Below are 56,679 nucleotides of genomic sequence, written 5' to 3' on the forward strand. Positions count from 1 at the left end.
CGACGATCCGAAGGACCCGCGCCTTGGCGAATTTCGCCAGGCGCTCGCCTCGCTGCTTCTCGATCTCGCCCGGCAGGTGGCGCGGGACGGCGAGGGCGCGCGCAAGGAAATCCAGGTGACGGTGCAAGGCGCGACGAGCGATCAGGCCGCCAAGCGCATCGCCCTGTCGATCGCCAATTCGCCGCTGGTCAAGACCGCGGTGGCAGGCGAGGACGCCAATTGGGGCCGGGTCGTCATGGCCGTCGGCAAGGCCGGCGAAGAGGCCGACCGGGACCGGCTGGCGATCCATTTCGGCGACATCCGCGTCGCCGTCGGCGGTGAACGCGACCCCGACTATTCCGAGGCCGCCGCTTCGCAGGTCATGCGCCGGCCGGAGATTCCGATCACGGTCGAGCTCGGCCTCGGAAATGGCCGCTGGACGGTCTATAGCTGCGATCTCACCAAGGAGTATGTCGCGATCAATGGCGATTACCGAAGCTGAGAAAATGCGCCAGTTCGCCGTCGTCAGGCGGCTCGAGGCGGCTGGCTTCCGGGCCTGGCCGGCGACGCGGACGGCTTTCGACGGGACCTGGGCGGTGCGTCTCACCCGGTCGTTTCCGGCCAAGCGGCTGAACTCGATCAACCCGCTCGATCCCTCCGACACGACCGATATCCCTGACCGACTGGCGAGGGCCCGCAGGACCTTCGCCGAGGCCGGGCGGACGGTGATCGTGCGCCAGTCGCCGCTCGCGCCACCGGCCCTCGTCGAACATCTCGACCGGGAAGGCTGGCAGCGTTTCGACGAATCGATCGTCATGACCGGCGATCTTGCAAAGGTCGATTACGAAGGGTCGGTCGAGCGGATCCCGATCCGCGATGCCGCCCGCTATCTCGAGGCGAGCCTTGCCGTCCATGGCCGGCCCGCTTCGCTGCGCTCGGGGCTTGCCGAGATTCTCGATGCGATCCGCCCGCCCTGCGGCATGTTCGTGCGCGAGAACGGGACCGGGCGGCCGGTCGCCGTGGCGCTGGCGATCCAAGACAACGACCTTTGCGGCCTTCTCGACGTCGCCGTGGCGCCCGAGTGTCAGCGGCAGGGCATCGGGCTCGATCTCGTCAAGACGGCGCTGCGCTATTCCAAGCACAAGGGGGCGAAAACCGGCTGGGTTCAGGTCGAGGCCGACAATGCCGCCGGCTGTGCCCTTTACGGAAAGCTCGGCTTCAAGGAAGCCTATCGCTACATCTACCGGGCGCCGCCGGGGGAACGGCCGTGAGCGGGCAAGTACGGCGGTTGCTTCTGGTCGTCGCCTGCGCGCTCATCGACGCCGACGGCCGGGTGCTGATCGCCGAGCGCCCGAAGGGCAAGTCGCTGGCCGGGCTCTGGGAGTTTCCCGGCGGCAAGGTCGAGCCGGGCGAGGCGCCCGAGGCGGCGCTGATCCGCGAGCTTGCCGAGGAACTCGGCATCGTCACGCAGGTCGCCTGTCTCGCGCCTTTGACCTTCGCCAGCCACGCCTATGACGAGTTTCATCTCCTGATGCCGCTCTATGTCTGTCGCAGATATGAGGGAACGCCCGCCTCGCGCGAGGGGCAGGCGCTGAAATGGGTGCGGCCGAAGGCGCTGCGCGATTATCCGATGCCGCCGGCGGACGCTCCCCTCATCGCCCATCTCGTCGATCTTCTCGAACCGCCGAGATGACGTATCGGAAAGCCGGATGGTCGCGAGCCCATTTGGGCAACCGCAAGCAATCATCGGCTCGAACATTACGGAAAAATTACTGTTTCGTCTGATTTCCGCAGAAGAAACGTCGCCTTAATCGTCTGTTCAGCCTCTTTGGGCAAACTGCGAGGGGCGGAATTTTCGGGGTGAGACGATGGACGCGGGTGACGGCTTTCGGGCGGCGGACGAGTATGACGGGAGCCTGCCGGCTCGCTATGCTGCGCGCTCTGCCGGGCCGCTCCTGCGCGGTGTCGCCCTCATGGCGGGGATCATCGCCGTTGCGGCGCTGGTCGCCGTGCCCATCGCCGATCGCAGCACCACCAGCCGCTTCGCTTCCAGTGGCGCCGGCATCGACATGATGGCGACCGGCTCGATCGGTGCCCCGGATCGCGAATATACGATCCGCCGCAGCGTCCTTCAGGCGCCCGGCAGCCCGCCTTGCATTCTGTTCGGCAACGGGACCAGCCGGGGGGGATGCTGATGGAACCCCTGATCATGCAGGTCGGCACGGCGGCCGCTCCGCGATTTCGCCGCTTCTGTCGCTGCGAGACTGGCTCGACGGCGATCGAATATGCCCTGATCGGCGTCGTCATGGCCGTCGCCATCCTCGGCGCCTACACTGTCCTCAAGGAACCCCTCGAGACGCTGTTCACCCATATCGGCAATTCGATGGGCGTTTAGCGCGCCCCCGCGTCGTCTTGGACGCAGGAAAGACGCTCGAAGTATTGAAGCGCTGCCTCGTTGGAAAAAGCGACCGGGGTCAGCTGAGATCCGACGACCGGTCGTTCAGCACCGAGGCGAGTCTTGCCTTGGCGCTGCCGGGTTTGAGCGGCTTCTGCTGGCTTTCATGTGGCGCCCAGCCCGACAGATAGAGGACGTCGAAGCTCGCCCGGATGCGGCCGTCGGGATCGGAAAAGCGTTCCGCATAGATCTCCGCCGCGCGCAGGAAGAACCGCCGCCCCACCGGCCGGCGCGAACGCTCGGTCGAAATGTTGGCCGCCCCCATCGCCCGGAGGTCGCGGGCGAGTGCGAAAAGATTGTCGTAGCGCACCGTCAGCCGGTCGAAGTCGCCGACGGGCAGGGCAAACCCCGTGCGCTGCAGGAGCGCGCCGGCCTCGCGCAGCTCGGTGAACGGGCCGACCCGCGGCGACACGCCGCCGAAGATCTCGCTCTCGGCATGAAGCAGCGCGGTGCGCAGCTCGAACAGCGTCTCGCCGCCGAGAAAGGCGGCGAGAAAGAGCCCGTCCGGCCGCAGCGCCCGGCGGATCTGCGCGAGCATTCCCGGCACGTCGTTGACGAACTGCATCGCAAGGCAGGAGGTCACGAGATCGACGCTCTCGGGCGCAAGCGGCAGGAATTCCTCGTCCGCGACCACAGCGTCCGGATCATCACCCAGAAGGAACGGCAGGCGCTCCGTTCTGACGACCCTTTCGCAGCGCTCGCTGCTTTTCATCCGCGCGGCCATTTCGCCGAAATAACCGCCGAGATCGACCGCGACGGGAAACCGCCGCTCGACGACGGCGAGGCGGTCGGACAGTTCCTCGGCGACGGCTTTCATCAGAAAATCGATACCCGGCTCGACATCGCCTCCCAGCCACCGGCGGCGGCGCTGGTCCAGGAGGGTCCGGTCGAACGGGGTCGCTTTGAGAAGTTCGGACATGCGCTTACGATCCGCTCTTTCTGATGCCATCTTGACGTGGATAGCTGTCTGCAGGTGGAATGTCGTCAAGGCAAGGCAGGGAGGACGCGTGGCAAGGAGTGGCCGCGCCCGGCGGCGATGAGGATCGACCGCCGCGCCAGTGGATCGAAAACGATGCACCTCTTCAAGCGCGGAAGGGAAGCGCTGACCAATTCCCTCGGCCGCTTCCTGTTTCCGGCGGTCTGCGCCGGTTGCCAGAGCGCGGTGACGCGGGCCGGCAGCGTCTGCCCGAGCTGCTGGGCGAAGCTGCGCTTCATCGAGCGGCCGTTCTGCGAAGTGCTCGGGCTGCCGTTCTCCTATGATCTGGGCAAGGGCTTTCTGTCGGCCGAGGCGATCGCCGAGCCGCCGCCCTTCGCAAGGCTGAGGGCTGCCGTCCTTTATCAGGATCTCGCCGCTCAGCTGGTGACCGCCCTGAAATATGGCGACCGCACCGACCTCGTGCCCCTGATGGCCGGGTGGATGCGCCGTGCCGGCAGCGAGCTGATCGCCGACGCGGAGGTGATCGTGCCGGTGCCGCTTCATGCCGGCCGGCTGTGGCGGCGGCGGTTCAACCAGTCCGCCGAGCTCGGCCGTCACGTCGCCCGCCATTCCGGCATCGCCTTCGCGCCGCTGGCCCTAAAGCGCATCAAGGCGACGCGGACCCAGGTCGGCCTTGGCCAGAAGCAGCGCCAGGACAACGTGCGCGGCGCCTTCCGCGTCGCCGATCCGCGGCGCTTCGAGATCGAGGGACGGCGGGTGCTGTTGATCGACGACGTCTATACCACCGGGGCGACGGCCGCGAGCGCGGTGAGGGCGCTGAAGCGGGCCGGTGCCCTGGATGTCGACGTTCTCGTCTTTGCACGTGTCGGCTCCGGCCTTGCTAGCGGACCGGCCTGAGGCCATATCGGTCGCAACGATCTTTTCATGGACGAGGTGTGGCCGATGGCCGAAGTGACGATCTATACGCGGCAGTTCTGCGGCTTCTGCGCGCGGGCAAAGCAGCTTCTGGAAGAAAAAGGCGTCGCCTTCGAGGAGAAGGACGCGACCTCGTCGCCGGACCTGCGCGCCGAGATGCGCGAACGGGCGAATGGCGGATCGACCTTCCCGCAGATCTTCGTTGGCGAGACCCATGTCGGCGGTTGCGACGACCTATTTGCCCTCGATCGGGCCGGCAAGCTCGATCCGCTGCTGTCGGTCTGATATCGGTCTGACGGTTCCAGTATTTTCTCGGATCAACCCGGAGACCAGACAGTGACCATCTTCCGTGCGGCCGTCCTGCAGATGCGTTCCGGCACAAAGCCGGAGGCGAATGTCGAGGCCTTCACCGCGCTGGTCGAGGCGGCGGTGTTAGAGGGCGCCAACTATGTGCAGTCGCCGGAAATGACCGGCATGGTCCAGCGCGACCGCGCGACGCTGATGTCCCATCTTCGTGCGGAGACGGAAGACCCGCTTCTGGCCGAAGCCGCGCGGCTTGCCGGGCGGCACAGGATCTTCGTCCATATCGGCTCGACGGCCGTGCCCCTCGACGACGGGCGGGTGGCCAATCGCGCCTTTCTGTTCGGGCCGGATGGCGAAAGGATCGCGAGCTACGACAAGATCCACATGTTCGACGTCGATCTCGACAATGGCGAGAGCTGGCGGGAATCGCGGACCTACCGACCGGGTGAGAGCGCGCAGCTCGCCGATCTGACGTTCGACGAGGGTTCTGCAAGGCTCGGTTTTGCCGTGTGCTACGACATGCGCTTTCCGCATCTGTTTCGCGAGGAGGCGCTGGCGGGCGCCGAGATTCTGACGGCGCCGGCGGCCTTCACCCGCCAGACCGGCGAGGCGCACTGGCACGTTCTCCTGCGCTCGCGGGCGATCGAGAACGGCGCCTTCATGATCGCCGCGGCGCAGGGCGGGCTCCATGAAGACGGCCGCGAGACCTATGGCCATTCGCTGATCGTCGATCCCTGGGGCCGCGTCGTCGCCGAGGTCGACGGCGACGAACCCGGCATCGCCATTGCGGACATCGATACCGCCGCCGTGGCGGCCGCCCGGCAGAAGATCCCCAATCTCCTCAATGCCCGGGCGTTTTCGGTCGGCCGGGCCGATGGCGAGACGGTTCGCGGCGAAGGTACCCTGGCGGCGGAATAATGATCCATTTTTCTCTGCGGTGCCGGCCCGCCGGCCATTCGTTCGATGGCTGGTTCCGCTCGAACGACGATTTCGAGAAACAGGCGAAAAGCGGCCTCGTCGAATGTCCGGCCTGTGGCTCGGGCGCCGTCGAGAAGGCGCTGATGCGGCCGGCGATCGCCAAAGGTGGCGGCGCCCGGACCGAGCCGATGCGCCAGGGGACCGACGAAGGCGCGGCACTAGCGCCAGCCTCCGCGGGCGGCGCACCGGCCGCGCCTGCGGCCGCAGAGCCGCCGCAGGCCCTCGCCCATCTGCCGGAGCCGAGCCCGGAGGTGGTGAAGGCCATCGCCGCCCTGCAGGAGATTTCCCGCACGGTCCGCGCCAAGGCCGACAATGTCGGCAAGACCTTCGCCGAAGAGGCGCGGCGCATCCATTACGGCGAGAGCGAAGCCCGGCAGATCTATGGGGAGGCCTCGAAGAAGGATGTCGAGGGCCTTCGCGAGGAGGGCATCACCGCCCTGCCGCTGATGCCGCTGCCCGAGGACGGTCAGTAACGAGGCGCGGCTCGACGCTGCATCCCCGCCCTGGCGCGGGCCGCGGCCATGTCCGCAAGCCGCACTGCCGCGCGTCTGTACTTTCCAATTGCGGCGCGATCAAATCGACGCTCACGAATCGAAGATCACTGCGCCTGGCAATCTTCGAACGGCCTTTCGCCGAGAGCGCCGGGCGAAAAAGTGGAATCCGGTTTTCGAAAAGCCGGCGCGCCAGCTGTAGGCTGACGAATGGGAGGTCCGATGACGTGGCGCCTGTTGGATCGGATCACCGAGGTGACCACCCCGTGGATCGAACTCGTCGGCGAGCGGTGGCTCGACGACACCGGCAAAGCGCTCGACTACTGGCGGGTGGTCGCCGCCGACTCGGTCATCGTCGTCACCGAGCACGCCGGGTCCTTCCTCTTGCCCGAGCCGTCGTTCCGGCCGGGCGTCGGCAGGCGGACGCTCGATTTTCCCGGCGGTCGGCTGGCCAGGGATGCCGATGCCCGCGCAACCGCCCATGCGGTGCTCGCCCGTGAACTCGGCGTGAGGGAAGATGGGGTCGTCGAGATGCTCCCGCTGACCTCTGCGCCGCTCGAGGTCAACAGTTCGGCTTCGAACCAGAGGCTCCATGGTTTCATCGCAAGGCTCGATCCCGGGCTCGACCGGACCCTCTTGCTGCCGCATCGCGCCTATTCGGCAAAGGAGCCGGCGGAGCTCCTTGCGGAACTCAGCTGCCTGCAATGCCGGGCGCTCCTGCTCGAGGCGCTTCGACAGGCGAAACCGTAGCTTCGCTCGGCGCCAGGGCGCAGGGCGCTCTGATTTCCGGCACTGTTCTCCGTCAGTCGGGGGAGAAGATGTAGCCTGCGCCGCGCACGGTGCGGATCACCGAGGGGCGGCTTGGATCAGGCTCGATCTTCTTGCGGATGCGGGTGATCCTGACGTCGACGGCGCGGTCGAAGGGCTCGCTGTCCCTGGCACTGGCAAGATCGAGGAGACGCTCGCGCGAAAGCACCCGGCGCGGATTTTCCGCAAAGGCCTTGAGCAGCGAGAATTCGCTGTGGACCAGCGCTTGTTCGTCGCCGTCGTCGCCCCTCAGGGACTGGGCGTCGAGATCGAGCCACTTGGTGCCGAAGCGGATTTCGCGGCGCGGGGCCTGTTCACCCGGGCGGATGGCGGCCGGCGCGCCGGCCCGCCGCATCACCGAGCGGATGCGGGCGAGCAGCTCGCGCAATTCGCACGGCTTGGCGAGATAGTCGTCGGCGCCGAGCTCGAGCCCGACCACCCGGTCGACGAGGCTGGCCGTGGCGGTCAGCATGATCACCGGCACGTCGGCCTCGGCCTTGAGGCCGCGCACGATCGACAGCCCGTCTTCGCCGGGCATGTTGAGGTCGAGCACGATGAGGTCCGGTTTCTCCACCGTCATCTGGTCGCGCAGGGCGGCGCCGTCCTCGAGCAGGCGCACGCAATAGCCGTGCATGATCAGATAGTCGCCGATCAGCTCGCGCGTTTCCAGCTCGTCGTCGACGACGAAAATCCGGGATTCGGCCTTGCCGGTCATTGCGACTCCAGAAGCGGGATCAGGATCGAGAACGAGGCGCCGCCCATCCGCCCCTTCTCCTCGACGACGATTTCTCCGTCATGCAGCTCAACGATCTTGGCGACGATCGAAAGCCCGAGCCCGGTCGAACTCTCACCGCCGGTCGGCTGGGCCGAGAGCCGTTGAAACCGGCCGAACAGACGGCCCATGTCCTGGCTGTTGAGACCGGGGCCGGAATCGGAGACCGAGACCCTGGCTTGCCCGCCGTCCGTCCCGGCCTCGACCCGGATCTCACCACCGACGGGCGTGTATTTCATCGCGTTGCTGACGAGATTGTCAATCGCTTCGGCGAGCCGGTCCGGATCCCCGGCGACGCACAGGGGCCCGTCCTCGATCGCGACCGTCAGGGTCTGCCTCTTGCTGTCGCAAAGGGCGCGGTTGAACTCGGCGTTTGATCTTGCGATTGCCGAAAGATCGACGGGGCGCTTTTCGACCGAGATGTCGAGCGCGTCGGCGAGGGCGTCGGCGATCGACATGTCGACGATCTTCGTCATGCGCTCGGCCGAGGTCCGGATGTGTCGAACCTGCTTGACGAGCGGCTCGCGGATGGCCTCTGCGAGGGGCTCGAAGAGGGTCGTCAGCATTTCGGTGCGGCCGAGGATGACGGCGATCGGGTTCTTCAGATCGTGGGCGATGGTGCCGAGGATCTCGTTCTTGAAGGCGTTGACGCGTTTCAGGAGCGCTCCTTGCGCCGTCAGCCTCTCATTGGCGCAGGCGAGCTCCTTCGTGCGCCGCGCGACCCGCTCCTCCAGATCTTCATTGGCAAGGCGCAGCTCGTCGTAGAGCTTGGCGTTGTCGAAGGCGATGGCGAGCTTTGCCGAGAAGACCGAGACCAGGGAGGCCTGGGTTTCGGTCAGGTCCTCGGCCGTCGCAAGAGCGACGAGGATCTCCGATCCGCTGCCGGTCTTGACGAAGAGACAGACGAGCCCGTCATGGCGGATCGGCCGGCCCGCCTTCGCGGCAGCGGCGAACAGGTCGCAGCGGTCGAGGCCTGTCTCCTCGAAGGTGCCGAACTTGCCGAGACCTGCGAGGACGAGCGGATTGGCGTCGCCCGTCTCGCGCATGATCAGGATGCCGTCGGTCTCGATCTCCAGAAGGGCGCTGATCTGCATCAGGACGCCGTGCGCGAGTGTCTTCAAAGAGCGATCGTCGAACAGCGAGGCGGAGGCGCTGACGATCATCTCGAGGCCGATGCGGGTATCGTCCAGACGCTTCAGCTGGTCGTAGCCGCGCAGCGCCGCCGTCAGCGTCGTGAACAGCTTGTCGGCTGTCAGCTCGGTCTTGGCCTTGTAGTCGTTGATGTCGTAGTCGACGACGACCTGGCGCTCGGGCGCCTGTCCGGGCTGTCCCGTGCGCAGGATGATGCGGACCAGCTGGTTGTTCAGATCCTCGCGAATGGCCTTGGCGAGCTTCAGCCCGGCATCGTCGCTCTCCATAACGACGTCGAGGAGAACGACGGCGGTATCGGGATTGTCCCGAAGCAGCGCCAGCCCCTCTGCGGCCGAATGCGCCCCGATGATCTCGAGACCGTAGCCATGGAGCGCGAAATGCCTCAGCGCGAAGCGCGTGCCTTCGTGCACCGCCTCGTCGTCATCGATCACGGCGAGCTTCCAGCCCGGCTTCACCGGGCGGTCGAGCGGCTGCTCCTCCGGTTCGGCAAATTCCAGGAAATCACTGACCATGGCTTCGTCGATCGTCGTCTCGCCGGTTCGTCGCAGCGCCCGGGATTGGTTTTCTGGCAAAGTTCTCGCCGCTGATCATAACCGAGCGGCAGGTGGGGGACCAGCAAATGTGGCGAGAAATGGCAAAGACCCCGGTTCGCGGACGACGTCGCTCTCCGGCTGCGGCGATGCCCGCCGGCACCGGGGCGCCGGGTCGCGCCGAAAGGGGTTCGCAAAGCGGCTTCATGACGGTATCCAGAGCATGGTCGCAGGACGGCCTGCATTCGAGGACGAGGAAGCTAAGCAGGCGACTAAGCCGAGCGTATTTCAGTGGTCTTTCGCGGCGGGCCTATTTGGTTTCAGTCAGGTTTCGTTCACGCGGCCGGGCCGTCCCGCCATCCGGCGAAATTAAAACGGCCGACCCTGCCGAGCGTCCGGGGGCGGCGAAGCATCAGTCAGAGAAAAACGAGGGAGCGGCGGCCGGAGGTTTCGAGCGGACATGATGAAAGTCTGCCAAAGGAATGTCTCGAGCACCGATGAAGCCATGCAGTCATTCGACGAACTCGACGAGGAACTCGATCGGTGGGCGGCTGCCGGCCGCGCGGTCTCGCTGTGGTGGCGCGACGACGACGCGGCGGCGGCGACGCCGCAGCTGACGCGGCTGATCGCGATGGCGAGGCGCCACCGGCTGCCGATCGCCATCGCCGCCGTGCCGGCGACGATGCAGGCCGATCTCGTCGGGGCGCTGTCGGCTCCGGGCGTCACGGTGCTGCAGCACGGCCATGCCCACAAGAACCACGCCGGCGCCGGAAAACGGCCTGTCGAATGCGGCGGCGAGCGGCCGACGAAAGAGGTTCTGACAGATCTTGGCGAGGGCATGCGCACCCTGATGCGCGAATTCGGCCCGACCTTTCTGCCCTTCATGGTGCCGCCGTGGAACCGCATCGATCCGGCGGTGGCCGCGGCGCTGCCGCAGCAGGGCTATTTCGGCCTGTCGGGCTTCGGCCCGCGCCACTACAACGGCATCGGGGGCGATGGCTCGACAGAGGACGCGCCGCTCGTCCTGCCGCCGCGCTGCACGGTGATCAATGCCCATCTCGACGTCCTGACCTGGAAGGGCGGGCCGGCCTTCGCCGGAGCCGACAAGCTCATCCGCCTGTTTGCCGAACGGCTGGCCGACCGGCGGCTTGCGCGCACCGATCCCGACGAGCCCTTCGGTCTCCTCACCCACCATCTCGACCATGACGAGGCGACCTGGTCGTTTCTGGAGCGCCTCCTCGGCCGCATCGCCGCTCATCCGGCGATCCGCTTCCAGCCGATTACCACGCTTCTCACCGAAAGCCCGGTGCGCTGACGATGGCGGCGCGCGTCAGGCCCGCCGGCGATGGCGACGTCGATCGGGTGGCCGGGCTTCTCCACGACAGGATGAACGCCCGCATTCCCGCCGAGACCTGGCGGCTCCTGCTCGATTACCCCTGGCGGCCGCCGGAGGCCGAACGCGGCTGGCTGGTCGAAGACGACGGCGAGATCGTGGGTTTCATGGGAACGATCTATTCGGATCGACAAACGTCAGCGGGGCTGCGCCGCTTCTGCGACCTGTCCTCCTGGTATCTGATGGCCGCCTATCGCGGCACCGGCATCGGCGACGAACTCCTGCGGGCCGGCATGGCCAAGCCCGACGTGACCTATCAGACGATGACCGCGCGCCGGGCGACGGGGCGCAAGATCCGGGCGCTGGGATTTTCCATCCTCGACGACAGCCGAAGCCTGTTCCGGCCGGCCGGCGGCGAGGGCGAGCGGCCCGACGACGGCGATCTCAGGCTGATCCGCGATCCGGCCGAAATCCGGGAGCGGCTGACGGCGCAGGAGCGGCGGATGCTCGACGACCATCACGGCTTCGACATCCACCACGCCTTTCTGGAAACCGAGGCGGGGCAGGGCACCTGGCTCGTCTGGCAGCGCAAGCTGAAGGGCGAGGCGGTCGCCTATCACGACGTGCTCCATGCCTCGAACTACGATTTTCTATCGGCGAGCGCGGCAAGGATCGCCGGTCTCGTCTGCGTTGGCGAGAAGGCGGTTCTGGCGATCGACACACGGATGATGAACGCCGGCGACGATCCGGGCGAAGTCGAGATAATCCCGCTGCCGCGCTGGTATCGCCCGCGCGATGTCGGCCCGCGCGATGTCGGCCATCTTTACTCGGAAGTGCTGCTCTTGGACCAGAAGCTGCCGTGAGGGGGATTGCCCAGGCACGGACGCTTCAGACACCCTACCCTGTGGTGCGGCCGTAACGACGCGAAGGGCGCCCCGAAGCGCGAGGGTGCTCAGCTCTCCTGCCCTTCACGCCACCACCGCCAGCCTCAGCGGTTCACCGACCCCGGCGACGTGGCGGCCGGGCAGATGCCGCAGCCGCTCCTGTGGCTGAAACCCCTGAGCGCTCGCCGCCTCCAGCGTCTTCGCCGTGGTCAGCGCCGCCGTCCCTTCCACCTTGTTGTGCTTTTCGAGCTTGGCGGCGAGATTCACCGCCTCGCCGATCACCGTGTATTCGAGCCGCGCCGCGTCGCCGAGGGCGGCGAAGATGACCGGGCCGGCCGTCGCCGCGCCGTTGACCGTCAGGCGAAAGCCGGTTGCCGCCGCTTGATCCTCGGTCCACGTTTGCGCCGCGAGGGCGATCTCGCACAATGCGTTCAGTGCATCGGCCGCCGGTGTTTCGCTCGGCCGCGCCGCGCCGAAGGTCGCGAGCAGGCCGTCGCCGAGATATTTGTCGACGATCCCGTTGTGCTTCTCGACGATCGGGGCGACGATCGCATGAAGCGAGACGAGCGTCGCCACGACCTCCTTGGGATCGCGCCCCGCCGCAAAGGCGGAAAAGCCGCGAATGTCGAGGACGAGCATCGCCGCGTCGCGCTCCACCCCCTCGCCGGCGACGACGGCCTCGTTCGAGCCGGTGATCGCCGCCTCGACGGGCGCCGGCAGGAAGCGGCGGATCTCGGCCCGCTCCACCTGTTCGCGGGCGGTGCGCAGGACGAGCTTTTGTGCCCTCGCGACGGCAATGGCGAGGATCGCCGAGACCGCGACCATGACGACGACCTTGTCCACCTCGGCGCCGATCAGGATCTTCGTGCCGTTCATGTAGTCGACGAAGCTGCGGGTGATCGCGTCGCGTCCGTCCTCTGCGATCGTCGCGAATACCAGGCCGACCCAGCCGATCGCCGCGCATAGACCGGTGAGGAGCACCCAGATCGGATCGAAGCGCAGCGCCCGCAGCGCAATGAAGACGAAGACGTAAAGGATCGTCGGGGCCTTCAGGGAAAAGGCCTGCGGCTGGTGGTACTGAAGATGGAACGACCATATCAGGCCGTAGAGCAGCGCGATGTCGACGACGAGCGAGGCGAACAGGAAGAGTTTCGGCAGCGTCCTTCGACGCGACAGGCTGAGCCTCAGCATCGTCAGGAAGACATAGATGCCCAGTCCGATCGGCACCAGACTGTCCGTCATGGCATCGATCGGCTTGGGCGCGACGAGATAAAGGCCGAGGAGAAAAAGACCCAGGGCGAGCTGCACCCAGCCTGTGAGCTTCTCGCTCTTGGCGTCGAAGCGGACGATGTCGGCGGCAATCCGGTCGGGTACGGCCCCGGACGGTCGCGCCGCGATCAGGCGTCTCAACATGGCAGCCACCTTTCTCAGCCCGCCGCCCCGCAATGGCCGGCCATCAGCTGTTCGCAGAAATCAGTTGCCGCGCAACTCGGCCGTTCCGTCAACTCCGCGTGACGATAAGGCCGACTTTGCGATATGTCCGTGAGGCTGTATTTTCCCCATCGGCGGCAAAGGCCGCTGTCGCCAACGCCGATTGCTTGATCGCAAGAGTGCAACGCAATAGGAAAGGCAATCGAACGAGGCTTGGTCGGTCGGTGCCGGCAAGGCCCCGGAGCGGCCGGCGGCAAGAAAAGCGTCGGTATCTCGACGCGGACGGACGGGACGAAACCGGTTTCGTCATCGGGCATCAAACAGGGCTGCGCCAGGAGAAACCATGCAGTCTCGGTCTCCACGCATCCTGATCTACAGCCACGACACGTTCGGGCTTGGCCATTTGCGGCGCTCGCGGGTGATCGCCGAGGCGCTGGTCGCCCATCGGCCCGATATCTCGATCCTGATCGTCGCCGGTTCGCCCATGGTCGGCTCCTTCAGCTTCCCGCCGCAGGTGGACTTCATCCGCGTGCCGGGCGTCGTCAAGCTCGGAGCCGACAGCTACGCGCCCTCCAATCCGGGGCTTTCGATCGAGGATCTGACCGAGATCCGCTCGGCAATCATCACCAAGACCGCCGAGATCTTCGACCCCGACATCTTCCTCGTCGACAAGGAGCCGCTCGGCATGCGCGGCGAGGTCGCCGAGAGCCTGGCTTTCCTGAAGACCACCGGTTGCCGGCTCGTGCTCGGCCTGCGCGACATCATGGACGAGCCGTCGCGGCTCGCCGAGGAATGGTCGCGCAAGGGCGCCTTTGCCGCCGTCGAGGAGCTTTACGACGACGTGTGGATCTACGGCCTGCCGGAAATCTGCGATCCGCTCGAAGGGATCGGGATTTCGGACCGGGTGCGGGCTCGGGCGGAGTTCACCGGCTATCTGCCGAGGGCGGACGAGCCGTCCGGCGCGCTGCCCGAGCAGATCAGGCTGGGCGAGCGGCCCTTCGTCCTGGTGACGACCGGGGGCGGCGGCGACGGCGCCCGCCTCGTCGACTGGGTTCTCAGGGCCTATGAGAGCTGCGATACGATCGGCCTGCGTGCCAAGATCGTGCTCGGGCCGTTCATGGAATCGGCTTTTGCCGCCGATTTTCAGGACCGGGCGCGCAAGCTGGACAGCGTCGATCTCATCACCTTCGCCGCCTCGATCGAACCCTTGTTCGAACGCGCCGAGGGCATTGTCGCCATGGGCGGCTACAACACCTTTTGCGAGATCCTGTCCTTCGACAAGCCGGCGGTCATCGTGCCGCGCCGCCAGCCGCGGCTCGAGCAGTTCATCCGCGCCTCGCGCGCGGAAGATCTCGGCCTTGCCCGGATGCTTCTCGACGACGAGGCGGAGAACGCCGCCATCATGGCGGATGCGATCCGGGCGCTGCCGTCCCAGAACCGGCCCCAGGCCGCTGCCATTCCGAAACTTCTCGGTGGCGTTTCGACGATCCGGCGGCTGGTCGACGAGATCGTCGCCGAGGGCCGGCCGCGGCAAGCACGCTCCACCGGCAACGGCTCGGCCGAGCCCGCCTTGCAGGTTTCGTCCTACGGCCGGCCATGAAGATCCTGTTCTATGCGCCGATGAAGGCGCCGGACGATCCGATCGCTTCGGGTGACCGGCTCGTCGCCCGCAATCTCGCCGCAGCGCTGGAAAGACGCGGCCATGACGTGGTGCTGGTGTCGCGGTTTCGCAGCTATGACCGCGGCTCAGCCTGCCGTCAGGACAGGCTGGGCGCGATCGGGCAGCGTCTTGCGCAGCGTCTCCTCAGGCGCCTTGAGAGGTCCCCGGACCGCCCGGATCTCTGGTTCACCTACCATCTCTATCACAAGGCGCCCGATCTGCTCGGGCCATATGTCGCGACGGCGCTCGGCATTCCCTATGTGGTCGCCGAGGCCTCGGTCGCCGGCAAGCAGCGGTCGGGGCCTTTCGAGCGCTTCTATCGCGAGAGCGTTGCGGCGCTCGGCCGGGCCGATCTCGTCCTCACCCTCAATCCGAACGACGCGGCGGGCGTGCGTCCGCATCTGAGGCCGGACGCGCCGATGGCGGATCTGCCGCCCTTCATCGACGCCTCGCCCCTTCTGGCGGCGACCGGGGACCGCGGCGGAGCGCGCGCGCGGCTTGCGCGCCGCCATGGGCTCGACCCGTCAAGGCCCTGGCTCGTGACGGCGGCGATGATGCGCAGCGACCAGAAGCTCGCCTCCTACCGTGTCTTGGCCGAAGCCGTGTCACGGCTTGATGCCGACGCCTTCGAGCTTCTGATCGCAGGAGCCGGCCCCGCCGAAGCCGAGGTGCGCGCGGCCTTTGCCGAAAAGGGCGTCGACGCGACGTTTCTGGGGGAGGTGCCCGGCGCCGACATGCCGGCGCTTCTGTCCGCCTGCGACCTGTTTGTCTGGCCGGCGGTGAAGGAGGCCTATGGCATGGCGCTGATCGAGGCGCAGGCCTCGGGCCTGCCCGTCGTCGCGGGGGCGAGCGCGGGCGTCGCCGGCGTCGTCGGCCATGGCCAGACGGGTCTTCTCCCGCGCCAGGGCGACGCCGACGCCTTTGCCGGGGCGGTTCGCGCCCTGCTCGATCCCGGGCGGCGCCGAGCTTTCGGCGAAGCCGCGCGACAAAGGGTCGTCGACCATCATGACATCGCGTCGGCGGCGGGCCGGCTCGATCACCTTCTCGGCGAAACGCTCCGCCGCTTTCGGGCCTCCCGCGCCCCGTCTCGCAGCATCGAAAGGACCGTGTGATGCGGGTTCTGTTTCACGTGCAGCATCTCCTCGGTGTCGGCCATCTGAGGCGCGGCGAACTGATCGCCCGGGCGATGGCCGCAAGAGGCATCGAGGTGACGGTTGCTCTGGGGGGTCATCCGGTGCCCCAGATGCCGTTTGCCGAGGCCGATGTCGTGCAGCTGCCGCCGGTCTCGATCGAGGGAGCGGACTTCAAGACCCTTTACGACGAGGCCGGCGTGCCGGTCGATGCGGCATGGAAGGAGCGGCGGACCAAAGCTCTGATCGATCTGCATGATCGCCTGCGGCCCGATGTCGTCCTTCTAGAGATGTTTCCCTTCGGCCGCTGGCGCTTCAGGTTCGAGCTGGTGCCCCTGATCGAGCATGCGAGCCGGATGGGGACGAAATGCGTCACCTCGGTGCGCGACATTCTCGTCGCCACCAAGCATCCGGAGCGGGCGGAGTTCGCCGCAAGGCTCGCGCGTCAGCATCTCGCCGCCGTGCTGGTGCATTCCGACCCGGCGCTCTTCACCTTCGGCGAAACCTATTCCCATGCCGGGGAGATCGAGGATCTCGTCACCTATACCGGTTACGTCACCGAGGCGGCGGAGCGCGGGGCGGGCGAGGCGAACGACCGCGTGGTCGTCTCGGCCGGCGGCGGCGCGGCGGCAGGCTCCCTGCTCCAGACCGCCATCGCGGCGCGCAAGCTGTGCCCTCCCGAGATCCGCGACAAGGTCTGGCACTTCCTCACCGGGCCGCGGGCGAGCGACGCCGAATATGCAGCGCTCGCGGCGATGGCAGACGAGAAAACCATCGTCGAGCGTTTCTCTCCGCGCTTCCAGGCGCTGCTCGACGGGGCGTCGCTGTCGATCTCGCAGGCCGGCTACAACACGGTGATGAACCTGATGCGGGCGAGGATCCCGGCGATCGTCGTGCCCTATGACGACGGCGAGGAAACCGAGCAGGCGTTTCGCTCCAGACGGATGGAGGCGATGGGTCTCCTCGACGTGGTCGAGGCTTCGACGCTCTCGCCGGACATCTTCGCCGCGGCAATTGCGCGCGCTCATGCCAAGCGGGATCGGCCGGCGGCCGCGATCGATCTGGAAGGCGCCGATGCCACCGCGCTGGCGATCAGGAGACTGATCGACGGCTAGTCCTCTTCCGCCGGCCGGCGCTTTCGACAAAACATCTGGCGAAGCGCTGCCGCAACCGTGATAATGCAACCAAAGCCTCGGCAGACGGAGGCGAAGCGACCGGCCGTGAGGCGGCGCAACTTTGGGGAAAACGGCTTGGCGCGTGACGTGCGATCGCCACCGGCGACGGTTTCGGTTTCTGCGGATCGCGCGGCGGCCGCGCTTCTTTCCATCGAGGACCTGTCCGTCGAGTTCCGCTCGATGGCCGGCACGACGAAGGCCGTCTCCGGCTTCTCGATGTCGGTGGCGCCGGGGCGCACCGTCGCCCTTGTCGGCGAATCCGGCTCCGGCAAGTCGGTGACCTCCCAGACGATCCTCGGCCTTCTGCCGAAGAACGGCGTCATCACCTCGGGCAGGATCCTGTTTCGCGACGCCGAGCTCGGCGAGGTCGATCTGGCGGCGATCCCGCGCGCCTCGCCGAAGTTCCGCTCGATCCGTGGCCGCTCGATCGCCATGGTCTTCCAGGAGCCGATGACGGCGTTTTCGCCGCTCCACACCCTCGGCGACCAGATCGGCGAGATGGCGGCGATCCACCGGTCCGCCTCGAAGGCCGAGATCGCCGAGCTGACGGCCGAGACCTTGAGGCTCGTGCGCTTTCCCGAGCCGCAGCGGGCGCTGCGCATGTATCCGTTCGAGCTGTCCGGCGGGCTGCGCCAGCGGGCGATGATCGCCATGGCGCTGATGTGCCGGCCGCCGCTTCTGATCGCCGACGAGCCGACGACGGCGCTCGACGTGACACTGCAGGCGCAGATCCTCAAGCTTTTGAAGGATCTTCAGGCCGAGCTCGACATGGCGGTGCTTCTGATCACCCACGATCTCGGCGTCGTCGCCAATCTCGCCGAGGAAGTCGTCGTCATGCATCACGGGCGGATCGTCGAATCCGGCTCGGTCGAGACGATCTTTTCGCGCCCCTCCCATCCCTATCTCGTCTCGCTGATGAAGGCGGTGCCGGATTTTTCCGAGACCGAGCAGCGGCGGCTGACGCCGATCCGCGAGATCAAGATCGATGCCGACGCGCTGGTCAGGCCGCAGGCGAGCGGCCCGATCGGCGAGCCGCTGGTGGAGGCGCGGCATCTCACCAAGAGCTTTTCGCTGCGTGGCGAGCGGCGTCTCGTCGGCCGGGCCCCGGCGCGGGTGATCCGCGCGCTCGACGATGTCAGCCTGACGCTGCTGCGGGGCGAATGCCTCGGCCTCGTCGGGGAATCGGGCTCCGGCAAGACGACGCTCGCCCGGGCGCTGATGCGCGCCGTCCCGGTCGATTCGGGGTCGATCGTCTTGCATGGCGGCGAGGCGCCGGTGGATATCGTGTCGGCCGATCGCGAGACGATGTTCAAGGTCCGCAAGCGGATGCAATATGTCTTCCAGGATCCCTTCTCGTCCCTCGATCCCAGAATGACGGTCGGTGCGATCCTGTCCGAACCGCTCGAAATCCATGATCTGTGCAAGCCCGCCGAACGCCGCGCGCGGGTCGAGCGGCTTCTTGCCGCCGTCGGGCTCGAGCCTGCCTATGCCTCGCGCTATCCGCATAGCTTCTCGGGAGGCCAGCGCCAGCGGATCGGCATTGCCCGAGCGCTCGCCCTCGAGCCGGAAATCCTCGTCTGCGACGAGCCGGTGGCCGCCCTCGACGTCTCGGTCCAGGCCCAGATCCTCAACCTCCTCAAGGATCTGCAACGGCTTTCGGGCCTCACCTACATCTTCATCACCCACAATCTCGCCGTGGTGAACCACATCGCCGATCGGATCGCCGTGATGTGCGACGGGGCGATCGTCGAGCTCGCGCCCCGGATCGAGCTGTTGCAACGGCCGCTGCATCCCTACACGAAGCTTCTGATCGAGGCCGTGCCCCACGCCGACCTCGCCCGTCCGCTGGATTTCTCCAATCTCCCCGAGGCCGGGCTGATCGGCCGCCGCGACTGGCCGGCGCCTTTCACGGTGGCGGCGGGCGAGGAGCTGCCGCCGCTTCTGGAAGCGCGGCCGGGACATTTCGTGCGCGCAGCCGACCTCGATTTTCTGAAAGGCGGCGTTCGCCGCGGCGGCGTCGACGCGGCGGTGGCGTCCGCGGTCCGATCGCTGGAGACGCCGGCATGAGCGCGCCCGACGAACTCGACGAAAGCGTCTTTCGCTATGTCTGGCGCTACACCAAGAGCCAGCAGCTGTGGGTGTTCGGCGTCCTCGCCGTGTCGCTGCCGCTCTACTATCTGACGCTTGATCTGCCCAAGCGCATCGTCAACGGCCCGATCTCGGGTGAATGGCAGCCGGGACAGACCCAGACCCTGTTCAATTTCTTCATCCCGCTGCCGGATTTTCTCGGTGGTGGGCAGCTGCACATTTCGGACGGGGTGGAGCTCGACCGGTTCGGGGTGCTCGTCGCGCTGTCGATGACGTTCCTGTTCTTCGTCATCGTCAACGGGCTCTTCAAGTTCTATCTCTCGACATACAAGGGCAAGCTCGGCGAGCGGCTCCTGCGCCGGCTGCGCTATCAGCTCGTCGACCGGGTGCTGCGGTTTCCCTCCGGCCGCTTCAAGCAGGTGCGCGGTTCGGAAATCGCCTCGATGATCAAGGACGAGACCGAGCCCGTCGGCGGCTTCGGCGGCAGCGCCTTCGCCGATCCGGCGCTGCTGCTCAGCCAGGCGCTGACGGCGCTGTTCTTCATCGTTCTGCAGAATTTCTGGCTCGGCATGGTCGCCGGCGCGATCGTTCTGGTGCAGATCCTGTTGATCCCGCGCATGCGCCGCCGGCTGGTCGTTCTGGCGCGCCATCGCCAGCTGACCGCCCGGATCCTCTCCGGCCGGATCGGCGAGGTGGTCGAGGGCATCGCGTCGATCCGCACCAACGACACGTCGAACTGGGAACGGGCGGAACTCGGCAGCCGGCTCGGCAAGATCCTGTCGATCCGCTACGATTTCTACCAGTGGAAGTTCTTCGTGAATTTCCTCAACAATCTGATCGCCCAGATGACGCCGTTCATCTTCTATCTCGGCGGCGGCTATTTGGTGATCCAGGGCCGGCTCGACATCGGCCAGCTGGTCGCCGTCATCGCCGCCTACAAGGATCTGCCGGCGCCGCTGAAGGAGCTGATCGCCTGGGATCAGGGCCGCGTGGACGTCCAGTCGAAATACGCCCAGATCCGCGAGCAGTTCGTGATGAACGACCTCGTGCCTTCTGATCTGCAGAAGGTCTGCTTCGATCCTCCGCCGAAGCTCGATGGCGAAGTCGCGGTGACGAACCTGAAGGTGACCGACGATTCCGGCAACGAGCTGCTCTATCCGACGACGCTGAAGCTCGCCTCCGGCGAAGCCGTGGCCGCCGTCGGTCCGCCGGGCGGCGGCGCGGAGTATCTCGCCGATGCGCTGGTGCGGCTCGTTCAGCCCGCCGGTGGCCGCATCGTCCTTGCCGGAACGGCGCTCGATACGATGCCCGATGCCATTCCGGGCCGGCGTCTCGGCTATTCGGCCTCGGGCCTGTTTCTGCCGCAGATGAGCGTGCGCGGGGCCCTGACCTACGGCCTCCAGCATGTGCCGCTGCGACGCGAGGAGCGAACCAACGCCGCAGAGGTGATGCGGCTCGAGGAGGCGCGGCTCTCCGGCAATATCGATCTCGACATTCGCGACGACTGGATCGACTACGAGGCGGCCGGCGTGTCCGGTCCCGACACGCTTGCCGCGCGTCTCGCCGAGGTGCTCGACATCGTCGAGCTGCGGTCCGACATCGCCCGCCTTGGCCTGCGCGGCAAGCTGCCCGACAGCCTCGCCGAGGGCGTCGCCGACCGGATCCTGAACGCAAGGGCGCGCTTTCGCCAGCTTTTGATCGAGGGCGGCGACGAGGACTATTTCGAGGGCTTCGACAAGAGCCGCTATTCCGAATATGCGACGGTCTTCGAAAATCTCGTCTTCGGCATCGCCGATCCCGACGCCGACGCCGAGGAGCCGCTCGTCGAGCGGGCGTCCCTGCAAGCGGTCCTGAAGACGACCGGTCTCGACGAAAAGCTCTTCGTCATGGGCCGGCAGATCGCCGAGACGCTGATCGAGATCTTCGGCGATCTTTCCGCCGACAACCCGCTGCTCGACGACATCGACCTGATGTCGCCCGAGGACGTCGATCTCTACCGGGCGGCGCTGCGCCGGATCGACGGCGAGGCCAAGCGCGACGACAAGGATCGCCGCGCCTTCCAGCGTCTGGCACTGAACTATGTCGAGCCGCGCCATCGCCTCGGACTTCTCGACGCGGACATGCAAAAGGCGATCGTCGCCGCGCGCGAGCATTTCGCCGACGGGCTCGGGCCGGACCTCGCCGGGGCAGTGTTCCTCCATGACGCAGCCGGCATCAATCGCGCCGCGAGCCTTCAGGACAACATCCTGTTCGGCCGCATCGTCTCGCGCTATGCCGAGGCGCCGGGGCGGATCAACGCGGTCCTGTCGGAAACCCTCCATGCGACCGGGCTGTTCAAGGTGGTCTTCGATCTCGGCCTCGATTTCGACATCGGCAGTGGCGCCAAGCGGCTTTCCGCCGGCCAGCAGCAGAAGCTGACCCTGGCGCGAGCGCTGCTCAAGCGGCCCGACATTCTGGTTCTCAACCGGCCGCTCTCGGCGCTCGACGGCGAGACCCAGCGGCGGATCACCCACGCGGTGATCGAGGCGCGCCGGACGCTGGACGTGCCGCGCCAGGTCATCCTGTGGGTGCTCGGCCATGCCGACCACGCCGATCTCTTCGATCGGGTGATCGAGTTCCGGGAAGGACGCCTGCAGGAACGGGAAAGCCAAACGGCGCAACCCCAGGAGGTCATGTGACCATGCGCGTCTTGGTGCCTTTCCAAATGCGAGCGGCGGCCCATCCTATTGATGCAGCCGGCGCAGACGTGCCAAGCTTGGCGGGTGCTTTCGCCGAGATGCAATCGGCGGCCGAAAAGGGGCTGATTTCGCAGCATCCCGGCTTGGCGGCGATGGCGGTGTATGGCGGCTCCCGGATCGGGGCCGGCTTGCGTAAGGGACGGCGGGGCTAGGGTCGAAGACGATGCTTCTGAAATCCGAAATCGACCTTTTGCGGGCCGTCCCGCTGTTTGCGGGCATCGAGCCGAGCCGGCTGAAACTCATCGCCTATACGGCCGAGACGGTAATGTACCGCGAAGGCCAGGTGCTTTGCCGTCAGGGCGAAAGGGGAGACGCCGCCTTCGTCCTGATGGAGGGGGAAGCGGACGTTTCCATCGCGGCGGAGACCGGCGATTTCGTGGTCGCCAGCCTGAAGACCGGCGATGTCGTCGGCGAGATCTCGATCCTTTGCGACGTCCCGCGCACCGCCACCGTGACGGCGACGACGAAGCTTTCGGCACTGCGCGTGCGCAAGGAGGCCTTCCTGCAGCTCGTGCGGCAGTTTCCCGAAATCGCGACGGAAGTGATGCGTGGCCTCGCCGAGCGGCTGAGCCACACCAATGCGGAACTGGTCAAGGCCCGCAATCTCGCGGCCGGCCAGGGGCATGGGCAGGGGCAGGGGCGGCCGCAATGAGCTCGTTCGAGCTGACCGTCTGGGGCGCGCGGGGTTCGATTTCGGCACCGGCCGCGGCCAACAAGCACTACGGCAGCGACACGAGCTGCATCGAGCTTCGCTGCGGCGGGCGGACGATCTTCCTCGACGCCGGCACCGGCATCGTCGCCGCCGGTCGCAGGCTCTACGAGGCGAAGGTCGCCGACTTCGACATTCTCCTCACCCATTGCCATTTCGACCACATCATGGGCCTGCCCTTCCTGATCCCGCTTTACAAGGATCACGTGTCGGCCCGCATCTTCGCCGGCCATCTCCTCGACGGCACGACCTGCCGGGAGATGGTCAACGACTTCATGTGCGCGCCCTATTTTCCGGTCTCGCCGAAACAGTTCGCCGCGGACATCGACTATCGCGACTTCCGCCCGCCGGACGTTCTCGATCTCGGCGACGGGATTGCGGCGAAGACCTTCCGGCTGAACCATCCGAACGGCGCCGTCGGATACCGCGTCGAATATGACGGGCGGGCGCTCTGCTACATCACCGACACCGAGCACGAGGTCGGCACGATCGACGCCGCGCTCGTCGAATTCATCGCCGGGGCCGAGGTGATGATCTATGATTCGACCTATACGGACGAGGAATTCGAGCGCTATGTCGGCTTCGGTCACTCGACATGGCAGCAGGGCGTGCGCCTTTGCAAGGCTGCCGGCGTGAAGCAGCTTCTGCTGTTTCACCACGACATCTCGCGCACCGATGGCTGGCTCGAGGACATCGAGGCCAAGGTCGAGGCCGAGTTTGCCGGTGCTCGCGCCGCCAGGACCGGCATGACGATCGCGATCTAGGGCTGCGGGAGGGCGCGGGCCGGCCCGCGCGGGAGTGACGCTTCTGTCGCGGCGGTCCCCGGCAAAGGGGCCGCGATGCTGTGGGCAAGACGATGAAAGGGGCCGGCATGGGGCTCGCCGATCAGGTCAATGAATGGCTCTTGAGCGAGGCTCTGGGGGAACCGAAGCTCGAGGACATCTTCTATCGCCTGTGCATGAAGCTCCTCGGTATCGGCGTGCCGATCTCGCGGGCCCGGCTCAACTGGCCGACGCTGCATCCCTTGTTTCGTGCCGAGATGATCTCTTGGGATCGCGATGAAAGGGAGGCGACGCTCGGCCATTTCCACCATCAGGATGCCAACACCAAGGCCTGGCAGGCGAGCCCGCTGAGGCACATGCTGGAGAATGATCTGAATATCCTGCGCAGGCGCCTGACCGGACCCGGCAAGCTGATCGATTTCAGGCTCCTGGAAGAGCTGGCGGCGGATGGCATCACCGACTATCTGGCCCTGCGCACGGGCTTCAAGCAGGCGGGCAAGGGAATCGACTCGAGCGGGACCGGCATCATCGTCATCTGGGCCTGCGATCGCGAGGGCGGCTTCACCGAGGAGGACCTTTCGGTGTTGCAGGAGATCCAGCGCAGCCTGTCGCTGGTTTCCAAGTCGATCATCCAACAGCAGATCACCACCAACATCGTCGAGACCTATCTCGGCCGTCAGGCCGGGCGCAGCGTGCTGGAGGGCAACATCCGGCTCGGCGACGGCGCGACGACCAAGGCGCTCGTGTGGTATTCCGACCTGCGCGGTTCGACGCATCTGACGAGCACCCTGCCGAGCGAAGACTTCCTGGCACTTCTCAACGCCTATTTCGAATGCGCGGCCCGCCCTGCGATCCGCGTCGGCGGCGAGGTGCTGGCCTTCATCGGCGATGCGGTTCTGATCGTCTTTCCGATGGAAACGCGGGAGGAGGGTGAGGAACTGAGCAAGAAGGTGCTCAAGGCGATCGCCGAATCCTTCGAGATGCGCGACGCTTTCAATGCCGAACGCCGCGGCAAGGGCCTCGACGAGCTCTTCTTCGGCATCGGTCTCAATCTCGGCAAGGTGGTCTTCGGCAATATCGGCGTCCCCGAGCGCCTCGCCTTCACCGTGATCGGCTCCACCGTGACGGAGGTTGAGCGGATCGAGAAGCTGACCAAGGGTCTGGGCACGAACGTGCTCGCCAGCAAGCGCGTCGCCGATTTCCTGCCCGACCGGTGGGAAGCGGTCGGTGCCCACATGCTCGACGGTGTGGACGACCCGGTCGAACTCTACATGCCGCGCATGGGCAGCGAAGCGGCGATGAAGGCGGCGGCGGAATAGACGCGCGCCAAGGCTTGATGCGAAAACGGGCGGGCACAGGTCAGGGTGCGCCCGCCCATCTTCTCGGCGCCGGCCGGCGTGACGCATTACTCTGCCGGTTGCGGGGCCGGAAGCTCATCCGTTCGGCCCGTCCTGCCGCCGGCGCTTTTGCGGTCGGGCGACAGCAGGCGGTAGAACAGCGGGATGAAGAAGATCGCGACGAAGGTCGCCGCCAGCATCCCGCCGATGACGCCGGTGCCGATGGAATGGCGCGAGGCCGAGCCCGCCCCCGTCGAGATGGCCAGAGGCACGACACCGAGGATGAAGGCGAGCGAGGTCATCACGATCGGCCGGAAGCGCAGTTTCGCGCCTTCCAGCGCCGCCTCGAAGGCGGACATCCCCTCCTCGCGTTTCAAAACCGCGAATTCGACGATCAGGATGGCGTTCTTCGCCGCAAGCCCGACCAGCGTGACGAGACCGATCTGGAAATAGACGTCGTTGTCGAGGCCACGAAGCCAGATCGCCAGAAGCGCGCCGAAGACGGCGAAGGGCACGGCGAGGAGGACGGCGATCGGCAGCGTCCAGCGCTCATATTGCGCGGCGAGGATCAGGAAGACCATCAGGATGCCGAAGCCCATGGCGACGGCGCCGGTGCCGCCGGCCTGGATTTCCTGATAGGCCGAGCCCGTCCAGGCGATCTGGAAGCCTTCGGGCAGGTTCTCTGCCGCCACCTCCTGCATTGCCGCCAAGGCCTGTCCGGAGGAGAAGCCCGGCGCCGGGCCGCCGGAGATCTTCGCGGCGTTGAAGGCGTTGAAGCGCTCGATGAGATCCGGCCCGACGACGCGCTTGACGTCGAGGAGCGTGTCGAGCGGGATCATCGAGCCGTTGGTCGCCTGGACATAGACGAAGCGCAGATCGTCCGGCGTGCGGCGGAAGTCGGCTTCCGACTGCAGTGTGACGCGGTAGTTGCGGCCGAGCAGGGTGAAGTCGTTGACATAGAGCGTGCCGAAGGTCGCCTGCATGGTGGTGAAGATCGACGAGATCGGAACGTTGAGGGATTTGGCCTTCTGCCGGTCGACGTCGATCCGGTATTGCGGGACGTTGGCCGAAAACGAGGTTCTGACGCCGGCAAGTTCCGGCCGCTTGGCGGCGGCCGCGACGACGGCGTTCGCCGCTTCAAGCAGCGCCTCCGAGCCGCCGCCGCGCCGGTCCTGGACGAACAGGTCGAAGCCGCCGGTGGTCGACAGGCCCTGGATCGGCGGCGGGTTGAAGGCGAGGATCAGCCCGTCCTGAATGCCGGCATTCATGCCGATGAAGGGGCCGACGAGATTGCGCGAATCCAGAGCGGGATCGGTGCGCTCGGACCAGTCCTTCAGCGTGATGAAGGCAACGCCGGCAGACGACTTCTGGACGCCGGCGAGAAGGTCGAAGCCGGCGAAGGCAGTGACGTCCTTCACGGCGGGGTGCTTGCGCAGATTGGTGACCATCTCGTCGATGACGTCCGTGGTCCGCTGCAGCGAGGCGGCCGGCGGCAGGATGGCGACGGCGAAATTGACGCCCTGGTCCTCGTTGGGGACCAGCGAACCCGGCAGCGTCTGCATGAAGTGCCAGATGCCGAAGCACAGCGCGGCGAAGAGGACGAGCGCCACGACCGCCCGGCGCATGATGAAGGCGACGCCGGCCCCATAGGCGTTCGTCAGCCTGTCGAAGCCGGCATTGAACCAGCGGAAGGGCGCGATCGGCCGGCCATGGGTCGGCTTCAGGATCACCGAGCAGAGCGCCGGCGTCAGCGACAGAGCGACGATGCCGGAGATCGTCACCGAAACGGCGATGGTCAGCGCGAACTGCCGGTACATGGTGCCGGCGAGGCCGCCGAGAAACGCGACCGGCACGAAGACGGCGCACAGCACGAGAACGATGGCGATCACCGGCCCGGTGACCTCGCTCATCGCCTTGGCCGTCGCCTCCTTCGGCGACAGGCCCTCGGTGCGCATGATGCGCTCGACATTTTCGAGGACGACGATGGCGTCGTCGACGACGATGCCGATGGCCAGCACCAGGCCGAACAGCGTCAGGAGGTTGATCGAGAAGCCGAAGGCCAGCAGCGCGCCGAAGGTGCCGAGGATCGACACCGGCACGGCGAGCATCGGGATCAGCGTCGCCCGGAACGACTGCAGGAAGACGAAGACGACGATGAAGACCAGCACCATCGCCTCGATGAAGGTGTGGATCACCTCCTCGATCGAGGCCTCGATGAACTTCGTCGTGTCGAAGGGGATCGCCCAGGAAATCCCGTCGGGAAACGACTTCGACAATTCGCCCATGCGCTGGTTGACCGCTTCGAGGGTGGCGAGCGCGTTCGCGCCGGGCTGCAGATAGATGCCGATCGGCACGGCCGGGGTGCCGTTGTAGGAGCCGTTGAAGCCGTAGTCCTGGGCGCCGAGCTCGACCCTTGCCACGTCCTTCAGGAGCAGCGACGAGCCGTTGGAATCGGACCGGAGGATGATGTTCTCGAAGGCTTCCGCGTCGGGCAGCCGGCCTTCGGTGGTGACGGAATAGGTGAAGGCGAGATCGCCGCCAGACGGCGGCGCGCCGAACTGGCCGGCGGCGAATTGCGAGTTCTGGTCGCGGATCGCCGTCGCGACGTCGGTCGGCGTCAGGCCGTATTGGGCGAGGCGGTCCGGCTGCAGCCAGATGCGCATGGAATAGTTGCGGGCGCCGAAGAGTTGCGCCTCGCCGATGCCCGGCAGGCGTTTCAATTCGTCGAGGACGTAGAGCAGGGCGTAGTTCGACACATAGGTCGCGTCGTAGCGCGGATCCTTCGACGCCATGGTGATGACGGCGAGGATCTGGGAGGAGCGCTTGGCGACGGTGACGCCGAGGCGCTGCACCTCTTCGGGCAGCGACGCGGTCGCCTGCTGGACGCGGTTGTTGACGTTGATCGTCGCCTGGTCCGGGTCGGTGCCGGACGCGAAGGTCACCGCGATCGACGCCGTTCCCGTCGAGGAATTGGTCGATTGCATGTAGATCATGTCCTCGACGCCGTTGATCTGCTGCTCGATCGGCGCCGACACGGTCTGGGCGAGGGTCTCGGCGGAGGCGCCGGGATAGGAAGCGGTGACGACGACCTGCGGCGGGACGAGCTGCGGGTACTGCTCGATCGGCATCGATCGCAGCGACAGGACGCCGCCGAGGGTGATGATGACGGAGATGACGACGGCGAAGATCGGCCGGTCGACGAAGAAGCGGGAATTCATCGTGCGGCCGTCTCCTTGGCCGTCGGCTCGCCGGGGGCGCCGTCCGGCGTCACCGGGTTCACCGGCGCGCCGGGCCGCACCTTGACCACACCCTTGGTGATCAGCATGTCGCCGGCGCTGAGGCCCGACTTGACGAGATAGCCGTCGGCGATCTGGCGCTCGATCTCGATCGGCGCGACGGCGGCGACGTTCTTGTCGTCGATCTTGTAGACGAAGACGCCTTGCGGGCCTTGCATCAGGGCCTCGGCGGGAATGACGATGGCGTTCTTGGCGACGAGCCCCTTGAGGCGCAGCCGCACGAACTGGCCGGGCAGAAGCTTGCCGCCCGGATTGGGCATGACGGCGCGTGACAGGATCGTGCCGGTCTGGGTGTCGATCGAGGTCGAGGTGAAGTCGATCTTGCCGGTCTCGCCATAGGTCGAGCCGTCGCCGAACACCACCTCGACCGTGAGGTCGGCCTGCGTCCGCGCCCCGCCGAGCGCGCCTTCCTCGACCATCTCGCGGATCGAGGCGGTCTCGGTGTCGGCGGCCGAGAAGTTTGCGTAAACGGGATCGATCTGGCTGATTTCGGTGAGCAGATCGCCGGTGGACAGGAGCGAGCCTTCGGGCACCTGTTCGAGGCTGGTGATGCCGCCGGCCGGGGCCTCGACGGTGGCGTATTGGAGCGAGAGATCGGCGCTCCTCAGCTGCGCTTGCGCGGCCTCGACCTGGGCCTCGGCGAGTTCGCGCGCCGAGATCGCATCGTCGAGGGTCGACTGGCTCGAGGCGCCGCGCCTGGTCAGCGCCCGGGCGCGCTCCTCGCTGCGCCTTGCCTGCGAGAGCGTGGCATTCGCCTGGGCAATCTGCGCCTTTGCCAGCGCCACCTGGGCCTGGTAGCTCGCCGGGTCGATCTCGAACAAAAGCTCGCCCTTCTTCACCCGCGCTCCCTCGTCGAATTTGCGGGCGAGCAGGATACCACCGACGCGGGCGCGCACCTCGACCTTGCGGGAGGCGACGATGCGGCCGGGATATTCGTAGATCACCGGCACCGTCTTTGCCTGAAGTGTCTCCACCGTGACCTGCGGCGGCGGCATGCCCGGAGCCTGGGCGTGGGAGGGAATCGGCAGAAGCAGCGCGATGGCCGCGACGAAAATCGCCCGGCCGAGATTAAACGTCTGCATGGTAAGGACTTTCGACGCCGCGGCCCGACGCCGCAGATGTTGCATTGCAGCTAAAATACATGCATGTATGTATAACGCAAGGAGGAGAGAGAAATTGCGACGAACGAAGGAATGCGCCGAGCAGACGCGCGAGGCGATCCTCGACGCGGCCGAAACGGTGTTCTTTCGCCAGGGCGTCGCCGCCACCACCCTGTCGCAGATCGCCGCCGAGGCGGGGATGACCCGCGGTGCGATCTACTGGCATTTCGAGAACAAGCTCGAACTGTTCAAGGCGATGCAGGACAGGGCGCATCTGCCGAAGGAGCGTCTGTTCGACGCCGGCCAGCTGCTCGGCGCCGAGGACATGCTCGCGACCCTGCTCGAAAAGACGCTCGAGGTCCTGCGGCTCGCCCCGACGGACGAACGCGGCAAGCGCGTCTATTCGATCCTCCTGTTCCGGTGCGAATATATCGGCGAGATGCAGGAGGCTCTCGCCCGCATGCGCGACAGCGACGACGACTTCGCCGTCCGCATCGAGCGCGTCTTCGCCCGCACCGAGGAGACCGGGGCGCTGTCGGGCGAATGGACCGCCAAGACGGCCGCGAACGCCTATTGCGCCGCCGTCAGCGGCTTGTTCTCGCAATGGCTGAAGATCGGCGACGGGTTCGACCTGATGGCGGCGGGACGGCCGCTTCTCACCGCGCTGTTCGCGAGCTATCGGGCGCGCTGAGCCTCCGTCAGTCGAAACGCCTGACCAGCGGCTCGGCTGCACTGTCGCCGGAGCCGTATTTTTCGACGATGCTCAGCGAGATCATGTAGAGGTCCGACGGGGTCATGCGGGTGAGGCCGAAGCCGTCGAACTGGGATTGCGCGATATCTGCCCGCGATTGCAGAACGACGCCGGTATGGCGCGGATCACCGAGAATGCGCAGGTAGAGTTCGTCCGTGATTGCACGCGGTCCCTCGATGATCTGCGTGATCATCCGCCCGTCGAAGGCGATCGCACCGCGAATCTGATTTTGCTGGTTCCATGCGCGAGCATGCTCGAGAATCTTGGCGAAGTCCTGCGCCGAAAGGCCGTTCGCCAAGCTTGTATAGGATATGTGCCGCATCTGCGCCCCGAGCAAACACGACGCGGATCGACCACGTCTTTTTTTAAAAGATTACGCCAATCCCTCGTCCCATCCTCGACAGCAGCGCATTCATGTTCGATTCTAAGGGTCTAAGGCCTCCGAGTCCACCCTTGGACGCGGGCGAACCGCGAGCGATCACGGGGATGTGGGCGCTCTTCGGTGGCCGGCGTCCGGCAGTCGCGCATCGCACCAGCTGACGTGGATGGGATCGCTCGCGGCCTTCCCGAGGGTGAGGCAGGGCGAGCCTGCTGCACAGAGCCGCCAGCCACCCCCCGTTGCGCCCGACGCGGCGAGGATGAGCTCGGGGACCGGCGGGCGGGACAGCTCGTAGACATAGGCGCCATCGACAAGCCGTGCGTTTTCCGGCGGCTCCATCCCGGCCCCCGAGCCCTCGATCCGTCCTTCGGTGACGGTCAGCCCCTTCGGCCCGGCGAGCCAATGCTCTTCCCAGCGGGTCTTTTCGACCGAATGGGTCCAGGACAGTGTGAAGGCGGTGGCTGCCAGGGTGATCGCCTTGCCGGCCGAGAGGATGCAGATCATGCCGGCGAACGCGGCGCCGGGCTCGTCTGCGTCGGCCGTGATGTCCGTTCGCCCTCGCTCCGAGCGCCCTTCCTGCGGCCGTAAAGATGAAGGCCGATGACCGCGGCGGCCACCGCAAAGCCGATCTCGTCGGTCAGGGGCAGGGCGGCGATCAGGGTGAAGGCCGCGGCGGCGGCGCCGAGCCGCTGCCACCATGGCATCGGCGCGACGAGAAAGCCGATGGCGGCGGACCCCCACAGGCCGATTGCGAGGCAGGCCTTGAAGACGATGTAGACGACGGCGGGGACGTAGCCGATTTCGGCTGCGAGCGGACCGCCGTCCTGCAGCATCAGGGCCGGCGTGTAGACCGCCATGAAGGGAATGACGAAACCGGCCAGTGCGACCTTGATCGCCTCGAATGAAATCCTCAAGCCCGGCGCCTTGGCGATCGGCGCGGCGGCGAAACAGGCGAGCGCGACGGGGGGCGTCAGATCGGCGAGGATACCGAAATAGAAGACGAACATGTGGCTGACGATCAGCGGCACGCCCAGCGCCAGAAGCGCCGGGCCGGCGATCGAGGAGGTGATGATGTAGTTCGGGATGGTCGGAATGCCCATGCCGAGGATCAGGCAGGTGATCATCGTCAGGACCAGCGACAGGAACAGCGAGGTGTCGCCGACCGAGACGATGAATTGACCGAAGGTGTTGGCGACGCCGGTCAGCGTCATCGTGCCGACGATGATGCCGACGATGGCGCAGGCGATGCCGACGGGAAGCGCCGTCTTGGCGCCGTCGGCGAGCGCATCGCGCACGGCGATCAGCGTCTCGCGGCCGCCCTTGAAGAACGCGCAGGCGGCGACGAGGATGACGAGCGCCACGAGGATCGGGAGCATGCCGTATTCGAAGAAGGCCGCCGCGGCAAAGCCGAGCAGGACCCAGAACACGACGCGGACCGCCAGTCCCGGCATCTTCATCGCCAGCGGCGCGCCGAGAATGAGAAGGGCGGTGAGCGCAAGGCCGATCGTGCCGGCATAAAGCGGGGTGTAGCCGGCAAAGAGCAGCCAGACGAGGACGGCGAGCGGCAGGATCAGATACCAGCCGGTCTTCAGCGCGCCCCATGCGGAGGGCAGCTCTTCCTTCGCGAGCCCGAGAAGATTTCGTTTGCCGGCTTCCAGATGCACCATCCAGAACACGGAGGCGAAGTAGAGGACGGCCGGGATGACGGCGGCGGTCACCACCTCGGCATAGGCGACGTCCAGCGTCTCGGCCATGATGAAGGCGACGGCGCCCATCACCGGCGGCATGATCTGCCCGCCCATGGAGGCGGTGGCCTCGACCCCGCCGGCGAACTCCGCCCGGTAGCCGAAGCGCTTCATCAGGGGAATGGTGAACTGGCCGGTGGTGACGACATTGGCGACGCCCGAGCCCGAGATCGTGCCCATCAGACCCGAAGAGAACACCGCGACCTTGGCCGCCCCGCCTCTGGCGCCGCCGACGAGGCCGAGCGCGACGTCGGTGAACAGCGTGATCATCCCGGCGCGTTCGAGGAACGAGCCGAACAGGATGAACAGGAAGATGTAGGAGGAGGAGACGTAGGTCGGAATGCCGTAAATGCCCTCGGTGCCGAAGGCCATGTGGTCGATCACCTGAGAAAAGTCGTAGCCGCGGGTGACGAAGGGCGAGGGGAGGTATTCGCCGTAAAGGCAATAGCCGAGAAACAGTCCGGCGATGATCGGCAGGGCCGGCCCCATGATGCGCCAGGTGGCGACGAACAGGACGGCGAGGGCGACGACCCCGACGACGGTGTCGGCGAAAAGCGGCGAGCCGGCGCGGAAGATCAGCGCCTTGTATTCCCACCACTGGTAGAAGGCGACCGCCATGCCGAGAAGACCGAGCAGCCAGAACAGCGCCCGCGACGCCTTCGGCTCGTTCCTGAGCGCGGCGACGAGCGGCAGGCCGAGCAGGCACAGGAATCCGACATGGACGGCCCGCACGATCTGGCTCGGCAGATCCCACAGATGGGCGGCGGTGAGAAGCTGGAAGGTGGAAAAGGCGATCGCGATCAGAAAGAGGATGCGGCCTTCCATGGAGCTGGGGAAAGTCGAGGCAAGCGGATCGTGCAGCTCGGCCCGTTCCTCGTCCATGGCCATGTCGCCCGCCGGATCGTCGGGGTTTCGACCGCCTTGCCGCGTTGCCTGATCGTTCATACGGGGCCGACCCCTCCCAAGGTGCGCGTGGAGAAGGACACTAGCCGGAGCCTTGGTGAAGGGCAATTGCCCCGCGTCATTGCCGATCCGCGCGGCCGATCCCGGCCTCGCGACGGCGATGCGGCGACACGTTCGGCAGGGCGTTTCCAGGCGTTACTCGCCCCTGCGGTCGCGGCTGACGGCGTTCCGGCATCGTCTGCGGTCTCTCCGCGCCACTGCCGGGAAGCACAATTTCGGCGTGGTTGCCACGCGTCGAGGTTTGGGATCATGGTAGGGGCTCGCGGAAGGGTCGGGACGCGACCCGTCGAGGGGAAAAGCGAGGCTAGATGAAAGCGATCCTGGTGCCGGCGGAAACTCATGCCGACAGCGAACATGCCCTGAGGATGGCCGCCGAGGTGGCGCGCCGGTTTTCGGGCCGTATCGAGACATTCGCCCTGCAGATGCCGCCCCTTGTCAATCTCACCTGGGACCCGGCGGGCGTTGCCATCATGAATGGCGCCGATCTCGACCATCGCCGCATTCGCGACGACGCAAGGCAACTCGTCGCCCGGCTGATGTCGGAGGAGGATGTGGCGCTGGAGCCGGCGCCGGCCGAGGCGGGCGCTGCGCCGTCCTCCGATTTCGAAGCGAGTGCGGCGTCGTCGGGCAGGGCGTCCTGGGCCTGGAACGACAAGCAGATGGCCGGCGACGGATTTCTCGGCGCCTATGGCCGGGCCTTCGATCTGACGGTCGTCTGCCGGCCGAGACCCGAAGGCGCTTCCATCACGACGCTCGAATCCGCCCTGTTCGAAAGCGGTGGCCCGATCCTGATCGCGCCGCCGCATCCGGTCGAGAAGGGCTTCGGCGAGACCATCGTCGTCGCCTGGAACGGCTCGAGCGAGACCGCCCGCACGATTGCCTTCGCCCGGCCGTTGCTGAGGGCCGCCAAACGGGTGATCGTGCTGGCCGACGATGGCGGCCTCGGCGATCAGCCGTCGGGCGCGCTGGTCCAGCGCCGCCTCGCCCTCAGCGGCGTGCCGGTCGATCTGAAGCTGATCGCATCCGGCGGCATCCGCTCCGGCGACGCCATCCTGGCGGAAGCTGCGGCGCTCGGTTGCGATCTCCTGCTCAAGGGCGCCTATACCCAGAGTCGCCTCCGGCAGATGATCTTTGGCGGGGCGACCAGCCAGATCCTGGCGAAAGCCGAGATCCCGGTCTTCATGGCGCATTGAGCCGGATGCGAGCCGGATGCCGCTCGACGCGGACGGCGAGGCGTGCGGCATCGGCCCGAAAACCGGCATCGATTTTCTGAAAAGCACGGTCTGGAGATTCGGACACTCAGAGCGTCCTTTCTGCGTCCAATCATGGTGCACCACACGACGCCCGAGCGCCGGCCACGGCTTGATCGGGAAGGCGCACGCTTCGAAGCTTCGTCATTCTCGGGCCCCGTCCCGAGAATCAAGAAAATCCCAATGAAACAAATACTTAACTGACGAACTGGATGCTCGGGACGGGGCCCGAGCATGACGAGTGCGATGAAACCGAGCGCCTGATCTCGAAGTGCCGGGCCCTCGATATGCGCCGCTCGACGAGACTGTCGTGCCCGTTGGGTCCTTCAGGGCGCAGGGCGCTCTGAAGGCGGACTGGGCTCATCCGATCGGAATGACGTCGACGAAATGGTCGGTCTTCTGCGGGCCGGCCGTCACGAAGGAGCCGGCGATCGGCAGGGCGTCGGAATAGTCCCGGCCGACGGCGACGACGATGTGATCGTCGCCGGCCACGATGCCGTTGGTCGGATCGAAGCCCACCCAGCCGGCGTCGTCGCCGAGCCAGACGTCGACCCAGGCATGCATGGCGTCGGCGCCTTCGAGGCGCGGCTGGCCTTTCGGCGGTTCGGTGCGCAGAAATCCACTGACATAGCGGGCCGGTATGCCGTTGCCTCGCAGCCCCGCGATCATCACATGGGAAAAATCCTGACAGACCCCGCGCTTTTGCGCGAAAGCCTCGGCGACGCTGGTGCCGACGCTGGTCGCGGCGGGATCATAGGCGAACTCCTCGCGGATGCGCTTCGTCAGCGCCATCACGGCAAGGCCTGCCGGCCGAGCGTCTTCGACCAGAGTTTCGGCGACATAGGCGGTGAGGTCGGCAAAAGGCGCGATCCGGCGCGAGGGGCCGAGATGGTGCAGCGGCGAGGCGCCGTTTGCCGAGCGCGTGGCAAGGGCATCGCTGGCGAGTGTCTCGATGTCCGGTGTCGTCTCGAGCCGGGGCCGGGCCCGCTGTACGGCCACCACCGCCTCCATCACCACGCAGAGCTCGGTCTGCGGCACGAAGAAGGCGATCGTATCGACGTCGTTGCCGAAGAAATCCCCATCGCGCTGATGTTCGCCCGCTCGGGGCTCGATCACGACCCTGACGTTTCGCGCGGTCTGCGCGGCGTCGCTCACCGGGCGCACGCGCAGGAGATGGCGGGCGTCGATGACGGCGGAGCGATATTCGTAGACGATCTTCAGGCGGATGTCGTATTTCATTCCGGCCCCCCGCTCCATTCGGCCGCCGCCCGCGGGCTCGACAACAGATAGCGCTGGGTGATGAGGTCGGAGATCAGCGCGAGATCATCGACAACCCTGTCGAGGAAAGCGGTGTCCACCTCCGTGCCGTCGGCGGTCTGCAGCCGCACCTTGAGCCTTGCCAGACGGCGCTGCAGAAGATCCGGCGATTGGCCGAGATGGACGCCCGGAAGCGACGAGATGACATCCGCCAGGAGATTGACCTGAAAGGCGAGGGAGCGCGGATTGAGCGGATCGAGCACGGCAAGATCGACCACCGTCTCCTCGGACAGATCGACGGAATAGCGCCGACGATAGGTGACGGAGGAATCGGTGAAGGCCAATAGCGCCTCCAGGGCGCCGGCCGGCGGCTCGTCGGCGAGAAGGGAGGAGACCACCATCGCCGTCGCCTGGCCGCGTTCGAGCGCCCGGCCGCACTGCATGAAGCGCCAGCCGGTGAACTGATACATGTTCTCGTGGGCAAGGCCGGCAAAGCCCGACATGTGGGTGAGGACGGCGCTGGTCAGGGCGACGACGTCCTCGTCCTCTTCGGCGAGTGCGTCGAGGATCAGCGCGACGACGTCGTTGAGCGTGCGCCAGGCGTCGGGCGAGAAGCGCTCGCGGATGCGCGAGGCGGTGCCCGCCGCCTGCCTAGCCAGGGCAAGGAGGCCGCGCTGCGGCTTGCCGCCCTCGGTCTCGACGCCGCAATCTGAAAGGATGAGGGCGACGCGCGCCTCGAGCTCGCCCTCGCTCCAGCCCTCGCCGGCGCGGGCGGCATGAAGCCGCAACAGCCGCGCCGCCGTCTCGCAGCGTTCGGCATAGCGACCGAGCCAGAAGAGATTGTCGGCGGCACGGGCCGGAAGCGCCCCCGGCAGCCGCCGCGAGAAGCGATCGCCCTTCGCCCCGAGCAGGGTCACCGGCTTTGCGGCAGGCGCGGGCGAGGGGATCCACACGTCGATAGAGCCGCCGCCGCGCTGCATCGAGATCACCCGCGCGTCGCGGGAGTCGGCCACCCGCGCAAAGCCGCCGGGCATGACGTGCCAGCCCTCCTCGTCGCGCATCAGGAAGGCGCGCAGCGTGACCGGGCGCGGCTCCAGCCGGCCGTCCTTGCCGAAGACCGGCGTCGTCGAGAGCGCGGCGATCTCCTGCCCGACGAGGGTGACGCCCTCGCGGGTCGAAGCCGGCACGGCCATCGACGCCTCCCCCTGCCGCGTGGCGGTTTCGCCCATCACCGGGAAAGGCGGGGCGCCGGGAAAGGCCGGGCCGAGCTGCAGCCGGGCGGCGTTTTCGGCGACGAAGCGGCGGATCTTCTCCTGGCCACACCACCAGGTGGCGATCGTCGGAAGTTTCAGCTCTTCGCCGATGAGCGCCTCGGCCAGCGGCTTTTGAAACGCCAGAAGCGCCGGGGTTTCGAGAATGCCCGAGCCGAGCGCGTTGACGACGGCGAGCGCCCCGGAGCGCACGGCACGGCAAAGGCCGGGTGTGCCGATCCGCGAGCCGCCGAAAAGCTCCAGCGGATCGCAGAAATCGGCATCGAGCCTTCGCCACAACACGCTGATCGGCTGGAAGCCGTCGACGGTCCTGACCTCGGCACGGTCGCCATGGACGACGAGGTCGCCGCCTTCGAGGAGGAGGAGGCCGAGATAGCGGGCGAGATAGGCGTGTTCGTAATAGGTCTCGTTGTGAGGGCCGGGCGTCAAAAGGCCGATGCGGGAGCGTTCAGGCCCACCGAGCGCGAACAGCATCTCGCGGAACCGGCGAAAGAAGCCGGCGAGGCGCTCGACATTGAGGGCTCTCGTGATGTCGGGAAAGGCCTTGGAGGTCGCGACCCGGTTTTCCAGCGCGAAGCCGGCGCCAGACGGCGCCTGCGTGCGGTCGCCCAGCACCCACCAGCGGCCGTCCGGACCTCTGCCGAGATCGATGGCGATGAAGGACAGGAGCGGCGCGCTGCCGTTCGCCTGGCCGGCCAGAGGCCGCAGGAATTCCGGGTTCCGGCCGATGAGGATGCCGGGCAGGGTGCCCTCGGCGACCATTCGCCCTTCGCCGTAGATATCGGCCAGAAGCGCTTCGAGGAAACGCGCCCGCTGGACGAGGCCGGCGGACAGCGCCTGCCATTCGGCGCGGTCGATGACCAGCGCCGGATGGCCGAGCGGCCATTCGTGGCTCTGCTCGGCTCCCTCGCCATAGACCTGATGGAAGACGCCGGCTTCGGAGAGATATTGCCGCGACGAGGCAAAGCGCCGGTCGAGTTCACCTTCCGTCATCGCCGAGAGTTTTGCCATCAGCGGTTCATAATGCGGCCGCAAGACGCCCTCCGGCGCGATCATCTCGTCGCGGCCCTTGGCGGCCAGGCTGGCATAGTGGCGAAGAAGATCGGGTTCGGGAGGCACGGGCATCCAGATCTGTGGCGTGGATCGGACCCGCTATAGCACCTTTCCGCCCGTCCTGGCTCTCGGCATCGGCATTTCATGCTTCATGGCGGAGCGCGCTCGATTGCCGGGTCGTTCGCGAGGTTGTCGCTTCGTTCGACGTCGCGGCTGCCTCGCCGGCACCGAACTCGCTCGAAAACAAATATTCGCCTTCTGGTTGCTTCGGCAAATTCGTTCGAGTGAGGAGTTGCTTGTATTTGAAAGGGTTGCGCGACGATGTGGGCTGTCATCGCACTGCAAAGACCTTGGAATAATTCTATTCAGTATTGTCATTCGACATTACGAATCCGTAATAATCATTCGAAGGAATGACCTCCATGAATGAGAATTTCGCGCTTTCGCGTCGCAGCACCCTGAAAGTCCTCGGCGGTGCTTTCGTCGCTCTGCCGATCGCCCGTCTCGCCCATGCCGAAGGAACGGCGACCCATGAGGCCGCCGCCGGCATGCCCGGCACGGCATCGTTCGAGGGCATGAGCGCGCCGGGCCTCGCCGATCCCGACGCCATGGCCCGCGTGTCGGTCGGCTCGAAGCTCAGCCTCGAGGGCCCGGACAAGGCGAAGAAGATCTCCGACCTCTCCTACCACGCCTTCTTCCAGACCGGCGACGAGGTGCCCGACCTCGATGGCAAGCCCACCATTGCCGGCGGCTATTTCGACATTCACGGCCAGCCGATCATGGACCTGTCGGACCCGGCCGAGAAGCGCCAGTTCTTCTCCGACTGTCCGGACGGCATGGCCCTGCTCCAGCCGATCGAGGGCGTCGACAAGGCGGCGCTCGGCGTCAAGGGCAATCCGGTCTTCGCCGTCGTGCAGTTCGAATATACCAGCCGGGACCTCGCCAAGGACGACATGTATGGCCGTCTGCCCTCGCCGATCGCCGTCCTGACCCTCGATCAGGATCCCGACACCGGCCATCTGGAACTCGTGCGCTACGCCAATGTCGATACCGCCGGCGCCCACGGCCTGTGGATCACCTGCGGCGCCAGCCGTTCGCCCTGGAACACCCATCTGTCCAGCGAGGAATACCCGACCGACGCCTTTTCGGCCGATTCCGACGAGACGTTCCTCGCCTATATCACGAACCTCTACGGCGATGCCGAGGCGGTGAAGGACCCGGCCAAGGCCAATCCCTATCTCTACAACCACATCCCCGAGGTGCGGGTGAATGCCGACGGCAGCGGCACCATCACCAAGCATTTCTGCGTCGGCCGGATCTCGCACGAACTCATCCAGGTCTGCCCCGATGCGCGCACCGTGCTGATGGGCGACGACATGACCAATGGCGGCGCCTTCATGTTCGTCGCCGACAGGCCGGAGGATCTGTCCGCCGGCTCGCTCTACGTCGCCAAATGGCACCAGACCTCCGGCAAGGGCCCGGGCGCGGGCGATCTGACCTGGATCAAGCTCGGCCACGCCACCAGCGACGAGATCGAGACCCTCGCCAAGACGCTGAAGCCGACCGACATCATGGACGTCGCCTATGAGGATCCCTCCGACGACAGCTTCGCCAAGATCGCCTATGGCGGCAAGGACAACTGGGTGCGTCTGAAGCCGGGCATGGAGAAGGCCGCGGCCTTCCTCGAGACCCACCGCTATGCCGCGCTGAAGGGCGCGAGCCTCGGCTTCACCAAATGGGAAGGCACGACGGTCAACGCCGCCGACAAGATCGGCTATGTGGCGATGAGCTACATCAAGGGTCCGATGATCGACGGCAGCAGCGACATCAAGGTCGAGGGTCCGCTGGCCGGCTCCGTCTATGCGCTGACCCTGACGGACGGCCAGAAAGACGAGGGCGGCGAGGCGATCGACAGCGAATGGGTGCCGGTGCACATGGCCGGCATTGCCGAAGTGACCGGCGAGGATCTCGCCGAGCCCGACGCCCTCGGCAATCTCGCCAATCCGGACAAGGTCGCCAATCCCGACAACATCAAGTTCTCGGAAGACATGCGCACCCTGTTCATCGGCGAGGATTCAGGCCTCCACGTCAACAACTTCCTGTGGGCCTACAATGTCGACGACAAGACCTGCAAGCGTGTGCTCTCGACCCCCTCGGGCGCGGAATCGACGGGTCTCCAGTCCGTCGACAACGTCAATGGCTGGACCTACATCATGAGCAACTTCCAGCATCCCGGCGACTGGGAGAGCCCGCTCCACGACAAGGTCAAGGACGTGCTCGAGCCGTTGATCGACAAGAACTTCAAGAACCGCTACGCGGCCCAGGTCGGCTATATCGCCGGCATGCCGCAGGCGCGCAGCGCCTGAGGCCAGCGACGCCGGTTTTCGGCCTGCGCCGACGGTTGCAGGCTCGATCACCGCAAAGGCTTCACGCCGGCGCCCCGAGAAACGTTCTTTCGGGGGCGCCGGTTTTCACCCGTCTTATGCAGGATCATTGGTCGGCGTTTTCCGAAGTCCGAGGGCCGGAGCTGATGGCGCCGGCCCGCTCTTTTTTGCAGAGACGGCGCGGGGCGATCCCCGCGCGATCGAGTTACAGAAGCCCGGCTTCCTTGTAGTAGCGCTCGGCGCCCGGATGCAGCGCCACCGGCAGGTTCTTGGCCGCCGTCTTCGGGTCGATGGCTTTTGCCGCATTGTGGGCGGCGACGAGGTCGGGCAGGTGCTCGAAGAGCTGCTTGGTCATCTGATAGGCCAGTTCCTCGTCGACGTCGGAGGAGGTGACGAGGATGTTGGTGATCGCCAGCGTCGGCACGGCCGCGTCCTGGCCGTCATAGGTGCCGGCGGGGATTTCGGCCGCCTGGAACGGTGCGCCGAGCTTCTCGGCGATCGCGGCGGGGACGGCGACGACGGTGATCGGCAGCGAGGCGGCCAGATCGCGGATCGAGGAAACGCCGAGGCCGGCGGACTGGAGCGTCGCGTCGAGCTGGCGGTTCTTGATCAGCTCGACGGATTCGGCGAAGGGCAGATATTCGGTCTTGCCGAGATCGTCATAGCTCATGCCCGCCGCCTGGAAAATCGCCCGGGCGTTGAGCTCGGTGCCGGAGGCCGGCGCGCCGACGGACAAAGCCTTGCCCTTCAGGCCTTCCAGATCGGTGATGCCCGAATCCTTGGAGGCGACGATCTGCACGTAGTTCGGATAGATAGCGGCGATGGCCCTGAGCTTTTCGACCTTTTCGGGAAAGCCCGCCTCGGCATTGCCTTCGGCCGCCGCCTTGACGCTGTCGCCGAGCGCAAAGCCGATCTCGCCGCGCCCTTGCGTGACGAGCTTGATGTTCTCCACCGAGGCCTTGGTCGACTGGACCTGCGTCTTCACGCCGTCGATGTTCTCGCCATAGACCTTGGCCAGCGCAACGCCGAGCGGATAGTAGACGCCGGACGTTCCGCCGGTCAGGACGTTGATGAACTGCTGGGCCGAGGCGCTGGCGGGCGCGAAGGCCAAGCCGGCAATGACGGCGGACGCCGCAAGGCGCGAAAGATGTCTCATGAATTTCCTCCCAAGGGACCGAAGCGGTCCGTGGAAGAAACTTGTCACAAGGCGAGCCCCAAGCTCAAGCCCGTGATAGTTTGACCTTCGTCGCATCGCCGCGTGACATTCTCGCACGAGAGGAAGATTTCACTCGAAACCATCGCGACACGCGCCCTGCCGCGCCTAGATAGTGCGTTCACCGATCCCGCACGGAGCCGCAGATGCTCAAGGAATTCCGCGAATTCGCCCTGAAGGGCAACATGGTCGATCTTGCCATCGGCATCATCATCGGCGCGGCCTTTTCCGGCCTGGTCAATTCGATCGTCTCGGATCTGTTCATGCCGCTGGTCGCGGTGATCACCGGCGGCGTCGACTTTTCCAACAAGTTCGTCGCGCTTTCCAGCGCCGTCACCGCCACCGGCCTCGAGGAGGCGCGCAAGCAGGGACCGGTCTTCGCCTATGGCCGGTTCGTGACCCTCACGATCAACTTTCTCATCGTCGCCTTCATCCTGTTTCTCGTCGTGAAGATGATGAACCGGCTGAAGCGCAAGGAGGAGGAAAAGCCCGCGCCGGTCGCCGAAGTGCCGCGGGAGGAAAAGCTGCTGGAGGAAATCCGCGACATCCTGGCGAATGGGGCCGGGGCGGAGCGGCGGGTCTAGCCTGCCGTAAAATGGCTCCAGAATCCCGGACCGAAAAGCTCATTCCCGCCATCTCGAGAGACCGGCAATGTCTCGCCGTCGTCGGTCGCGTGCCAGAGATTTCCACCCCGTCGGGCTTGCGGATCGTGGCTAGCCCCCGATGCTCCAGCCCATGCTGGCTTGGACAACGATCCGGTCGGTGCCGCTTGAACGCGCCGAGGCCCGAAAGCGGACCGCCTCTGTGAACCACGGCAAAGACCGCAAAGCAGCCCCGCGCGGAGTTGAACTTGCTGCAAGCGGAGCCGTTCGCCGCCGGGAGCCAATTTCCAGCCTCTCTGCGGTTGCGTTTTGCTACCAAATCGTCGCACCGTGGCCGTGTTGCATGCAACGCGCCGATTGGGTCTGCCAACTGCCCTCGGCGCAGGAGGTTCGAATGAATGAGTATGCGATCTTGGCTGCGACCTTGGTCGGCGGTGTTGCAGGAGGTGCGCTCGGTGCGCGCATTTCAGCTGCGCCGATGTGGAAGGGCGCACTCGCTGCTGGATTGGCTTCGATCGTACAGCTGGTCATCGGGGAGTTGGGTGATATCGAGGAGCCTCTCGTCAATTCCCTGACCTATCTCGCGGCCGTCGGGATCATTGGGGGGCGCTGGGGTATGGGGCTGACGGGTCGGCAGCTTTCACTGGTGGTGATCGGCAGCTTCCTGCTGGCCCTCGCCGCTGCGGTTCCCATCGTCTATTTCTTTCCATCCCTGGTCTAGCCCGCTTCCGATCAGACGAGCGGGCATGGCACTAAACGCCCTGGGCCATTCCGGCGAAGGGGGGCTCGGTCATGGCCGTGGTGTCATCGCTGCAATCCGGGTCCAGATCATAGCGCAAGACACGATGCGCGACGGCCCGCCACGACTCGATCGAGAAGGCGTTTCGTTCAACGCTTCGTCATTCTCGGGCCCCGTCCCGAGAATCCAGAAACGTTCGACACAACAGAAGCTTAATCGGCGCTCGACATGCTCGGGACGGGGCCCGAGCCAGTAGGGCGCGGGCTAACCGGACGGCCCGAGAACACGGGGCAGTCCCCCGATATGCGCCGTTCGACGAGACTGTCATGTACTGTTGGTCCAGATTGCACTGTTGTCCGCATTCCGGCGCAACCACAGCCTCTCGCCTCACACCACCGGGCTGAGCAGCGGCTCGCCCCTCAGATGCGCCTTGAGGTTCTTCACCACCATCATGCCCATGGCGGCGCGTGTCTTGTGGGTGGCCGAGCCCTGATGGGGCAGGAGCACGACGTTCTGGAGCTTCCGCAGGCGCTCCGGCACGTGCGGCTCGTTGGCGAAGACGTCGAGGGCCGCGCCGCCGAGGGCGTCCGTCTCCAGAAGTTCGATCAGCGCCGCTTCGTCGACCAGCGAGCCGCGGCCCATATTGACGAGCTTGCCCTTGGGGCCGAGCGCCTCCATGACTTTGCGGCTAACGATGCCCTTGGTCTCCTCGGTTCCGGGCGCGATCGCCACCAGCCAGTCGACGTCACGGGCCATGGCTTCGAGATCGGGATGGTGGGGATAGGGCTGATGCTCCTGACGCGAGCGGCCGTGATAGACCACCTCCATGTTGAAGGCCTGGCAGAGCTTGGCGATGGTCTTGCCGATGCGCCCGAGGCCGAGGATGCCGACGCGGGTGCCGGTGAGCTCGTCGGTCAGGCCGAAGGTGCCTTCCGATTCCCAGCGGCCGGCGCGCACATAGGCGTCGGCCTGGGGCACGCGGTGGCAGAGGGCGAGCATCAGGGCGAGCGTCGTCTCGGCGACACAGTCGTTCAGCACGTCCGGCGTGTTGGTGACGGAGACGCCATGCTCCTTCGCCGCCGCGACATCCACCGCGTCGTAGCCGACGCCGAAGGAGGAGATGATTTCCAGCTTCGGCAGGGCCGCGATCATCTCGCGGGTGGCGCCGTGATGGCCTCCGGTGGCGACGAAGCGGGTGGTGGGGGCGAGCTTTTCCAGAAGCGCCGGCTTGTCCTCGGCCTCGAAATAGCGATGCAGGGTGAAGTCTTCCGCCAGCGCCTTTTCGACGGGCTCGGCGAAGGGGCAGATTTGCAGAAGATCGGGCTTGGCCATGGTCGGTCCTTGATGGGCTGAATTCGGCGGGCGATGCCCATTTGGGCAGAACGCACCGGCAATGAAAGTGATAAGTGGCGCGATCAGGCGCCAGGGCGATCGTTCGATGCAGGGGCCGGCATTCGATATAGTCCCGATCTCCCCCCTTGTGTGGGAGATGCCGGTAGGCAGAGGGGGCGCAACGGGCGTCGACATGTCCTAACGCCGGCGCTGCACCCCCCTCTGGGTTGCCACCCATCTCCCCCACAAGGGGGGAGATCGCAGCTTGCGCGACGGCGCGTGCCTCTGAACGACCGCACTCGGTCTGGCGCAGCTCGCCTGTCATGCCGCACGGGCCGCATCCGGCCGGCGCCGGCGCAGCACCGCGATGACAAGCGGGATCGACCAGATGGCGATGGTGAAGAGCCCGAGCCCCGCCGCGATCGGCCGTTCGAAGAAGGCGAGGAAGCTGCCGTCGGCCTTGATCATCGAGGTGACGAAGTTCTGCTCCAGCATCGGGCCGAGGACGAGGCCGAGGATCGCCGGGGCGATGGGGATGTCGTTCTCCTCCATCAGGAAGCCGATGACCCCGAAGATCAGCATCAGCGTGATGCCGAAGGGGGTGTTGTTGATGGCAAAGGAGCCGACGATGCAGAACATCAGGATGATCGGCATCAGGACGCGGGCGGGGATGGACAGGATCGTCCGCGCCGCCTTGATGGCGATCCAGCCCATCGGCAGCATGATGATATTGGCGAGGAAGAAGACGATGAAGACCGCATAGATCAGTTGCGGCTGGTTGATGAAGATCGTCGGGCCGGGATTGAGGCCCTTGATGTAGAGAACGCCGATGACGATCGCGGTGATGGAATCGCCGGGAATGCCGAAGACGAGGGCGGGGATCCAGGCGCCGCTGACGGCGCCGTTGTTCGAGGCGCCGGCCTCGACGAGGCCCTCGACATGGCCGGTGCCGAACTTTTTCGGCTCCTTGGAGAATTTCTTCGAGACGGCGTAGGAGATCCAGGCCGCGATGTCGGCGCCGGCGCCGGGCAGCGCGCCGATCGCCGTGCCGGCGACGCTGCCGCGCAGCGTCTGGAGCGGGTAGCGCTTCAGATTGGCCCATTGCCGGGTGAAGATGCCCTTCTTGCCGCCGGCTTCGACGGCCGGCGTATCGGCGCCCGAGACGACCGAGCGCAGCACTTCGGACACCGCGAAGAGGCCGATCATCGCCGGGATGAACTGGATACCGGCGAGAAGCTCGACATTGCCGAAGGTGTAGCGCGGCTGGCCGGCCGGATTGTCGATGCCGATGGTCGCGGCGAAGAGGCCGATGATCAGCGAGATCATGCCGCGCGGCACCGAGCCGGGCGAAACGAAGATCGCGCAGGAAAGGCCGAGGACGACGAGCCAGAAATATTCGAAGGAGGAAAATTTCAGCGCCACCTCGGCGAGGACAGGCGCGGCGGTGACGAGGACGACGGTGCCGAAGATGCCGCCGATCGCGGAAAAGACCAGACAGGCCCCGAGCGCTTCCTCCGAGCGGCCGGAGCGGGTCATCCGGTAGCTATCCTCGACATAGGCGGCGCTTGCCGGCGTTCCCGGCATTCTGAGAAGCGAGCCGGGAATGTCGCCGGCAAAGATCGCCATCGCCGTCGCCGTGACGATCGCCGCGATCGCCGGAACCGGATCCATGAAGAAGGTGACGGGGACGAGCAGCGCCGTCGCCATGGTCGCCGTCAGCCCCGGGATCGCGCCGACGAACATGCCGAAGGCCGCCGAGGCGAGAATCACCATCAGCACATAGGGCTGGAAGACGAGGGCGAAGGCTTCGGCAAGGATCGGCATCGGCCTACCAGAGGAACCCGAGGAATTCGCTGCGCGGCAGCGGCACCAGGAGCAGCCGGCCGAAGGCCTGCTGGATGACGACGCAGGCCGCGATCGACACCGCGATCGCCGTCACCGGCCGTGTCCGCAGCGTCAGCATCAGGACGGCCATGACGACCAGCGAGGCCGGCACGAAGCCGATCGCCGGCGCGGCGGCGATGTAGAAGACGACGAGGGCGATGGCGACGAGCGCCGAGACGACCGGGCGCGGCGCGCGAACCCAGGGGGCAAGCTCGAGGCGCGGCATGCGGGCGCCCGCGACGACGGCCCGGCCGATCATGGAAAGGCCGAGACAGACCGCAAACAGCGCGATCGCCCGCGGCATCGTGCCGGCGCCATAGGCCTGGCCGGGAATGTCGGTGAAGCCGAGGGCGGAGACGTATATCGCGACGCCTGCGACGAGGACGAGGAGGCCGAGAAGGAGGTCGTTGAATTTCATCGGGTTTGTCCGGTAACTAGGACAGAGGCTGGGATGCGTGAAACAGGGGGTGCTTCTCTTTCCTCGGATGGGCGCAACGGAGAAGCATCGTCATCCTCGGGCCCCGTCCCGAGGATCCAGAGCGACATTTCACACTCACCCGCTCACACGCCCTTCAGCGCAATCGAGAAGGCGGCCCTCGGTATGAGAAGCCAGACTGGATCCTCGGGACGGGGCCCGAGGATGACGACGCGTTGAGGGTCGCGCCCGTCCTGCAGACTTTTCGAAGCGGAGCCAGTCTCGGTCACGTCGAACTCGAAGCCCAGACGGGCCCCGCGCCGCTACTCTTTCGCCAGCCCCGCCTTCTTCATCACCTCGCCGAGCGCTGCGTCGTCCTCGGCGACGATCTTCGTCGCTTCCTCGCCGGCCGCCCAGCGGGTGCCGAAGCCGCGGTCCTTCATGAAGGTCTGGTACTCTTCGGAATCATAGGCCTTCTTGACGGCGTCCTGAAGCTTGGCCTTGACGTTGTCCGGCAGGCCGTCGGGCGCAACGACCGCGCGCCAGACCGCGAGCGTCCACTCGGAGCCGGTGCCTTCCTTCAGGGTCGGGACGTCCGGGAACATCGCCTGGCGCTCGGCCGACATCGAGGCCAGGGGCTTCACCCGGCCGGCATCGATCATCGAGCGGCCCTCGGCGAGGGAGGAGGGGACGATATCGACGCCGCCCGCGACCATATCCGTAATGCCGGCCGCCGCGCCCTGGCTCGGCACGAAGGTGACGTAGTCGGGCTCGAGGCCCTCGGACAAGAGCCAGCCGGCGAGGCCGAGATGCCAGATGCCGCCCTGGCCGGTGCCGGACGCCTTGAAGGTGCCCTTGGGCTCGGCCTTGATCTTGTCGATGAGCGCCTGGACGTTGTCGTAATCGGAATCGGCCGAGACCATGACGCCGCCGGGATCGGCATTGACGAGTGCGAGGATGTCGTAATCCTCATAGGTGAGGTCAGTCAGGCCCTGCCAGTGCATCATGTCGATCTCGATCGTCATGATGCCGAGGGTGTAGCCGTCCGGCGCCGCATTGGCGATGGCGCTGTGGCCGACGACGCCTGAGCCGCCGGTGCGGTTGACGACATTGACGGGAACGCCGAGCTCCTCCTGCAGGAGCGAGGCGATGACCCGGCCGACCGCGTCGGTGCCGCCGCCGGCGCCCCAGGGCACGATCATCTGGATCGGCCGGCTCGGATAGTCCTCCTGCGCATGAGCAAGCGGGGCGAGCGTGAAACTGCCGGCGACTGCGATCGCCGCCGCGGCGGCAAGAAGCGAACGTCTCTTCATCGGTGATTTTCCTCCCAGAAACGATGGATCACCGGACCAACCGGTGCGATCGTCGGCGCCTCCCAGAGCCACGCGACCGGACTGTCAGAACATACAGTCATCCACTTGCTTCGCACTATTCAGAGCGAGCCGACAAAAGTCAATGTATACGTAAAAATCAATCCGGGTGACGAACAGTGCGCCGGAGCGCGTCATTCTGGCGTTGACGAAATGGAGGGAGGATCACGACGGCCGCGAGACCGATGAAGACGCGTCGGCTCAAAGCGACAGTCTACGAACGCTTCTGCCGTGCACGACCGCGAGAATGAGCACGCCGTCGCTTGCCTGTTCGTAGAGGATCACGTGAGAGCGGTGTTCGTGCCGCCGGATACCAGGCGCGATCGACTCCGCCAAACGCCCCATGCGTGGATTTTGCGCCAAGCGTTCGAAGGTTTCGAACATTGTATCCGCATAGTGATCGGCCTGCGCTGCACCGAACATCTCGTAGCCGAAGGCATAGATCTCCGTGACGTCTTCCTCGGCGCGCCGCGCCAGGCGAAAACGCCTCATGCGGCAGACGTGCCGCGCCTTGCGGCCACGCGGCGACGGGCCTCGGCCTTGATGTCGGCGAGCGATTGCTCGCCAATGCCGCTGGCTCGCGCCTCGGCCACGATCAGACGCAGATCGTCGAGCGTGAGATCGGGTTGCAAACGGCTCTCGCGATCGCGGCGGACGAGATCGCGGATATAGTCGCTGGCGCTGCCATATTCGCCTTCGACGACGCGGCGATCGATCCACTCTTTCAGGTCGTCGGACACGGACAAGGTCAATGAGGCCAAGGTGTTCCTCCTATCAAAGCCCCTCGGACAATAGTCACATATGTCTTCGCTCTGTACCACCCAGATCGCAGTCGTCGGCGCAATCGAAAAGAGGCGCCCGATGGGGACGCCTCTTCTCATGTCGGATGATGGGACGGCTTCGGGCCGTCAGTCGCGGGCGGCGATGACTGTCTGTTTCTGCTCGCCGAGGCCGGCGATGCCGAGCGTCATGACGTCGCCGACCTTGAGGTATTGCGGCGGCTTCATGCCCATGCCGACGCCGGGAGGCGTGCCGGTGGTGATGACGTCGCCGGGCATCAGGGTCATGTATTGCGACACGTAGGAGACCAGATGCGGCAGATTGAAGATCAGCGTCGAGGAGGTGCCGGTCTGCCGGCGCTCGCCATTGACGTCGAGCCACATGTCGAGATCGTGCGGGTCCGAGACCTCGTCCTTGGTGACGAGCCAGGGGCCGAGCGGGCCGAAGGTGTCGTGGCTCTTGCCCTTGGTCCACTGGCCCTGACGCTTGGTCTGGAAGGTGCGCTCGGAGACGTCGTTCATCACCGCGAAGCCGGCGACATAGTCCATGGCGTCGGATTCCGAAACGTATTTGGCGCGTGATCCGATGATCACGGCAAGCTCGACCTCCCAGTCGAGGGCGTCGGAGCCGCGGGGCATCTCGACGTCGTCGTTGGGGCCGCAGAGCGCGTTGATCTGCTTGGTGAAGATGATCGGCTCCGTCGGCGGCTCGGCGCCGGTCTCGGCCGCGTGGTCGGAATAGTTGAGGCCGATGCACAGGATCTTCGAGACGCCGGCGACCGGGGAGCCGTAGCGCGGCGTGCCATCGACCAGCGGTAGCGAGGCCGGGTCGATGGCTTTCAGGGCCTGAAGGCCCTTTTGCGAGAGCGTGTCACCGGCGATGTCGTCGACCTTGCCGGAGAGGTCGCGCAGCTTGCCCTCGGCATCGATCATGCCGGGCTTTTCCTGGCCGAGCGGGCCGTAACGTACGAGTTTCATGGTGTCCTTTCAGGGTGTGACGAGTTGATGAAGCCGCGTCATTCTCGGGCCCCGTCCCGAGAATCCAGGGGCGGTTGCCGCAGCTTTGGCCGCTGCCGCTCTTAACGAACCGAGGCGATAGAGCTCTATGATCTCTGGATTCTCGGGACGGGGCCCGAGAATGACGAAGCGTTGGGGTTTGTGCCTCCGATTTGCGCTGCGCTGCGTGATATCGCCGACCGAAGCTCTGTTCGAGGGTCGCTCCTGGCCACGGTCGCGCCTCTCATCCCCTCAATAGACAGCGCGGCCGCCGGAAATGTCGAACACGGCGCCGGTGGAAAACGAGCAGTCCTCCGACGACAGCCAGACGATCAGCGCGGCGACCTCGGTCGGTTCGACGAAGCGGTTCATCGGGATCTTGGAGAGCATGTATTCGATATGCTCCTGGCTCATCTGGTCGAAAATAGCGGTGCGGGCTGCGGCCGGGGTGATGCAGTTGACGAGGACGCCGGCGCCGGCGAGTTCCTTGCCGAGCGATTTCGTCAGGCCGATCAGCCCGGCCTTGGAGGCGGAATAATGCGAGGCGTTGGGATTGCCTTCCTTGCCGGCGATCGAGGCGACATTGACGATGCGGCCATAGCCGGCCTCGACCATCGCCGGGACGAGGGCGCGGGCGGTCAGATACGGCCCGACGAGATTGACCTCGACGGTCTTGCGCCAGATCGCCGGGTCGAGCTCCCAGGTCTTGCCGTTCCCGCCGGTGATGCCGGCATTGTTGACGAGGATGTCGACCTTGCCGCCCGACAGCGCTTCCTTCGCCGCCTTTTCGACCGAGGCTTCGTCGGTCAGTTCGACCACCGTGCCGCTCGCCTTTTCGCCAAGCTTCGCGACGGCCTCCTCGATTGCGCCGGCGTCGATGTCCCACAGAACCACCGAGCCGCCGCTCTCCACCACCCGCTCGGCGGTGGCAAGGCCGATGCCCCGCGCTCCCCCCGTCACGATCGCCCTGCGACCTTCGAGGTCAATCCTGTTCATCGCCTATCCTCCCTCTGGCAGCGCGGTGACGGGCGCTGGCATCCTCACGCAATGGCATATCGCACATTTCTATTCAACGTATACGTCGCGCAGTGGTGCTGTCATTAGCGACCCTTGCCAATCTTCAGCTGCCGGCTCCGTAGCCCGCGGCCTGTCCCCGCAGAAGGGTCAGCGCCATCCGGTCGGCCCGTTCCCGGTGCTGGGCGTGAAGATGGGACGCCAGGCGCTCGTCATTGGCGCGGATCGCCTCGAAGATCGCCCGGTGCTCGCGATCGGACTGGGTCGGCTCGGGCCGTAACTTCACGATCGCCATATGAGCGCGATACTGCTGGTCCCAGCACAGCCGCAGCGCCGCCTGCAGGCGCGGATTGCCGCAAAGGCCGACGAGCTCGGAGTGAAAGACGTTGTCGAGATGCGACCACTGGACGATGTCGCCACGCTCGGTCTCGCGTTCCATCTGATCGAGCAGGCCGGAGAGCCGCCGCACCTCCTCGTCCTTCAGGCCGCGGCGGGCAAGGAGCGCGGCGGCCTTGACCTCGAGCGGCGAAAGAATGTCGTAGATGCTGGCGAGATCCTCAAGCGACTGGGACTTGACGGTGATGCCGCGGCGCGGCCGCACCTCGACGAGATCCTCCTCCTCCAGCCGGATCAGGGCCTCGCGAACGGGCGTTCGCGACAGGGAGAGAAGGCTCGCCACCTCCGCCTCGAGAAGTTTCGTGCCCGGCGGCAGGCGGCCTTCGAGAATGCGGAACTTGAGATCGTGATAGGCCCGGTCCCGCGCCGGCAGGCTGGCGACCCCGGCAAGCGTCGGACGCGGGCGCGAGCCGCCGGGCACCTTGGCGGCGGCCGGCGCCTTGCGCCTGCGCTCGCGGCCGGCCTCGGCTTCCGGCGCCTCGGCCTGATCGTCCTCTTCGGACGGGTTGGCGGGGTTCATCTCGACCATGGCGTCATCGTGCCGGCATCATCGTTTGCCGTCCTTCAAAGCTTCTTTCCCGGAACGCCGTTCAGCCCGGCGACGATGTCGGCGACGGTCGGCAGATACTGATCGCCCTTGCCCAGCGCCTCGGCGGTGGCGAAGTCGTTCTTCACCGCCGAGGAGACGTGGCTGGCGATGCCGCTCTCATTGGCCAGCGAAACCAGATAGCGCATGTCCTTGTGGGCGTTCTTGAGCGCGAATTTGTGGGCGTTCGGATTGCCGCCGACCACATAGTCCATGAAGGTCTGATAGAAGCCGCAATCCATGCGTCCGCCGCCGATGACGCTGTGAAAGACCTCGGGTGAGACACCGTTCTTGCCGCCGATCGCCAGCGCTTCGGAATAAAGCGCCGCATAGCCGAGGGAGATGAAGTTGTTGAGAAGCTTCATCGTGTGGCCGGCGCCGACCTCGCCGACCCTCACGACCTTGCCGGCAATGACGTCGAGCAATGGCTTCACCTTCTCGAAGGCGGCTTCGCTCGCCCCCGCCATCACGTCGAGCGTGCCCTCCCAGGCCTCTTTCGGCGTTCGCGAGAGCGGCGCGTCGACGAGGGTGATGCCGGACGCCTCGCAGCGCTCGGCCAGCGCCCGCGTCGATACCGGGTTGGCGGTCGAGGTGTCGATGATGGTCTTCACCGAGCCGTCGGCAGCGAGGATCGCCGAGACCGCTTCCTCGACCTGCGGGCTGCCGGGCAGGCAGAGGAACACGACCGCGCAGGATTTCGCGATCCCGGCGACGTCCTCGGCCTCGCTCGCGCCGCGTTCGATCAGATCCTCGATCGGCTCGCGGTTGCGATGGGCCATGACGGTCAAAGGATAGCCGGCCTCGACGAGGTTCTTGGCCATGCCATGGCCCATGAGGCCTGCGCCGATGAAGCCGATAGAGGGGCGGTCGGTCATAGGGCGGTGCTCCGGGTGTTGGTTGGTCGGCTGAGTTTTGTTTCGGCGGCGGTTGGAGTTTCGATCGGGAAGGGCGGCGCGGGGCGCCCCCCTCTGCCTGCCGGCATCTCCCCCACAAGGGGGGAGATCGGCTGCTGTGCTTCCGGCGCCTCGTCAGTCCAAGGTCTGTGCAGATCGCGGTTGCTGACGGACGGACGGAACCGCCAGCGCAGGCTCAATCTCCCCCCATGTGGGGGAGATGTCCGGCAGGACAGAGGGGGGTATCTCCGCGCAACCATCAAAAATCCCTCATCCCCGCCCCGCTTCATCGGCCATATGCGCCCGGATGATGTCGGCAAAGCTCCTGTCGGCGGAAAAGCCGACGCTTGTCGCGCGGCTCGCGTCGAAATCGCGCGGCCAGCCGGCGACGATCTTCTCGATCACCGCGTCGGGCTCGCGGCGGATGCGGTTCGCCACCTCGTCGCCGGCGACCTCGCGCAGCGCCTCGATCATCTCGGCGATGGTGACGGAAAGGCCCGGCATCGTCAGGCAGCGGCGGGCGCCGAGAACGTCGGTGTCCATCGTCGCGGCATGTATCAGGAATTCCACGGCCGAGGCCGGGCTTGCCACCCAGTGGCGGACGTCGTCGGCGACCGGCAGGATCGCCTCCTCGCCGGCCAAGGGCTCGCGGATGATGCCGGAGAAAAAGCTCGACGCTGCCTTGTTCGGCTTGCCCGGGCGCACGACGATGGTCGGCAGGCGAATGCCGACGCCATCGACGAAGCCCTTGCGGCTGTAGTCGTTGAGGAGGAGTTCGCAGATCGCCTTCTGGGTGCCGTAGCTGGTCAGCGGCGCGGCGAGGAAGGTGTCGGTGATCTTGTCCTCGAAGGGGGCGCCGAAGACGGCGATGGAGGAGGTGAAGACGAGACGCGGGCGGTAGTTCTCGCCCGCTGCCCGGATCGCCTCCAGAAGATATGACATGCCCTCGAGGTTGATCCGGTAGCCCTTGTCGAAATCGGCTTCGGCCTCGCCGGAGACGATGGCCGCGAGATGGAAGATCATCTCGGGGCGCTTCTCAACCAGAGCCCGGACCGTCGCTTCATCCGCGATGTCGCCGGCCTGGGCGTCGATGGCGACGCCTTCGGGGGCGGCGATCTCGGGCTCGACCACGTCGAAGGCGTCGATCGCCGTGATCGTCTCGCCGGCGATGGACTTTTCGGCCAGCAGCCGCTCGATCAGCCGCCGCCCGACCATGCCGGCCGCGCCGAGTACCAGGATGCGCATCGTTGTTCCTCCCTTGATCTTTTCTTTCCCGGCGGGCCCTGCGAATCGCGACAGGCTTGTCAGCTCCGCACCCGGCACACCCCCCTCTGTCCTGCCGGACATCTCCCCCACCCGGGGGGAGATCGGATCTCGTTCGGCCTTGAGCCGATTCGTCGGCGCCGCGTACTGCCGGCAGTGATTTCAACAGCCGGCCCTACCGGAGAAGGTAACGACATCACCGCCTCGTCATCCCGGGCTAGACCCGGGATCCATTCCTCTGCCTTTCCCATCGGTTCTCCGGTTCAGGAGAACTCGTGCCCCTGATGAAACCGTCCCAGCAGCTTCAGCGATTTGGAATGGATCCCGGGTCAAGCCCGGGATGACGACACTGGAACGCCGTCGCTCATTCCAAAACGTTTGATGGTTTCCATCCGATTGTTGCCGCTGCGCTTCCAGCCGCACACTTCGATCTCCTAGAGCGACCAGCCGCCGTCGATCAGCTGGGTCGTGCCAGTGGTAAACGCGCTTTCGTCCGAGCCGAGATAGACCGCGAGATGGGCGATTTCCGCCGCCGTGCCGATGCGGCCCATGGGCTGGCGCTCGACGAACATGGCGCGGGCCTTTTCCGTGCCGCCGACGCTCTTGCCGAGTTCCTCGATCCGGCCGTCGAGGGACGGGGATTCGATGGTGCCGGGGCAGATGGCGTTGCAGCGGATGCCCTGTTTGATGAAGTCGACCGCGACCGAGCGCGTCAGCCCGATCACCGCGGCCTTGGTCGCCATGTAGACATAGCGGTTCGGCGCGGCTTTGATCGAGGAGGCGGCGGACGACATGTTGATGATCGAGCCGCCGCCCTTTTCCAGCATGCGCGGGAGGAGGGCGGAGATGGTGCGGTGCATCGCCTTGACGTTCAGCTCGAAGGAGAAGTCGAAGGCCTTCTCGTCGCAGTCGAGGACGGTGCCGTGATGGACGTAGCCGGCGCAGTTGAACAGGATGTCCGGCGTCTCGATGCCATCGAGATAGGCCTTCACCGCCTCTGAATCGGTCACGTCGAGAGCCGCCAGATGGGCGTTGCCTGCGTGGTCGAGGCCGGTGAGTTTGGCGGCGTCGAGGTCTGAGGCATAGACCGTGGCGCCCTCGGCGAGAAAGGCTTCGGCGACCGCCCGGCCGATGCCCTGGCCGGCGGCGGTACAAACGGCGATCTTGCCTTCGAGGCGTCCTGTCATGATCGGCATTCCTTCAATTCATCGTCATGCGAGCACGGCGGCGTGATCGGCCGGGCCGCGAAGTCCTGGCAATTGGAACGAAACCGCCCCCCGAACCGTCGAGGGGAGATCGCTCAGTGGTTGTCGCGCGGCACCTTTGCCATGTCGCCATTGGCGCCGCCCTGGGCGAGGCGCTGATAGGTGACGGCCGGCTCGAGCACCATGCCGGTCTCCAGCTGCGAGACGATGCCGCGCTGGATCTCCTGCCAGGGCGTCTGATGGGCCGGATACTGGTAGCCGCCGGCAGCGTCGAGTGCCTTGCGGCGCGTTTCGAGCTCGTCCTCGGAGATCAGGATGTCGGCGGTGCCGCGGCCGAGATCGATGCGCACCTTGTCGCCGGTCTGAAGAAGCGCGAGGCCGCCGCCGGCCGCCGCCTCCGGCGAGGCGTTGAGGATGGAAGGGCTGCCCGACGTGCCCGACTGGCGGCCGTCGCCGATGCAGGGCAGCTCGGTGACGCCGCGCTTGATGAGATAGTTCGGCGCCCGCATGTTCACCACCTCGGCGGCGCCCGGATAACCGATCGGCCCGGCGCCGCGCATGAACAGGACGGAGTGCTCGTCGATGGCGAGTTCCGGATCGTCGATCCGGTGGTGATAGTCCTCGGGCCCGTCGAAGACGATCGCCTTGCCCTCGAAGGCCATGGGGTCTTCGGGGTTCTCCAGATAGGTCTTGCGGAACGTCGGCGAGATCACCGAGAGCTTCATGATCGCCGAGGAGAAGAGGTTGCCCTTCAAGACCCGGAAGCCGGCATGGGGCTTCAGCGGGTTGTCATAGCTGCGAATGACGTTCGTATCCTCGATGACGGCGCCGCGGCAGTTCTCGCCGATGGTCTTGCCGTTCACTGTCAGCGCGTCCTCGGCGATGAGGCCCTGTTCCATCAGCTGGTTGACCACCGCCGGCACGCCGCCGGCATGATAGTAGTCCTCGCCGAGATATTCGCCGGCCGGCTGGAGATTGACGAGCAGCGGGATCTCCTCGCCATAGGTCTGCCAGTCGTCGATCGAAAGCTCCACGCCGACATGGCGGGCGAGGGCATTCAGATGGATCGGCGCGTTGGTCGAGCCGCCGATCGCCGAATTGACGCGGATGGCGTTGACGAAGGCGTCCTTCGTCAGGATGTCGGTGGGCTTCAGGTCTTCATGCACCATGTCGACGATGCGCTTGCCGGTCAGATAGGAGATCTCCTGACGGTCGCGATAGGGCGCCGGGATCGCCGCCGAGCCCGGCAGCTGCATGCCCAGCGCCTCGGCCAGCGAGTTCATCGTCGAGGCCGTGCCCATGGTGTTGCAGTAGCCCGTCGAAGGCGCCGAGGAGGCAACCAGCTTGACGAAGCCGGGATAGTCGATCTCGCCGGCGGCCATCATCTCGCGGGCTTTCCACACGATGGTGCCCGAGCCGGTGCGCTCGCCGCGGAACCAGCCGTTGAGCATCGGGCCGACGGACAGCGCGATCGCCGGGATGTTCACGGTCGCCGCCGCCATCAGGCAGGCGGGCGTGGTCTTGTCGCAGCCGATCGTCAGGACGACGCCGTCCAGCGGATAGCCGTAGAGGAGTTCGACGAGGCCGAGATAGGCGAGGTTGCGGTCGAGGGAGGCGGTCGGCCTTTTGCCGGTTTCCTGGATCGGATGGACCGGGAACTCGATGGCGATGCCGCCGGCCTCGCGAATGCCTTCGCGCACGCGCTTGGCCAGTTCGAGGTGGTGGCGGTTGCAGGGGGAGAGGTCGGAGCCCGTCTGGGCGATGCCGATGATCGGCTTGCCGGACTGGAGCTCGTCCTGGCTGAGGCCGTAATTGAGATAGCGCTCGAGATAGAGCGCGGTCATGTCCGGATTGTCCGGATTGTCGAACCAGGCGCGGGACCTCAGCTGGGTGTCGTGGGAAGAGCGATCGGTCATTGCGGCTCCCGGCAAGCTCGCCCCTCGGGCGGCGGCCATCT

At 66.2% G+C, this 56,679-nt stretch carries 50 protein-coding genes (1 of these 50 cut by a window edge); 25 read left to right on the forward strand and 25 right to left on the reverse strand.

Going from position 1 to position 56,679, the window contains the following annotated elements:
- From argJ to J6595_RS16445, 5 genes are all read left to right on the forward strand, one after another.
- Window positions 1-481, forward strand: the final stretch of a protein-coding gene (argJ, locus tag J6595_RS16425) for a bifunctional glutamate N-acetyltransferase/amino-acid acetyltransferase ArgJ (protein WP_209595668.1). The gene continues 761 nt to the left of window position 1, outside the view; 481 of the gene's 1,242 nt are visible here — the last part of the coding sequence; its start codon lies beyond the left edge, outside the window; it ends in the stop codon at window positions 479-481.
- Complete coding sequence (locus J6595_RS16430) at window positions 462-1,250, forward strand: GNAT family N-acetyltransferase (protein WP_245198586.1); 789 nt, start codon at window positions 462-464, stop codon at window positions 1,248-1,250. The genes argJ and J6595_RS16430 overlap by 20 nt, the downstream gene beginning before the upstream one ends.
- Window positions 1,247-1,672, forward strand: coding sequence for a (deoxy)nucleoside triphosphate pyrophosphohydrolase (locus J6595_RS16435; protein WP_209595670.1), 426 nt, complete (start codon window positions 1,247-1,249; stop codon window positions 1,670-1,672). Before J6595_RS16430 ends, J6595_RS16435 begins: the two co-directional genes overlap by 4 nt.
- Before the next feature lie 175 nt (window positions 1,673-1,847).
- On the forward strand, window positions 1,848-2,174 hold the full coding sequence (locus tag J6595_RS16440; protein ID WP_245198588.1) for a hypothetical protein: 327 nt from the start codon (window positions 1,848-1,850) through the stop codon (window positions 2,172-2,174).
- Window positions 2,174-2,374, forward strand: coding sequence for a Flp family type IVb pilin (locus J6595_RS16445; protein WP_209595671.1), 201 nt, complete (start codon window positions 2,174-2,176; stop codon window positions 2,372-2,374). Before J6595_RS16440 ends, J6595_RS16445 begins: the two co-directional genes overlap by 1 nt.
- A 79-nt stretch (window positions 2,375-2,453) precedes the next feature.
- On the opposite strand, the gene J6595_RS16450 is transcribed toward J6595_RS16445, so the two are convergent.
- Window positions 2,454-3,353, reverse strand: coding sequence for a methyltransferase domain-containing protein (locus J6595_RS16450; RefSeq protein WP_209595672.1), 900 nt, complete (start codon window positions 3,351-3,353; stop codon window positions 2,454-2,456).
- A 153-nt stretch (window positions 3,354-3,506) separates the two neighbouring features.
- On the opposite strand from J6595_RS16450, the gene J6595_RS16455 reads away from it, so the two are divergent.
- The 5 genes from J6595_RS16455 (at window position 3,507) to J6595_RS16475 (ending at window position 6,808) form a co-directional block, all read left to right on the forward strand.
- Entirely contained in the window at window positions 3,507-4,268 is a 762-nt protein-coding gene (locus J6595_RS16455; RefSeq protein ID WP_209595673.1) for a ComF family protein, read from the forward strand.
- 45 nt (window positions 4,269-4,313) lie between these two features.
- On the forward strand, window positions 4,314-4,571 hold the full coding sequence (grxC, locus tag J6595_RS16460; protein WP_209595781.1) for a glutaredoxin 3: 258 nt from the start codon (window positions 4,314-4,316) through the stop codon (window positions 4,569-4,571).
- A gap of 51 nt (window positions 4,572-4,622) precedes the next feature.
- Complete coding sequence (locus J6595_RS16465) at window positions 4,623-5,507, forward strand: carbon-nitrogen hydrolase family protein (RefSeq protein WP_209595674.1); 885 nt, start codon at window positions 4,623-4,625, stop codon at window positions 5,505-5,507.
- Entirely contained in the window at window positions 5,507-6,040 is a 534-nt protein-coding gene (locus tag J6595_RS16470; protein WP_209595675.1) for a DUF1178 family protein, read from the forward strand. The genes J6595_RS16465 and J6595_RS16470 overlap by 1 nt, the downstream gene beginning before the upstream one ends.
- Before the next feature lie 240 nt (window positions 6,041-6,280).
- On the forward strand, window positions 6,281-6,808 hold the full coding sequence (locus J6595_RS16475) for a hypothetical protein (RefSeq protein WP_209595676.1): 528 nt from the start codon (window positions 6,281-6,283) through the stop codon (window positions 6,806-6,808).
- A gap of 52 nt (window positions 6,809-6,860) precedes the next feature.
- Here the strand turns inward: J6595_RS16475 and J6595_RS16480 are convergent, their stop codons facing one another.
- Together J6595_RS16480 and J6595_RS16485 are read right to left on the reverse strand one after the other, a co-directional pair.
- Window positions 6,861-7,580 carry a response regulator gene (locus J6595_RS16480; protein WP_209595677.1) on the reverse strand — a complete coding sequence of 240 codons (720 nt, stop codon included), beginning with the start codon at window positions 7,578-7,580 and terminating at the stop codon, window positions 6,861-6,863.
- Window positions 7,577-9,301, reverse strand: coding sequence for a hybrid sensor histidine kinase/response regulator (locus tag J6595_RS16485; protein ID WP_245198590.1), 1,725 nt, complete (start codon window positions 9,299-9,301; stop codon window positions 7,577-7,579). The genes J6595_RS16480 and J6595_RS16485 overlap by 4 nt, the downstream gene beginning before the upstream one ends.
- A gap of 523 nt (window positions 9,302-9,824) precedes the next feature.
- Here J6595_RS16485 and J6595_RS16490 point away from each other — a divergent pair.
- Together J6595_RS16490 and J6595_RS16495 are read left to right on the forward strand one after the other, a co-directional pair.
- Complete coding sequence (locus J6595_RS16490) at window positions 9,825-10,634, forward strand: polysaccharide deacetylase family protein (protein ID WP_209595678.1); 810 nt, start codon at window positions 9,825-9,827, stop codon at window positions 10,632-10,634.
- Window positions 10,635-10,636: 2 nt separating this feature from the next.
- Complete coding sequence (locus J6595_RS16495; RefSeq protein ID WP_209595679.1) at window positions 10,637-11,515, forward strand: GNAT family N-acetyltransferase; 879 nt, start codon at window positions 10,637-10,639, stop codon at window positions 11,513-11,515.
- A gap of 105 nt (window positions 11,516-11,620) precedes the next feature.
- Here the strand turns inward: J6595_RS16495 and J6595_RS16500 are convergent, their stop codons facing one another.
- Window positions 11,621-12,949, reverse strand: a complete 1,329-nt coding sequence (locus J6595_RS16500; RefSeq protein WP_209595680.1) for an adenylate/guanylate cyclase domain-containing protein — start codon at window positions 12,947-12,949, stop codon at window positions 11,621-11,623.
- A 361-nt stretch (window positions 12,950-13,310) separates the two neighbouring features.
- On the opposite strand from J6595_RS16500, the gene J6595_RS16505 reads away from it, so the two are divergent.
- From J6595_RS16505 to J6595_RS16540, 8 genes are all read left to right on the forward strand, one after another.
- Window positions 13,311-14,567, forward strand: coding sequence for a glycosyltransferase family protein (locus J6595_RS16505; RefSeq protein WP_209595681.1), 1,257 nt, complete (start codon window positions 13,311-13,313; stop codon window positions 14,565-14,567).
- On the forward strand, window positions 14,564-15,739 hold the full coding sequence (locus J6595_RS16510; RefSeq protein WP_209595682.1) for a glycosyltransferase family 4 protein: 1,176 nt from the start codon (window positions 14,564-14,566) through the stop codon (window positions 15,737-15,739). The genes J6595_RS16505 and J6595_RS16510 overlap by 4 nt, the downstream gene beginning before the upstream one ends.
- A complete protein-coding gene (locus J6595_RS16515) occupies window positions 15,739-16,872 on the forward strand; it encodes a glycosyltransferase family protein (RefSeq protein WP_209595683.1) in 1,134 nt (377 codons plus the stop codon). The genes J6595_RS16510 and J6595_RS16515 overlap by 1 nt, the downstream gene beginning before the upstream one ends.
- 135 nt (window positions 16,873-17,007) lie before the next feature.
- Window positions 17,008-18,999 (forward strand): ABC transporter ATP-binding protein, encoded by a 1,992-nt coding sequence (locus tag J6595_RS16520; protein WP_245198593.1) that lies wholly within the window; start codon window positions 17,008-17,010, stop codon window positions 18,997-18,999.
- Window positions 18,996-21,698 (forward strand): ABC transporter ATP-binding protein, encoded by a 2,703-nt coding sequence (locus J6595_RS16525; protein WP_209595685.1) that lies wholly within the window; start codon window positions 18,996-18,998, stop codon window positions 21,696-21,698. The genes J6595_RS16520 and J6595_RS16525 overlap by 4 nt, the downstream gene beginning before the upstream one ends.
- Before the next feature lie 223 nt (window positions 21,699-21,921).
- A complete protein-coding gene (locus J6595_RS16530; RefSeq protein WP_209595686.1) occupies window positions 21,922-22,410 on the forward strand; it encodes a cyclic nucleotide-binding domain-containing protein in 489 nt (162 codons plus the stop codon).
- A complete protein-coding gene (locus tag J6595_RS16535) occupies window positions 22,407-23,231 on the forward strand; it encodes an MBL fold metallo-hydrolase (RefSeq protein ID WP_209595687.1) in 825 nt (274 codons plus the stop codon). The genes J6595_RS16530 and J6595_RS16535 overlap by 4 nt, the downstream gene beginning before the upstream one ends.
- A gap of 92 nt (window positions 23,232-23,323) precedes the next feature.
- Window positions 23,324-24,568 (forward strand): adenylate/guanylate cyclase domain-containing protein, encoded by a 1,245-nt coding sequence (locus tag J6595_RS16540; RefSeq protein WP_209595688.1) that lies wholly within the window; start codon window positions 23,324-23,326, stop codon window positions 24,566-24,568.
- Between the two features lie 86 nt (window positions 24,569-24,654).
- Here the strand turns inward: J6595_RS16540 and J6595_RS16545 are convergent, their stop codons facing one another.
- Both J6595_RS16545 and J6595_RS16550 read right to left on the reverse strand, forming a co-directional pair.
- The gene (locus J6595_RS16545) at window positions 24,655-27,804 is read right to left on the reverse strand and encodes an efflux RND transporter permease subunit (protein ID WP_209595689.1); all 3,150 of its coding nucleotides are present in this window, start codon (window positions 27,802-27,804) and stop codon (window positions 24,655-24,657) included.
- Entirely contained in the window at window positions 27,801-28,964 is a 1,164-nt protein-coding gene (locus J6595_RS16550; protein ID WP_209595690.1) for an efflux RND transporter periplasmic adaptor subunit, read from the reverse strand. The genes J6595_RS16545 and J6595_RS16550 overlap by 4 nt, the downstream gene beginning before the upstream one ends.
- A gap of 94 nt (window positions 28,965-29,058) precedes the next feature.
- On the opposite strand from J6595_RS16550, the gene J6595_RS16555 reads away from it, so the two are divergent.
- Window positions 29,059-29,673, forward strand: coding sequence for a TetR family transcriptional regulator (locus tag J6595_RS16555; RefSeq protein ID WP_209595691.1), 615 nt, complete (start codon window positions 29,059-29,061; stop codon window positions 29,671-29,673).
- A gap of 7 nt (window positions 29,674-29,680) precedes the next feature.
- Here the strand turns inward: J6595_RS16555 and J6595_RS16560 are convergent, their stop codons facing one another.
- The 3 genes from J6595_RS16560 to J6595_RS16570 form a co-directional block, all read right to left on the reverse strand.
- On the reverse strand, window positions 29,681-30,055 hold the full coding sequence (locus J6595_RS16560; protein ID WP_209595692.1) for a BLUF domain-containing protein: 375 nt from the start codon (window positions 30,053-30,055) through the stop codon (window positions 29,681-29,683).
- 156 nt (window positions 30,056-30,211) lie between these two features.
- Entirely contained in the window at window positions 30,212-30,616 is a 405-nt protein-coding gene (locus J6595_RS16565) for a DUF1850 domain-containing protein (RefSeq protein WP_209595693.1), read from the reverse strand.
- The gene (locus J6595_RS16570) at window positions 30,613-32,745 is read right to left on the reverse strand and encodes a TRAP transporter permease (protein ID WP_209595785.1); all 2,133 of its coding nucleotides are present in this window, start codon (window positions 32,743-32,745) and stop codon (window positions 30,613-30,615) included. Before J6595_RS16570 ends, J6595_RS16565 begins: the two co-directional genes overlap by 4 nt.
- 383 nt (window positions 32,746-33,128) lie before the next feature.
- Here J6595_RS16570 and J6595_RS16575 point away from each other — a divergent pair, with 383 nt between their 5' ends.
- The gene (locus J6595_RS16575; RefSeq protein WP_209595694.1) at window positions 33,129-34,013 is read left to right on the forward strand and encodes a universal stress protein; all 885 of its coding nucleotides are present in this window, start codon (window positions 33,129-33,131) and stop codon (window positions 34,011-34,013) included.
- 417 nt (window positions 34,014-34,430) lie between these two features.
- Here the strand turns inward: J6595_RS16575 and J6595_RS16580 are convergent, their stop codons facing one another.
- Both J6595_RS16580 and J6595_RS16585 read right to left on the reverse strand, forming a co-directional pair.
- Window positions 34,431-35,309 carry a transglutaminase family protein gene (locus J6595_RS16580; protein ID WP_209595695.1) on the reverse strand — a complete coding sequence of 293 codons (879 nt, stop codon included), beginning with the start codon at window positions 35,307-35,309 and terminating at the stop codon, window positions 34,431-34,433.
- Window positions 35,306-37,723, reverse strand: a complete 2,418-nt coding sequence (locus J6595_RS16585; protein WP_245198595.1) for a circularly permuted type 2 ATP-grasp protein — start codon at window positions 37,721-37,723, stop codon at window positions 35,306-35,308. Before J6595_RS16585 ends, J6595_RS16580 begins: the two co-directional genes overlap by 4 nt.
- Before the next feature lie 350 nt (window positions 37,724-38,073).
- Between J6595_RS16585 and J6595_RS16590 the strand changes: the two genes are divergently transcribed.
- Window positions 38,074-40,017 carry a PhoX family protein gene (locus J6595_RS16590; RefSeq protein WP_209595696.1) on the forward strand — a complete coding sequence of 648 codons (1,944 nt, stop codon included), beginning with the start codon at window positions 38,074-38,076 and terminating at the stop codon, window positions 40,015-40,017.
- 223 nt (window positions 40,018-40,240) lie between these two features.
- On the opposite strand, the gene J6595_RS16595 is transcribed toward J6595_RS16590, so the two are convergent.
- Window positions 40,241-41,191 carry a TAXI family TRAP transporter solute-binding subunit gene (locus tag J6595_RS16595; protein ID WP_209595697.1) on the reverse strand — a complete coding sequence of 317 codons (951 nt, stop codon included), beginning with the start codon at window positions 41,189-41,191 and terminating at the stop codon, window positions 40,241-40,243.
- Window positions 41,192-41,394: 203 nt separating this feature from the next.
- Between J6595_RS16595 and mscL the strand changes: the two genes are divergently transcribed.
- The gene (mscL, locus tag J6595_RS16600; RefSeq protein WP_209595698.1) at window positions 41,395-41,832 is read left to right on the forward strand and encodes a large conductance mechanosensitive channel protein MscL; all 438 of its coding nucleotides are present in this window, start codon (window positions 41,395-41,397) and stop codon (window positions 41,830-41,832) included.
- Between the two features lie 412 nt (window positions 41,833-42,244).
- Window positions 42,245-42,571, forward strand: a complete 327-nt coding sequence (locus J6595_RS16605) for a hypothetical protein (RefSeq protein ID WP_209595699.1) — start codon at window positions 42,245-42,247, stop codon at window positions 42,569-42,571.
- Between the two features lie 405 nt (window positions 42,572-42,976).
- Here J6595_RS16605 and J6595_RS16610 read toward each other — a convergent pair whose 3' ends face one another.
- The 13 genes from J6595_RS16610 to J6595_RS16670 form a co-directional block, all read right to left on the reverse strand.
- Complete coding sequence (locus J6595_RS16610) at window positions 42,977-43,921, reverse strand: 2-hydroxyacid dehydrogenase (RefSeq protein ID WP_209595700.1); 945 nt, start codon at window positions 43,919-43,921, stop codon at window positions 42,977-42,979.
- A 321-nt stretch (window positions 43,922-44,242) separates the two neighbouring features.
- Window positions 44,243-45,745 carry a tripartite tricarboxylate transporter permease gene (locus tag J6595_RS16615; protein WP_209595701.1) on the reverse strand — a complete coding sequence of 501 codons (1,503 nt, stop codon included), beginning with the start codon at window positions 45,743-45,745 and terminating at the stop codon, window positions 44,243-44,245.
- Between the two features lie 4 nt (window positions 45,746-45,749).
- The gene (locus J6595_RS16620; protein ID WP_209595702.1) at window positions 45,750-46,223 is read right to left on the reverse strand and encodes a tripartite tricarboxylate transporter TctB family protein; all 474 of its coding nucleotides are present in this window, start codon (window positions 46,221-46,223) and stop codon (window positions 45,750-45,752) included.
- 320 nt (window positions 46,224-46,543) lie between these two features.
- Entirely contained in the window at window positions 46,544-47,533 is a 990-nt protein-coding gene (locus J6595_RS16625; RefSeq protein WP_209595704.1) for a Bug family tripartite tricarboxylate transporter substrate binding protein, read from the reverse strand.
- Between the two features lie 258 nt (window positions 47,534-47,791).
- Entirely contained in the window at window positions 47,792-48,082 is a 291-nt protein-coding gene (locus J6595_RS16630) for a type II toxin-antitoxin system RelE/ParE family toxin (protein WP_209595706.1), read from the reverse strand.
- On the reverse strand, window positions 48,079-48,351 hold the full coding sequence (locus tag J6595_RS16635) for a ribbon-helix-helix domain-containing protein (protein ID WP_209595708.1): 273 nt from the start codon (window positions 48,349-48,351) through the stop codon (window positions 48,079-48,081). The genes J6595_RS16630 and J6595_RS16635 overlap by 4 nt, the downstream gene beginning before the upstream one ends.
- A gap of 147 nt (window positions 48,352-48,498) precedes the next feature.
- Window positions 48,499-49,347, reverse strand: a complete 849-nt coding sequence (locus J6595_RS16640; protein ID WP_209595710.1) for a fumarylacetoacetate hydrolase family protein — start codon at window positions 49,345-49,347, stop codon at window positions 48,499-48,501.
- 270 nt (window positions 49,348-49,617) lie between these two features.
- Window positions 49,618-50,361: an SDR family NAD(P)-dependent oxidoreductase gene (locus J6595_RS16645; RefSeq protein WP_209595712.1), complete on the reverse strand. Its 744-nt coding sequence runs from the start codon at window positions 50,359-50,361 to the stop codon at window positions 49,618-49,620.
- A gap of 124 nt (window positions 50,362-50,485) precedes the next feature.
- The gene (locus tag J6595_RS16650) at window positions 50,486-51,304 is read right to left on the reverse strand and encodes a GntR family transcriptional regulator (RefSeq protein ID WP_245198606.1); all 819 of its coding nucleotides are present in this window, start codon (window positions 51,302-51,304) and stop codon (window positions 50,486-50,488) included.
- A 35-nt stretch (window positions 51,305-51,339) separates the two neighbouring features.
- Complete coding sequence (locus tag J6595_RS16655; protein ID WP_209595714.1) at window positions 51,340-52,236, reverse strand: NAD(P)-dependent oxidoreductase; 897 nt, start codon at window positions 52,234-52,236, stop codon at window positions 51,340-51,342.
- A gap of 288 nt (window positions 52,237-52,524) precedes the next feature.
- Window positions 52,525-53,499 carry a D-erythronate dehydrogenase gene (gene denD / locus J6595_RS16660; RefSeq protein ID WP_209595716.1) on the reverse strand — a complete coding sequence of 325 codons (975 nt, stop codon included), beginning with the start codon at window positions 53,497-53,499 and terminating at the stop codon, window positions 52,525-52,527.
- A 452-nt stretch (window positions 53,500-53,951) separates the two neighbouring features.
- Window positions 53,952-54,704, reverse strand: a complete 753-nt coding sequence (locus J6595_RS16665; protein ID WP_209595717.1) for an SDR family oxidoreductase — start codon at window positions 54,702-54,704, stop codon at window positions 53,952-53,954.
- Between the two features lie 113 nt (window positions 54,705-54,817).
- Window positions 54,818-56,638 carry an IlvD/Edd family dehydratase gene (locus J6595_RS16670; protein WP_209595719.1) on the reverse strand — a complete coding sequence of 607 codons (1,821 nt, stop codon included), beginning with the start codon at window positions 56,636-56,638 and terminating at the stop codon, window positions 54,818-54,820.
- Window positions 56,639-56,679: the final 41 nt, after the last annotated feature.

This window comes from Jiella mangrovi (assembly GCF_017815135.1).
Taxonomy (GTDB): Bacteria; Pseudomonadota; Alphaproteobacteria; order Rhizobiales; family Rhizobiaceae; genus Jiella; species Jiella mangrovi.

What these genes read in the sequence shown, in the direction of transcription:
- J6595_RS16540 (WP_209595688.1), top strand. Translation starts at nt 23,324, where the DNA reads ATGAAAGGGGCCGGCATGGGGCTCGCCGATCAGGTCAATGAATGGCTC.
- J6595_RS16545 (WP_209595689.1), bottom strand. Translation starts at nt 27,804, where the DNA reads ATGAATTCCCGCTTCTTCGTCGACCGGCCGATCTTCGCCGTCGTCATC.
- J6595_RS16585 (WP_245198595.1), bottom strand. Translation starts at nt 37,723, where the DNA reads ATGCCCGTGCCTCCCGAACCCGATCTTCTTCGCCACTATGCCAGCCTG.
- J6595_RS16455 (WP_209595673.1), top strand. Translation starts at nt 3,507, where the DNA reads ATGCACCTCTTCAAGCGCGGAAGGGAAGCGCTGACCAATTCCCTCGGC.
- J6595_RS16620 (WP_209595702.1), bottom strand. Translation starts at nt 46,223, where the DNA reads ATGAAATTCAACGACCTCCTTCTCGGCCTCCTCGTCCTCGTCGCAGGC.
- J6595_RS16570 (WP_209595785.1), bottom strand. Translation starts at nt 32,745, where the DNA reads ATGGCCATGGACGAGGAACGGGCCGAGCTGCACGATCCGCTTGCCTCG.
- J6595_RS16565 (WP_209595693.1), bottom strand. Translation starts at nt 30,616, where the DNA reads ATGATCTGCATCCTCTCGGCCGGCAAGGCGATCACCCTGGCAGCCACC.
- mscL (WP_209595698.1), top strand. Translation starts at nt 41,395, where the DNA reads ATGCTCAAGGAATTCCGCGAATTCGCCCTGAAGGGCAACATGGTCGAT.
- J6595_RS16505 (WP_209595681.1), top strand. Translation starts at nt 13,311, where the DNA reads ATGCAGTCTCGGTCTCCACGCATCCTGATCTACAGCCACGACACGTTC.
- J6595_RS16595 (WP_209595697.1), bottom strand. Translation starts at nt 41,191, where the DNA reads ATGAGACATCTTTCGCGCCTTGCGGCGTCCGCCGTCATTGCCGGCTTG.
- J6595_RS16550 (WP_209595690.1), bottom strand. Translation starts at nt 28,964, where the DNA reads ATGCAGACGTTTAATCTCGGCCGGGCGATTTTCGTCGCGGCCATCGCG.
- denD (WP_209595716.1), bottom strand. Translation starts at nt 53,499, where the DNA reads ATGCGCATCCTGGTACTCGGCGCGGCCGGCATGGTCGGGCGGCGGCTG.
- J6595_RS16575 (WP_209595694.1), top strand. Translation starts at nt 33,129, where the DNA reads ATGAAAGCGATCCTGGTGCCGGCGGAAACTCATGCCGACAGCGAACAT.
- J6595_RS16625 (WP_209595704.1), bottom strand. Translation starts at nt 47,533, where the DNA reads ATGAAGAGACGTTCGCTTCTTGCCGCCGCGGCGGCGATCGCAGTCGCC.
- J6595_RS16450 (WP_209595672.1), bottom strand. Translation starts at nt 3,353, where the DNA reads ATGTCCGAACTTCTCAAAGCGACCCCGTTCGACCGGACCCTCCTGGAC.
- J6595_RS16645 (WP_209595712.1), bottom strand. Translation starts at nt 50,361, where the DNA reads ATGAACAGGATTGACCTCGAAGGTCGCAGGGCGATCGTGACGGGGGGA.
- J6595_RS16610 (WP_209595700.1), bottom strand. Translation starts at nt 43,921, where the DNA reads ATGGCCAAGCCCGATCTTCTGCAAATCTGCCCCTTCGCCGAGCCCGTC.
- J6595_RS16445 (WP_209595671.1), top strand. Translation starts at nt 2,174, where the DNA reads ATGGAACCCCTGATCATGCAGGTCGGCACGGCGGCCGCTCCGCGATTT.
- J6595_RS16605 (WP_209595699.1), top strand. Translation starts at nt 42,245, where the DNA reads ATGAATGAGTATGCGATCTTGGCTGCGACCTTGGTCGGCGGTGTTGCA.
- J6595_RS16525 (WP_209595685.1), top strand. Translation starts at nt 18,996, where the DNA reads ATGAGCGCGCCCGACGAACTCGACGAAAGCGTCTTTCGCTATGTCTGG.
- J6595_RS16535 (WP_209595687.1), top strand. Translation starts at nt 22,407, where the DNA reads ATGAGCTCGTTCGAGCTGACCGTCTGGGGCGCGCGGGGTTCGATTTCG.
- J6595_RS16670 (WP_209595719.1), bottom strand. Translation starts at nt 56,638, where the DNA reads ATGACCGATCGCTCTTCCCACGACACCCAGCTGAGGTCCCGCGCCTGG.
- J6595_RS16615 (WP_209595701.1), bottom strand. Translation starts at nt 45,745, where the DNA reads ATGCCGATCCTTGCCGAAGCCTTCGCCCTCGTCTTCCAGCCCTATGTG.
- J6595_RS16490 (WP_209595678.1), top strand. Translation starts at nt 9,825, where the DNA reads ATGCAGTCATTCGACGAACTCGACGAGGAACTCGATCGGTGGGCGGCT.
- J6595_RS16485 (WP_245198590.1), bottom strand. Translation starts at nt 9,301, where the DNA reads ATGGTCAGTGATTTCCTGGAATTTGCCGAACCGGAGGAGCAGCCGCTC.
- J6595_RS16630 (WP_209595706.1), bottom strand. Translation starts at nt 48,082, where the DNA reads ATGAGGCGTTTTCGCCTGGCGCGGCGCGCCGAGGAAGACGTCACGGAG.
- J6595_RS16430 (WP_245198586.1), top strand. Translation starts at nt 462, where the DNA reads ATGGCGATTACCGAAGCTGAGAAAATGCGCCAGTTCGCCGTCGTCAGG.
- J6595_RS16665 (WP_209595717.1), bottom strand. Translation starts at nt 54,704, where the DNA reads ATGACAGGACGCCTCGAAGGCAAGATCGCCGTTTGTACCGCCGCCGGC.
- J6595_RS16580 (WP_209595695.1), bottom strand. Translation starts at nt 35,309, where the DNA reads ATGAAATACGACATCCGCCTGAAGATCGTCTACGAATATCGCTCCGCC.
- J6595_RS16495 (WP_209595679.1), top strand. Translation starts at nt 10,637, where the DNA reads ATGGCGGCGCGCGTCAGGCCCGCCGGCGATGGCGACGTCGATCGGGTG.
- J6595_RS16590 (WP_209595696.1), top strand. Translation starts at nt 38,074, where the DNA reads ATGAATGAGAATTTCGCGCTTTCGCGTCGCAGCACCCTGAAAGTCCTC.
- J6595_RS16640 (WP_209595710.1), bottom strand. Translation starts at nt 49,347, where the DNA reads ATGAAACTCGTACGTTACGGCCCGCTCGGCCAGGAAAAGCCCGGCATG.
- J6595_RS16500 (WP_209595680.1), bottom strand. Translation starts at nt 12,949, where the DNA reads ATGTTGAGACGCCTGATCGCGGCGCGACCGTCCGGGGCCGTACCCGAC.
- J6595_RS16470 (WP_209595675.1), top strand. Translation starts at nt 5,507, where the DNA reads ATGATCCATTTTTCTCTGCGGTGCCGGCCCGCCGGCCATTCGTTCGAT.
- J6595_RS16480 (WP_209595677.1), bottom strand. Translation starts at nt 7,580, where the DNA reads ATGACCGGCAAGGCCGAATCCCGGATTTTCGTCGTCGACGACGAGCTG.
- grxC (WP_209595781.1), top strand. Translation starts at nt 4,314, where the DNA reads ATGGCCGAAGTGACGATCTATACGCGGCAGTTCTGCGGCTTCTGCGCG.
- J6595_RS16650 (WP_245198606.1), bottom strand. Translation starts at nt 51,304, where the DNA reads ATGGTCGAGATGAACCCCGCCAACCCGTCCGAAGAGGACGATCAGGCC.
- J6595_RS16515 (WP_209595683.1), top strand. Translation starts at nt 15,739, where the DNA reads ATGCGGGTTCTGTTTCACGTGCAGCATCTCCTCGGTGTCGGCCATCTG.
- J6595_RS16560 (WP_209595692.1), bottom strand. Translation starts at nt 30,055, where the DNA reads ATGCGGCACATATCCTATACAAGCTTGGCGAACGGCCTTTCGGCGCAG.
- J6595_RS16530 (WP_209595686.1), top strand. Translation starts at nt 21,922, where the DNA reads ATGCTTCTGAAATCCGAAATCGACCTTTTGCGGGCCGTCCCGCTGTTT.
- J6595_RS16475 (WP_209595676.1), top strand. Translation starts at nt 6,281, where the DNA reads ATGACGTGGCGCCTGTTGGATCGGATCACCGAGGTGACCACCCCGTGG.
- J6595_RS16510 (WP_209595682.1), top strand. Translation starts at nt 14,564, where the DNA reads ATGAAGATCCTGTTCTATGCGCCGATGAAGGCGCCGGACGATCCGATC.
- J6595_RS16655 (WP_209595714.1), bottom strand. Translation starts at nt 52,236, where the DNA reads ATGACCGACCGCCCCTCTATCGGCTTCATCGGCGCAGGCCTCATGGGC.
- J6595_RS16440 (WP_245198588.1), top strand. Translation starts at nt 1,848, where the DNA reads ATGGACGCGGGTGACGGCTTTCGGGCGGCGGACGAGTATGACGGGAGC.